Genomic DNA, 57,542 nt, shown 5'->3' with positions numbered 1-57,542 from the left:
TGGCGGCCGTCGGCCGGGCCGCTGATCCGGGTTGCGCGCGTCCGGTGCCGGCGCACGGCTGAGCCCGGCGGCAGCGCGGCCACGGCCTCCTCGTAGACCCAGCGCAGATAGCCGCTCTGCGCCTGCCGGGTGGGGAAGGACCGCGGGTCGGCCCCGGACCACTCGGCGAAGTCGGGGCCCGGACGTACCGGGCCCTCCAGGGGCTGCGCGGACGCGTCGGTGAACATGGTGACGTCGGCCGCCATGGAGTTCATCCACAGCAGCGGGGACTGGTCCTCGCGCCAGATGCGCCCGCCGCCCGGCGGGTACGGGTCGATCAGATGGATGTCGAGCGGCCGGTTCCCGTACAGCGAGGGGGCGTTGGCGGCGAGCCGCTCCAGGAATCCGGTGCCGCGCGGACCTGCTCCGACCACCGCAACGGACGCCCTCACCGGGCACCGCGCGCGTAGTACCGCTCGATGTGGTGCTGGCCCGCGCTGAGCACCGAGGTGACGAGCGCGTACCAGACGGTGGCGACCAGCAGCAGCGGGATGACCTGGTACGTGCGGTGGTAGACGAGCTGCACGGAGTAGAGCAGGTCCTGGACGGCGATGACGGAGACGATCGACGTGCCCTTGAGCGTGCCGATGAGCATGTTCCCCGCGGGCGGCACGATCGACCGCATGGCCTGCGGCAGTACGATCCGCCGCAGTCTGCGCCAACGGCCGAGCCCCAGCGACCCGGCCGCCTCGGTCTGGCCGCGTCCTACGGAGAGGATGCCGCCGCGTACGACCTCGGCCGCGTACGCCGCCTCGTGCAGCGTCAGTCCGACGATGGCGACGGTGACCGGGCCGAGGAGGTTGACGGTCCTGACACCCAGGATCTGCGGGTAGAGCGCTCCGATGTTGAACCAGAACAGGAGCTGCACCAGGACCGGTGTCGACCGGAAGAGCCAGATGTATCCCCAGCCGACCGCGCGCAGAACGGGGTTGGCGGACATCCGCGCCACGGCGATCAGGGTGCCGAGGGTGAAGCCGAGCACCATGACGGCGGCGGTGAGCCAGAGGGTCAGGCCGAGTCCGCGCAGTACGGCGGTGGTGGCGAAGTAGTCACCGACGACGCCCCACTGGAAGGCCTCGTTGCGGACGACGGAGGTGAGGGCGCCGGCGAGCAGCACCAGCACCACGGCGGCCGCCGCCCACTGACCGGTGCGGCGGACCGGCACGATGCGCGGCACCGGGCCCTCGTCTGCCGGTGGTGCCTGGGAGAGCTGTGATGCCTGGGAGAACGGGGGAAGGGTGTCTGACGACGCGGACATGAGAAGGCTCCGTGGATACAGAGATCGAACACGGTGATGCCTTCACGCGGTGCAGCGGCGGACCGAGCCCCTCAGCACGGTCCGCCGCCGAGGCTACGGTGCTGGTTCCGTACGCTGTCAAGGGTGTCCACACTGTGGGCGTTACGTCCGACGGCAGTTGACGGGGTAACGAATGCCTGTTCCACTTGGGCCATGCATCCGCAGCAGTGGCTGGTCACGCGCTCCCACATCGACTTCGGTCGAGTGTGGTCCTCTTCCTGTTGAGCTGACCCCCGCACTTTCTCGCTGCGCGTGTCTCTTCCGCGTATCGCCTCCGCATCTCACCTCCGCGCCCTTTCCGGGCCTCCTTCACGCGATCTCGTCCCGCGCCCGCGCCGCGGCATCGCGCTGATCCCTCACGCCTTCACCCGCGCAGCGTTTTCCTCACCACTCCCCTCGCGTTTCGTCCTGTCCACCTTTCCCTGTGGGCCCCTCCGCCGTTCCCTCCTGCCCTGTCGCGCCTGTGATTTCGTGGATCCGTCCTGCGCGGGTCCGCGGCGGACCAGGCCGGGTACGGCGGTCGTGCCGTGCGCATCTGGAGAATCCGACGTCATGAGCAAGACCCGAAGAGGCGTTGCCTCCGCCCTGATCACCGCGGCCGCCCTGACACTGACGGCCTGCGGATCGGGCGACCCGGCGACCACCGGCGGCGGTTCGAAGTCCGTGGCGAAGTCGGCCGCACTTCCGACCCGGGACGTGGTGTCGCACGTCCGCCCCGACCGGGCGGCCGTCGCGCTGCTCCCCGCCGACGTACGGAAAGGGGGCACGCTCACCCTGGCGACCGCCGTGGGCGGAGCCCCGCCGGGCACCAGTTACCTGCCCGACGGCAGGACCCTCGTGGGCCAGGACATCGACTTCGCGGAGGCCGCCGCGAGGACGCTCGGTCTGAAGCTGAAACACCAGGCCGCCGGTTTCGAGACGATTCTGCCCGCGCTCGACAGCGGCAAATTCGACCTGGGTGTGGGCAATTTCGGCGTGACCGACGAGCGCCGCAAAGTGATCGACTTCGTCACGTACATCAATGACGGCCAGGGCTTCGCCGTACGCAAGGACAGCGCGCTGGGCAAGGTCAGCGATCTGACGCAGCTGTGCGGCCTGAAGGTGGCGACCGGCGCCGGCACCACGTTCGAGGCGACACTCGACGTGGCGAAGAAGCGGTGCGCCGCGGCGGGGAAGAAGGATTACCAGGTCCAGACGTACGCGGACTCCGCCGCGCTCTGGGGCTCGCTCCAGCAGGGCCGCAGCGATGTGGTGATGTCGACGATCAACGGCCTGCGCTTCGCCGTCGAGCAGCAGCCGGGGCTGAGGTTCCTCAATGAGTTCCACCGCCTCGATGTCGGATTCGCTTTCAAGAAGGGGACGCCGCTGGCGCCTGCGTTCCGGGCGGCGGTGAATCAGCTGATCAAGGACGGTACGTACCGGCGCATCCTGCAGAAGTGGGGCACCGTACCGTCCGGGATCAAGGAGTCGCGGATCTCACCGCCCGAGATCAAGTAGCCGCGCCCCGCCGCTGACGGCCCTCGCTACCGGCCGCCCTCACCACTGCCGGCACCTCACTGCTGACGACCCCTCACTGCTGGCGCCCTCACTACTGGCCGGGGTCAGCAGCCGTCGCAGGGGCAGCAGCAGTCACAGCCATCACAGTCACAGCCGCTGCAGTCACACCCACCGCAGTCACATCCACTGCAGTCGCAGTCGCAGTCGCAGTCGTTGCAGCAGCCCTCGCGCTTGCGGCCCGACCAGGGGCCCTCGAACTCGGAGGAGCAGCAGACCCGGCAGGTGCAGCAGAGTCCGGCGGCGACGGCGCACCCCGCCAGGAAGCCCCGCTTGGGCCCGCCCTGGTGGGCGTGCCCGCCGTGACCGTATCCGTCGTGGCCGTCGGGTCCGCCCCGGTCGCCGTGTTCCGGCGCACCGGGGTCGAATCCCGGCGGTGGCGGGCCGAACGGTCCTGGCGTCTGATGAACGCAGCTCCCGCCGAACGCCCGGTCCACCGAGCGCCTGAGTTCATGAGCGAGCAGCACATGGGCCAGCCGGCCGTCCGCGAATTCGGCGTCCCGCAGCGCGAGCCGTATCCCGTGCAGGGCGTCCTCGCACAGCCTGCGGGCCTCTTCGATGGAGGTGCCGGTCGCGGTCAGCGGGTTCCAGGCACCCGACGTGGCGTCAGCTTCCCTGTCCTCCACGGCGTCCAGCAGATGGGCCAGCCTCCCGAAGAGCCGGCCGGCCTCGGCGAGCGGCGGCCCGTTCCGCGGGCGTCCGGCGAGCACGGCGGTGTGCGCGAAGGCCGCAGCGGTGGCCGTCTCGGTCGGCTCGGTGACGGTGAGCAGGGGTGTGCCGGGCCCGGCGAGCGCCTCGATACCGCTCTGCCGGTCGACGGCGTCGACCAGGAGCGCGGTGTCGAACCCGAGATCGGCGCCGGTGCGCGCACCGGCGCGGTCCCAGCGGGCGGCGACGCGGCGGGCCGCCGCGGCGACCGGCCTGCGCGCCAGGAGCCCGTCGCGGTCGGCGACATGGTCCCGCATCTTCGCCGATGCCAGCACCAGGGATACGGCTGCCGCGAGCCGGGCCCCCTCGCCCCGCGCGACAGGCGCGGTGCGCATCCCGCGCAGCGGACAGGGGCCCGCGGTGCGCCGCTGTCCGCTGGACCGCTCCGCCTGAGCCTCCGTCAGCACCGAGACGATCAGGCCGTCGTAGTTGGTGGCGATCCGCGCGAACTGGCCGTGATCGCCGCGCAGCGCCAGGCAGAGCCCGCAGAGATGTGCCATCCACTCCGCTTTCAGGCCCTCGGAGAGACGGTGCGTAGAGGGCCTGACGATTCCGAACACAGTGCTCCCCCGAGCCTCGTTCACCGGTGCCGGACGGTGTGTGACGGCGCCTCCGGCATCGTAGCGAGCGGCCCTTTCACCCGTACGACCCCACCGTCACCCGTACGGCTGGACACATCCTATTTTCATTCTGTCAGCAGTCGTACGTAGGAATAATCCTGACGAACCGCCACAACTTCTGCACCAGTAGCGTCACGAATGCCCTGCACGCCGACTATCCACTTGGCGAACGATCCGCATCATGGACGACGATAGGGGTGCGGAACGCAGAAGGACCGCGGCGAAAGGAGGCGTCCATGGGATCGGTACGCAAGGCGAGTGCCTGGCTGGGGCTCGTCGAGGACAACGAAGACCGCTACTACGACGACGATTACACGGAGGGCGCCGAGTCCCCGGCACCGGCCGAGGCATGGGTGACCGACCCCAGGGTCAGGGTCGCCGCCGAAGCGGGGCAGGCGAGGAGCCGGCGGATCGCGACGATCACGCCGGACAGCTTCCGGGACGCCCGCGGCATCGGCGAGATGTTCCGGGACGGTGTCCCGGTGATCGTCAACCTCACGTCCATGGAGCCCGCCGACGCCAAGCGGGTGGTGGACTTCGCCGCCGGGCTGATCTTCGGGCTGCGCGGCTCCATCGACCGCGTGGCCAACCGGGTCTTCCTGCTGACCCCGTCCGACACCCAGATCGTGAGCGGCGAGGCCGGCGGCCGGTCCACCGAGGGCGGCTTCTTCAACCAGAGCTGAGCCGGGACGGGACCCGGCGGTGCTCCGGGGGGCACCCCCGGAGCACGGAGCGACCCGGTCCGGGCGGGGCCGCCGGCGGGCCCGGACCTACCGGAACGCGTCGAGGCCGGTGAGCGCCTTGCCCAGCACCAGCTGGTGCATCTCGACGGTGCCCTCGTACGTCAGCACCGACTCCAGGTTGGTCGCGTGCCGCATCACCGGGTACTCCAGCGAGATCCCGTTGGCGCCCAGGATCGTCCGCGAGGTGCGGCAGATCTCGATCGCCTCGCGGACGTTGTTGAGCTTCCCGAAGCTGACCTGTTCGGGCCGGAGCTTCCCGGCGTCCATCCGCCGACCGATGTGGTGCGCGAGCAGGATGCCCTTGTGCAGTTCGACCGCCATGTCGGCCAGCTTGGCCTGGGTCAGCTGGAAGCCGCCGATCGGCCTGCCGAACTGCTCGCGCGTCCTGGAGTAGTCGAGCGCGGCCTCGAAGCTGGCCCGGGCGGCGCCCATCGCGCCCCAGACGATTCCGTACCTGGCGTGGCTCAGACAGCTCAGCGGGCCCTTGAGCCCGGTGGCACCGGGCAGCACCGCGTCGGCCGGGAGCCGGACCTCGTCGAGGACGAGCTCACTGGTGACCGAGGCACGCAGCGACCACTTGTGCTTGATCTCGGGGGCCGAGAACCCGGCGGTGTCCGTGGGGACGACGAAGCCGCGGACACCGTCGTCCGTCTGCGCCCAGACCACGGCGACAGCCGCCACCGAGCCATTGGTGATCCACATCTTGCGCCCGGTCAGCACCCAGTCGCTGCCGCTCCGCTTCGCGTACGTCAGCATTCCGGCCGGGTCCGAGCCGTGGTCGGGCTCTGTGAGGCCGAAACACCCGATGACCTCACCGGCCGCCATGCCGGGCAGCCACCGCTGCTTCTGCTCCTCTGAGCCGAAACGGTGGATCGCGTACATCGCGAGGGACCCCTGTACGGAGACCAGCGAGCGGATGCCGGAGTCGGCGGCCTCCAGCTCCAGGCAGGCGAGGCCGTACTGGACGGCGGTGGCGCCCGCGCAGCCGTACCCCTCCAGGGACATGCCCAGCGCGCCGAGAGAGCCCAGTTCGCGGGCCAGCTCACGGATGCCGGGCAGCTCCCCCTTCTCGTACCACTCCGCGATGTGCGGCAGGACCCGGTCGGCCGCCCAGGCGCGGACGGTGCCGCGGATCGCGAGATCCTCGTCGCCGAGCAGGTCGTCCAGGCCGATGGGGTCGGCGGGGTCGAAGGGCGGCAGCTTGGACGGTGCGGACATGGGGGGTGCCTCCGGCGGCTCGCACGGACAACGGATAAAACTAGCAGCGTTAGTTACGGAGTGCCGCTGACGTTACGGCTCAGCGTCCCGCTCGTCCAGACCCGGCCGCATCGGCGGACACCGGGCGCGCCAGGGCGGGGGCGGACACCCTCGGCAGGGCCTCCCGGGCCCGCCCGTCCGACGGCTGCCCGACGGCCGCCCGGCCCTCTCCCCCCTGTGCCGGTCGTCCCGCCTGCGGCGTGCGTGGCCCGTCGGTGCACTCCCGCTCGCCGGGCAGCTCCGCGCACTCCATCACCCGGGGCAGCCGCAGCGCGGCGACCGCGCCGAGCAGCAGCAGTCCGGCGCTGACCAGCAGGGTGACGTGCAGCCCGTGGACGAAGGCGTCACGGGCGGCGCTGCGCAGCGCCCACCCGGCGGGACCGCCCAGCCGGGCGGCCACCTGGTACGCCTCCCCCAGCGAGTTGGCGGCCTGGTGGCTCGCCCCCGCCGGGACCCCGGGCACCGAACGGAGCGAGGGCCCGTAGGCCGCGTTCATGACACTGCCGAGCAACGCTATGCCCATACCGGCGCCCAGCTGGTACGAGGTCTCACCGATCGCGGCCGCACCGCCCGCGCGGTCGGCAGGCGCCTCGCTGAGCATCGACTCGTACGCCCCGAAGAGCGTGGCCTGCAGTCCGAAGCCGAGCAGTACGAAGGCGACGGTCAGCAGCAGCGGATCGTCGTGGGCTCCCATTCCGACCAGGCAGAGCACGGCGACCGCGGTCAGCACGAACCCGGAGCCGACCATCCGGCGCGGTCCGACGCGGCGCAGCACGGAGGAGCCCATCGCCCCGGCGGTGATGGCGGCGAAGGTGAGCGGGAGCAGCCGCAGGCCGGTCGCCAGCGGGCTGAGGCCGAGCACCAGCTGGAGGTACTGGACGGCGATCAGCTCCAGGCCGACCAGGGCCAGCATGGCCAGGACGATGCAGCCGACCGCGGTGGTGAAGGTGGGCCGGGAGAACATCCGGATGTCGATGAGCGGATGCTTCCGGCTCCGCTGCCGCCGGACGAAGAGCACCAGCAGCACGGCGCCCGCCACCAGCGGCGCGAGCGTCTCAACGCCGATGGCCCCTTCGCCGCCGCCGATGCGCTTCACGCCGAAGACCACGCCGAGTACGCCGGCGGCCGCCATCAGCGCGCCGAGCACATCCCACGGACCGTCCGTGCCGCCCCGCGACTCGGGCAGCACCCAGCGGGCCAGCGGCAGCAGCACCGCCATCAGCGGGAGGTTGATCAGGAAGACCGAGCCCCACCAGAAGTGCTCCACGAGGAACCCGCCGAGGACCGGGCCGATGGCGGCGCCGACCGCGGCCACCGCGGTCCAGACCCCGATCGCGACGGCGCGTTCACGGCGGTCCGGGAAGACGGCCCGGAGGACCGACAGCGTCGCGGGCATGATCATCGCGCCGCCGATGCCGAGCAGGGCGCGGGCCCCGATCAGGACCCCGGGGGTGGCGGAGAATGCCGCGACGGCCGAGGCCGCGCCGAACAGCCCGTATCCGATCAGCAGGACGCGGCGGCGGCCCACCCGGTCGCCGAGCGTGCCGAAGAGGATGAGCAGCGCGGCGCAGACCAGCGGGTAGGCGTCGACGATCCAGAGCAGCTGGACTGCTCCGGGTCGCAGGTCCTCGGTGAGCGCGGGGACCGCGACATGCAGGACGGTCGCGTCAAGGGCCACGAGCAGCAGGCTGACGCACAGGACGACGAGAACGATCCAGCGGTTGGCACCGGCCGCGACGGCGACGCGGGGGCGCCTGCCGACTGTGGACGTCCCTGACATGCGCGTACCTCCCACAACAGTGTGTCCCTCGCGTTCGGCGGATCCGGGGGTGTACGCCTCCGGGGCCCGGCTTCGACGGGCGAGTGAGCCGTCAGAGTACGCGAGACCTCGCGCGTGTCACGTGGCCCATCTCACCTCCCGGCGCACTGGGTCCGCGCCCCGCCGCACCCGCTCAAATGATCTTCCGAGGACGCCGGCGCGGCAGCGGCGGCCGGAAGGAAATACCGAACGCATACCGCAAAACTCTTTACCAGAGGGCCGATAACACGAGCGTAAGGGCCTTCTTGCATATAACGAGACTCACGAACCGCTATTCGACATTCCGTCGGAATAAACAAGCGGGTGAGACATAGTCCACATCACATCGTCATCACAAAGAGACCGGATCGGCCAGCCTTGTCACTCACTCGCTGTAACGTCGATTGAGTGCGTATCGACCGAATCTTTACCCGCCTGGACCGGGAGCCGGAACCGCCGAAGCTAGAGATCCCGCGGATGAGCCGGACCCGGATCGCCCTGCTCGGTTCGACGCTGGCCTTCTACCTGGCCATCGTCGTCGCAGTGCTGTCCACGTCCTGGCTCGTGGGACTGGACTGGAAGGTCATGCTCTTCCGGCCGTACCAGCAGTGGCCCCAGCTGCATGCCTTCCTCGACTACTTCGTGGTGCTCGGCCAGCGCGGACCCACCGCGGTGATGGTCGCGGCCTGGCTCGGCTGGCGCTCCTGGCGGCAGCACACCCTCAGACCCCTGCTGACCCTCGGCGCGGCTCTGCTGCTGCTGAACATCACGGTGGGCGCGGTCAAGCTCGGCCTCGGCCGCCTCGGCCCGCACTACGCCACCCAGATCGGCTCGGCCGAGCTCTTCGCCGGCGGCGATATATTTCCTTCGGGTCACACCGCCAATGCCGTCGTGACCTGGGGAATCCTGGCCTATCTGGCCACCACCCCGCTGGCCAGGCGCTGGCTCTCGGTGGGTTCGGCCGCGCTCGCCCTCGGCGTCGGGGCCACCACGGTCTACCTCGGTACGCACTGGCTGAGCGATGTACTGCTCGGCTGGGCCGCCGGGCTGCTGGTCCTGCTGGGCCTCCCCTGGTTCGAGCCGCTGATCGGCCGCACCGAGGCCGCGGTCTTCGCGGTGCGCGAGAAGGTGCGCGCCGCCCGCCGCAGGCCCGCCGCCCCCGCGCCCGTACCGGTCGACGTCCAGCCCGCGCTGTTCCCGCACGGCCACCCGCGGACCGAGGGCTCCGAAGAGGAGAGCCAGCCGCTGGAGCCGGTGGGCATCGCGGGACGCTCCGCCGGTACGCCCAGGAGCACCACACACCCCACCTCGCTCCAGCGGGCGCACGCTCCCCGCTCGGACCGCACACCTGTCACGCCGGCCGGCAGCCGCCGTCCCCCGCACGCCGACCGCACCCCGCGCACCGGCCAGACACGGCCGGTCCCAGGCGGCTCCACCTGACAGCGGAGGCGGTACGCACGGACTCCCCCGCAGCACGAAGGCCCCGGCCCGGGATTCTCTCCCGGGCCGGGGCCTTCGTACGTGCGGACGCGGGTGGCGCCTCGCCCGGCGGGGGGGATCAGCCCGGCCAGCAGCGGACGACCTTCCCCCCGTCGACCTCGAAGTTGAGCCGGCCCGACAGGAACTCCATGGTGATGACCGTGCCCGTGGGCAGCGCTCTCACGGGGGACCAGCCGCGTTCCCTGGCCAGTTGCACGGCGTGCTCCTCATCGAGGCCCACATAGCTGTCCGGGGCGTCGTCGGGCTGCACGGGAGGGGTCGGAATGGGTGCCATGGGACCCACCGTAGGCCCCGGGCCGGGGCGGAGGAAGGCCGGCGGGGCCGGTGTCCGGACCACGCCGGCATCCGCCCGCTGTCACATTTCTGTCACAGCGCCAACACACCTGTTCGGCCGCGGCCCGTCACCCGAAGGGGTGTTCCGTACATGCCGAATCTTCATTGCACTCAAAGTGAACCGCGGACGGATTACCGTCCCGGAATTCAGCGGGAACCGGGCCGCACACGGGCGGAGAATTCCCAGTGAATAGAGCGGGGAGAAAAATAGCAGGAACGTGCTTGATTCACGAATTCCCTACAGAATCCGCACCACCTGGATGCTTGCCCCCTCAGCTCTTCGGCGCGTCGATCCGCACGCTGAGGTCGTTGTCCACCGTGTAGTACGGCGTGGCCGTGGCAGCCCGCACCGCGCCGTCGCCGCACGGCGAACCGGGGTAGACGAAGACGGACTTACGGTCGGCGATGTCGTCGAGGATCCGGCTGATCCGAACGCCCGGAACGCCCCCCTCCACACCCTCCGGCAGCAGCCACAGGTCCCAGAGCCGGGCCCCTTCACCGTCCCCGGCTGCCAGTGGCCCGTAACGCAGCGTGCAGCTGAACGCTCCGTCCGCGCCGGTCCGCGCGGGCTCCCGGTGCACCTGCCCCGGTGCACCACGCAGCCTCGCCTCGACCATCGCGTCCGCGCCGAGCGCCGCCCCGTACAGCTGCGCCCGTACGGTCAGCGCACCCGCCCGCCCGGTGAGCTCACCGGCTTCCGCGTGCGGTGAGCGGGACCAGCTGCGGATCGCGAGCGTCCCGTCGGCCGTGCGGTACGGGACGCGGGCGACCACCGTCGTGGCCGTCGGCGGCGGTGTGCGATCGATCAGCTTCCGCAGGTCCCTGAGGCCCGGTTCGACGCGCTGCTCGCCGGCCGGTCCGCCCTCCGTGAAGACGTCCCAGCGCCCCTCAGCGAGCTCAGCGGCGGCCTCCAGGACCGCGGAAGGGCGGCCGTCCGGAGCCTCCGTGAGCGCCAGCCGGACGCGGTCGCCGGACTTGCGCCGCTTCAGTACCAGTCCGGTCGGGCCGGCCGCCTCGACGGCGAAGCGGATGGTTCCGTCGGCTTCGGCCGTGCAGTCGACGGCGTACGGCAGCCGGTCCTCGCTGGTCCCCGTCATGCGGCCCTCCTCCTTCGCACCGCACCGGAGATCCGGTGCCGCAGTCCGTACGCCCTGCTACCGGCCGTGCCGCGGGCGCGCAGCAGTCCTTCGCCCAGCGCGCCGCGGGACGGCCCGCCGCCGTGCCCGGCGGCCAGTTCGGTGAAGAGCGCCTCGTGCCGTGCCGCGACCGGCGCCGGATCGAAGCGCGCGGAGCTGTCGCGCGCCGCCCTGCCCATCGCAGCGCGCAGGGCGTCGTCCTCGATCAGTTCGAGCAGGGCCGACGCGATGGCCTTCGTGTCGCCCACGGGCACCAGCCGCCCGTCGACGCCGTCGCTGATGATCTCGCGGGGACCGTGCGGGCAGTCGGTGGAGACCACCGGCAGCCCGGAGCGCATCGCCTCGACGAGCGACATGCCGAAGGACTCCAGACGCGAAGTGACGGCGGCCACGGAGCCCTTGACCCACTCGGACTCGATCGGGTTGGCCGGGCCCATCAGGAACACGTGGTTGTACAGACCGAGTTCATCGATCAGGGCGCGCAGGGCCTTCTTCTCGTTGCCGCTGGCGTCGCCGCTGCCATAGATCCGCAGCCGCCAGTCCGGACGGACCTCCACCACCTGGCCGAAGGCCCGGATCAGCAGGTCGAACCGCTTGGTCTCGGTCAGCCGGCCCGCCGCCACGACCCACTTCGCCGTGGTGTCGGAGACCGGGAGAAGCGGCGCGGGAACGCTGTTGGGGATGGCGTCGATCCGCAGGCCGGGGAGGGCCAGCCCGGTGCGGTACGCGTGTGCGTCTGCCTCGGAGACGGTGGTGACCGCGTCCAGCAGGCCGTAGCGGTACCGGATCTCGCGGCGCAGCAGGGCGTTGTGGCTGCCGAGCGTGAGGTGCTCCTGGCCGACCCGCACCGGTCCGCGCCGCGCCTGGCGGGCGATCTGCACATTGAGCCCCGGACGGGTGCCGACGATCACGTCGGCCTCAAGGGACTTCAGATATCCGGCGATCCGGGTGTCCGTGAGCCGGCTGTACTGGCGGTACCGGTTGTCGCCCCGGGGAAAGACGGTGGCCGGCCTGGCATGGTCCGGATCGTCCCCGGCGTAGTCCCCGCTGCCCTTGCGCATATCGAGGAGGTGGTTCATCCGTACGCCTTCGGGAGCACCCAGCGTCGGGCGGTCGAGGTGCCGGAAGACGGAGACGATCTCCACGTCGTGCTGCTGGGCCAGCGTCCCGGCCAGCGTGAAGGTGGTCCGGATCGTGCCGCCGATGCCGTAGGCGTTGTGGAGCATGAAGGTAATGTGCATGTCGCCGTCGTGTCCCCCGCGTTGCCGCCGTATGCCCGGGGCCGCGGCACCCCGGCGCCCCGGTGTCCCGGATATCCACCCGTGACTGCCGTGCGAAGGGACTCTACTCGGCGCCCGCGGGACCCTCAGCCGGAGGCCCGGGCCGTGGCCGGCAGGGCCAGCCTGGTGCCGACGGCGAGCCGGTCCGGGTGCGCGCCGACGGAGCGGGCGTTGGTCCGGTAGAGCGCGGACCAGCCGCCCTTGACCCCGTAGCGCCTGGCGATGGAGCTGAGGGTCTCGCCTGAGGTCACGACATGGACCCGGCCGTCGGGCCCGTCGAAGCCGTACCGCTTGGAGCAGACCGGCCAGGCCCCCCAGCCCTGGGCGGCGAGGATCCGCTCCGCGACGGTGATCTGCTGCTCACGGGTGGCCAGATCGGCCCGCGGGGCGTACGCGAGGCCGCCGTACTCGACCCAGGTCGACTGGAGGATCTGCAGCCCGCCGTAGAAGGAGTTGCCGGTGTTGGCGTCCCAGTGGCCGCCGCTCTCGCACTCGGCGATGCACCCCCAGGGCCGCTGGTCACCGGTGCAGGCCACCGGCTCCGGGCCCGGAGCCCCGGCGGGGGTCGCGGCGACGCGCGGCGCCGCGGCCTGCGCACCCGGCGGGGCCAGGGCGATGAACAAGGCCAGCAGGACGGCGGGCCACAGACGAGGGGTCGGCATCGGGCCACGCTAAGCGGACCGGATCAGATGATGATCGTGCCGCGCGTCGGGCGTCGGCCGTCCCACCCGGCCGGCGGACCGCGCGCCCTTCCCCTCCCGGGCGCCTCGCTCCCCGCCCCCCCGTCCCCCTGCCCCTGGCTATTTCTGTCCGCCTTTACGCGTGACCCCGGAAGCCGGTCTCCCGTTGTTCTCTTGTCGGCCGGGAACTGCCCGGCGCACGAACCGAGTTCGAGGAGCCACCCGTGCCGCGCATGCTCGACGTCAGCCAGGACGTACGTGCCGAGATCGGCGACGAAGAAGCCGATCTCCTGCTCGCCGGGGACAACGCCCCGGGCAGCTACGACTGCACCTCCTGCCGCACCCCCGGAGACTCCGAGCAGGAGCGCACCAGCACGGTCCTGTTCGTCGGCGACGAGACCGCCGTGCTCGCCTTCGCCCACGCCACCTGCATCCCCTCGCAGGTCGTCAAGGTCTCCGAGACACAGCTCCAGGGCGCCGTACGGAGCATCACGGGCGAGAGCGCCGACGCGCAGCAGGCCCCGCCGACCGCGGCAGGTCCGGAGCAGGCCGTGCTGGGCATCACCAGCGGTCTCGTGCTGATCCAGGGCGAGCTGTGCCCTGCGCTGGTCGTCGAGCCGACCGCGCCGGTCGTCCGGCCCGGCTCCACCGGCACCGGCGACGACTTCCTGGAGCTCCTCACCGAGCAGGGGTTCCGGCCCGTGGCCGGTCTGGAGCAGATGCCGGGCGCTCTGCCGGGCTGGTCCGTACTGCTCGCCATGGGACAGCTGCACGCCATCCTCCAGCCGGGTACGGGCGGCGGCAGTCCCGTCTCCTGGTGGCAGGCGCACCAGCCGCTCCATGTCACCGACGGCTGGCGCACGGCGGCCAACAAGTCGCACACGGTACTGGTCTACGCGGCTCCGGCGGGCTCGATCGGCCAGCAGGGCCGCGAGGACCTGCTGCGTGACGCTCTGGAGCGGGCGGCGATGCGGGGCGCGCTGGTGGCCGCCGCTCTGCCCCTGGCCGGCACCTGAGAGCCCGGATGACCGGATGCCGGTAAAACCCCCAGCCTTTCCGGTTTGGGGGTTACCGGCATGTTTGCAGGGGAAATTCCGTTACTTCCGACCCGCATCCGATGAGGCCCGGGGTCGTTGGCCCCTGTGTGCACCCATATGAGCCGAGCCGCCAGCCGTATCAGACTCCGATTCCCGCGATGCGCCCGTCGCAGGATCCGGCGAGGAACCGTTCCGCCACACCGATCTACGACGCGCTCTACTCCGAGTACCGCAGATCGTTCCGTACGCTCCCCGGCGACCGGAACAATGAGGAGCACACCGGCTTCACGGCTTTCGGCACCGGGATGCCCGGCTCGGGTGCGCATGGCTCGGGTGCACATGGCCCGGGTATGCACGGTGGCGGGATGCACACGGGCGGCGGCGCGCAGCGTCCGGCGGAGAACCCCGGGGCCTGGCAGCGCCAGTACAACGGCGGGCAGGCGCGGCCCGCGCTGCCGCCGGGCCCGCGCCGGGGCATGTGACAGCTGCCGGGCCGGTGGCGTCCACCGGCCCGGCGGCTGTTACTTCTTGCGGCCGCGCTTCTCGCGCACCCGGACCGAGATGTGGATCGGTGTGCCGTCGAAGCCGAACTCCTCGCGCAGCCGGCGTTCGATGAAGCGCCGGTAACCGGCCTCCAGGAAGCCTGATGCGAAGAGGACGAACCGCGGCGGCATCGTGCCGGCCTGGGTACCGAAGAGGATGCGCGGCTGCTTTCCACCGCGGACCGGGTGCGGGTGCGCGGCGACGATCTCACCGAGGAAGGCGTTGAGCCTGCCCGTCGGGATCCGGGTCTCCCAGCCCTTGATGGCCGTCTCGATCGCCGGGACCAGCTTCTCCATGTGGCGCCCGGTGCGGGCGGAGACATTCACCCGGGGCGCCCAGGCGACCTGACCGAGTTCGGTCTCGATCTCCCGCTCCAGGTAGTAGCGGCGCTCCTCGTCGAGGTTGTCCCACTTGTTGAACGCGATGACCATCGCCCGCCCCGCCTCGACGGCCATGGTGATGATGCGCTGGTCCTGGACGCTGATGGACTCGGTGGCGTCGATCAGGACGACCGCGACCTCGGCCTTCTCCACGGCGGCGGCGGTACGCAGCGAGGCGTAGTAGTCCGCGCCCTCCTGGAGGTGCACCCGGCGGCGGATGCCCGCCGTGTCGATGAACTTCCAGACGATGCCGCCGAGCTTGATCAGCTCGTCGACCGGGTCGCGGGTGGTGCCCGCCATCTCGTTGACGACGACACGGTCCTCGTTCGCGACCTTGTTGAGCAGCGAGGACTTGCCCACGTTCGGACGGCCGATGAGCGCGATCCGGCGCGGGCCGCCGACGGTGTTGCCGAAGGTCTGCGCCGGCGCCTCGGGGAGCGCTTCGAGTACGGCGTCCAGCATGTCGCCGGTGCCGCGGCCGTGCAGCGAGGAGACGGGGTGCGGCTCGCCGAGGCCGAGCGACCAGAGCGTGCTGGCGTCGGCCTCGCCGCTCTGCCCGTCGACCTTGTTGGCGCAGAGCACCACGGGCTTGTTCGCCCGGCGCAGCAGCTTGACGACGGCCTCGTCGGTGTCGGTCGCGCCGACCGTCGAGTCGACCACGAAGACCACGGCGTCGGCCGCCTCGATCGCGTACTCGGCCTGTGCGGCGACCGAGGCGTCCAGGCCCAGGACGTCCTGCTCCCAGCCGCCGGTGTCGACGACCTTGAAGCGGCGGCCGGCCCACTCGGCCTCGTACGTGACGCGGTCGCGGGTGACACCGGGCTTGTCCTGGACGACTGCCTCGCGGCGGCCGATGATGCGGTTCACCAGGGTCGACTTGCCGACATTCGGCCGGCCGACGACGGCGAGGACGGGCAGCGGGCCGTGCGAGGCCTCCTCAAGGGCGCCTTCGACGTCCTCGACGTCGAAGCCCTCCTCCGCGGCGAGCTCCATGAACTCCGCGTACTCGGCGTCGCCGAGTGCTCCGTGGTCGTGCTGGTCGTTCATGAAGTCCGTTCCTCTGTTGCGTCATCGATGGACCGCGGTTGCGCGGTCCACTACTCAAGTCTCGCTCAGCGCCCGGTGAGGCGCCTGGCACTTTCCAGGTGGCCGGTGAGCCGCTGCTGGATCCGTACGGTGGCCTCGTCCAGCGCCTTTCGCGTGCGCCGTCCGCTGCCGTCCCCCGCGTCGAAGGGCTCGCCGAACACCACGTCGACCCGGGTGCGCAGCGGTGGCAGCGCCCTGACGAGGCGTCCGCCGCGCCCGGTGCTGCCCAGGACGGCGACCGGGACGATCGGCGCCCCCGCCCGCAGCGCGAAGTACGCGAGCCCCGCGCGCAGCGAGGCGAAGTCGCCCTCGCCCCTGGTGCCCTCGGGGAAGATCCCGAGCACACCCCCGCCGGCGAGTACTCCGAGGGCATCCGTGACCGCTGTCCGGTCGGGCGTCGCGCGGTCCACTTTCAGCTGCCCGATGCCACGCAGGAACGGGTCGAGAGGACCGGTGAACGCCTCCTTCTTGATCAGGAAGTGCACCGGCCGGGGCGCCGTCCCCATCAGCATGGGCCCGTCGATGTTGTGCGAGTGGTTCACGGCCATGATGACCGGCCCGCTCGCCGGGACCTGCCACGCGCCGAGGACGCGGGGCCGCCACAGGCCGTACATCAGCCCGATGCCGATGCCCCGCCCGACCGCGGCACCGCGTGGCCCGGGTGGTGTCACCTGGCGGCCCGCTTCTCCTCGACGAGGGTGACGACGCACTCGATGACCTGCTGAAGGGTCAGCTCCGTGGTGTCCACCTCGACCGCGTCGTCCGCCTTGGCGAGGGGCGATGTCTTACGGCTGGTGTCGGCCGCGTCCCGCTTGACGAGGGCGTCCCTGGTGGCGGCGAGACCGGCGGCGGCCTGGCTGCCCTTGAGCTCGCCGCTGCGGCGGGCGGCCCGTGCCTCGGGGGAAGCGGTCAGGAAGACCTTGAGGTCCGCGTCCGGGAGGACGGTCGTCCCTATGTCGCGGCCCTCGACGACGATGCCGCCCTCGGCCGCGGCGGCGATCTCCCGCTGGAGCTCCGTGATCCGGGTCCGCACCTCGGCGACCGCGCTCACCGCGCTGACCTTTGCGGTGACCTCCTGGGTGCGGATGGGCCCCGAGGCGTCGGCGCCGTCGACGGTGATCGTCGGGGCGGCCGGGTCGGTGCCCGAGACGATGTCGGGCTTGGCCGAGGCGTTCGCGACGGCGGCGGCGTCCTGCACGTCCACCCCGTTGCTGATCATCCACCAGGTGATCGCGCGGTACTGGGCGCCCGTGTCCAGGTAGCTCAGCCCGAGCTTGGCGGCGACGGCCTTCGACGTGCTGGACTTGCCCGTGCCGGAGGGGCCGTCGATGGCGACGATCACTGCTGCCGGAGTCTTCCGGGCGGCGGTTTCCACGGTGACGGACACCTTCCTGCTTCACGGGCGGTATGTGCGGGACGCCGGTGCGCCCCGCACAAGGTTACTGGCTGGGGCGGCCGTCCCGTTACGCCGTCCGGCGGCGGCGCCGCGCCCGGCCCCCGGGCGCTGCTGCGCGGGGGCTACTGGCGCAGCGCCCAGCCGTGCTCCTGGAGCGCGGCGGCCAGGGCGGGGGCCACGCTCGGCTCCACCATCAGCTGCACCAGGCCGGCCTGCTGTCCGGTCGCGTGCTCGATCCGCACGTCCTCGATGTTGACCCCGGCCCGGCCGGCGTCCGCGAAGATCCTGGCCAGCTCGCCCGGCTGGTCGCTGATGAGGACCGCCACGACCTCGTACGCGGCCGGTGCGGCCCCGTGCTTGCCCGGCACCCGGACCCGGCCCGCGTTGCCCCGCTTCAGCACGTCCTCGATGCCCGCCACCCCGGTGAACCGCTTCTCCTCGTCGGCGGACTGCAGGGCGCGCAGTGCCCGTACTGTCTCGTCCAGGTCCTCGGCGACGCCGGTCAGGACGTCCGCCACAGGACCGGGGTTGGCCGAGAGGATCTCCACCCACATCCGGGGGTCCGATGCGGCGATCCGGGTCACGTCCCTGATGCCCTGGCCGCAGAGCCGTACGACCGTCTCGTCGGCCTGCTCCAGGCGGGCGGCGACCATCGAGGAGATCAGCTGCGGGGTGTGCGAGACCAGGGCCACGGCCCGGTCGTGCGCCTCGGCGTCCATCACCACGGGCACCGCCCGGCAGAGCGCGACCAGCTCCAGGGCCAGGTTCAGCACCTCGGTCTCGGTGTCCCGGGTCGGGGTGAGCACCCAGGGCCGCCCCTCGAAGAGGTCGGCGGTCGCGGCCAGCGGGCCCGAGCGCTCCTTGCCCGCCATCGGATGCGTACCGATGTACGGGGCCAGGTCGCAGCCCATCTCCTCCAGCTCGCGGCGCGGCCCGCCCTTCACGCTGGCCACGTCGAGGTAGGCCCGGGCGGCCCCGCGCCGCATCGCGTCGGCCAGCGTGGTGGCCACGTGGGCGGGCGGTACGGCGATGATCGCGAGGTCGGCCCGTCCTTCGAGCGGTTCGTCGGTTCCGGCGCCGAGCGCGGCCGCGGTACGGGCCTGGGCCTCGTCGCGGTCGACGAGGTGGACCGTGATCCCCCGGCCGGCGAGTGCGAGGGCCGCGGAGGTGCCGACCAGCCCGGTCCCGATCACGAGGGCGGTTCTCACTGGGCGATGTCCTTGCGCAGGGCCCCGGCGGCGCCGAGGTAGACGTGCGTGATCCCGGACCTGGGCAGGTCGCTCTCGATGTGCGCGAGGATCCGCACGACGCGCGGCATGGCCCCGGCGATGTCCAGTTCCTGGGCGCAGATCAGCGGGACGTCCACAATGCCGAGGCCGCGCGCGGCAGCCGCCGGGAAGGCGCTGTGCAGATCGGGGGTGGCGGTGAACCAGATACTGATCAGGTCGTCGACGGCGAGGCCGTTGCGCTCCAGGATGGCCGTGAGGAGGGCGGCGACCTGGTCCTCCAGGTGTCCGGCCTCGTCCCGCTCCAGCTGGACCGCTCCCCTGACCGCTCGTACCGCCACGTCCTGCTCCTTGCTCCCGTGAAACGCCCGCCGCGCGTCTGCCGCGCCGGCTCCGTCCAGAGTAGTCAGCCGTACGGAGATCCGGCCCCCGCGCCCGTCCTGCGAGACGGGGCCGGGCGCCGTTGGGCCGCCGGGCCCGGCGTAACCTCTCGGCATGCGGCTCACCCCCGGCGCCCTGGTCCGTGACCACACCGTCTACTCCTGCGTCATGGGCTCACGTGCCTTCGGTCTGGCCACCGGGGCCAGTGACACGGACCGCCGCGGGGTCTTCCTCGTCCCGACCCCGCTGTTCTGGGGCTTCGGGAAGCCGCCGACGCATGTGGAGGGCCCGGCGGACGAGCAGTTCTCCTGGGAGCTGGAGCGCTTCTGCGAGCTGGCCCTGCGCGCCAACCCCAACATCCTGGAGTGCCTGCACTCCCCGTTCGTCGAGCACGCCGACGCCACGGGCCGTGAGCTCCTTTCCCTGCGCGAAGCGTTTCTGTCCCGGGCGGTCCACCGCACCTTCAGCCGGTACGCGCTGAGCCAGCGGCGGAAATTGGCTGCGGACGTGCGGCAGTACGGCGCTCCGCGCTGGAAGCACGCGATGCATCTGCTGCGGCTGATGGCCGCCTGCCGCGATCTGCTGCGTACCGGCGAGCTGGTGATCAACGTCGGCGACGCACGGGAGCCGCTGCTCGCCGTGAGACGCGGCGAGGTGGCCTGGCCGGATATCGAGCGGTGGATGTCCCGCCTGGCCGACGAGGCCGACGAGGCCTCCGCCCGCACCCCGCTGCCGCCGGAGCCGGACAGCGCCCGGGTCGAGGACTTCCTCTTCCGGGCCCGCCGGCACTCAGCGCTCCAGTCGGGTCCGTACGACGAGGTCGTGGAGCGCGTCGTGGGCCGAGGCGGTGGCGGGCAGGCGTGAGCCGGCCTGCGCCGTGTCCAGGACGGCCCGCAGCGCGTCGACGTCCGTACGGAGCCGTTCCCGGCCGGGGCCTTCGGCGGGGGCGTGCTCGGCGGCCGCCTTGGCCTCGATGAGCCCGGCCACGTACGCGGGGGCGCCGACCAGCTCCAGCAGGGTGGGCAGATCGGCCAGCACCTCGCCGCTGCGCATCAGATGGATCCCGGTGAGCAGCACCCGGAACGTGTAGAGCAGCGGCTTCAGCTCGCCGGTCTTCTCGAACAGCCGCCACTGTGTCTGTGCGAACCCCCGGTAGTGGTGGGCGTGGTGGCTCGTCAGCACCCGGGGCGCGAGCACCGTCAGCTCCGCGTGCGCGTCCGACGTGTGCACCACGAGCGGCGAGAGCAGCTGCTCCAGGACATAGCCGTTGCGGCGGAGCATCAGCGTGACGAACTTGCGCAGGTCGTGGGTGACCAGGTCCATCTCCACGCCGTCCTGGTCCCACATCCGCGACCGGGTCTCCTCCGGCTCGCGCAGGCCCACCAGGGCTTCCACCGGCAGCAGATGGACGCCGCGCAGATCCACGTCCGAGTCCCGGGAGGGGAAGCCGTAGAGATGCGCACCGGAGACCGTGGCGAAGAGGAGCGGGTCGGGCTGTTCCGCGACCACGGAGGAGAGATCGAGGCCTTCGGCAATCTGGAGCGCTGTCATGGCTCAAGCGTCCCAGAGCGCCCCGAGCGCCAGCAGTTCGCCGTGGTACTCGATCCGCTCCGCCCACTCCCGCGGCCAGGCGCCGGGGCCGAGGCGTGCACCGGCGAAGGCGCCCGCCAGACAGGCGATCGAGTCCGAGTCACCCTTGGTGCAGGCCGCCCTGCGCAGCGCCAGGAGCGGTTCGTCCGGGAAGAGCAGGAAGCAGAGCAGCGCGGTGGCCAGGGCCTCCTCCGCGATCCAGCCGTCACCTGTGGCCAGGCAGGGGTCCGTCTCGGGCGAGGGTGCGCGCAGCGCGTCGACGAGCCGGTCCAGGGCGGCGAGGCAGTCGTCCCAGCCGCGCGCCATGAAGTGGGCCGGGGTGGCGCCCCCGGCGTCTCCCGCGTACGTCCAGAGGTCGCCGAGCCACCGCTCGTGGTAGCGCGTGCGGTTCTCGACGGCGTACGAGCGCAGCCGGCCCACGAGACCCGTCGGCTCGGCCCCGTGCGCCAGCAGGAACACCGCGTGCGCCGTCAGGTCACTCGCGGCCAGGGCCGTGGGGTGGCCGTGGGTGAGCGCGGACTGCAACTGGGCGGCCCCCGCGCGCTGTTCGGCGCTCAGTCCGGGTACGAGGCCGAGCGGCGCGACCCGCATATTGGCCCCGCACCCCTTGGACTGCAGCTGGCTCGCCCGCTGCCAGGGCCGGTCGCTGTCGAGGAGCCCGCAGGCGGTCAGGCAGGTACGTCCGGGTGCGCGGTTGTTCTCCGGCGAGTGGTACCAGCCGATGAACTCCTGCCGGGCCGCCGTGGCCATCGCCGACGGTTCGAGGAGCCCGCGGTCCATCACGGTCCGCAGGGCCCGCCCCAGAGCCAGCGTCATCTGGGTGTCGTCGCTGACGAGCGCCCGGCGGGGCAGCTCCAACTGCCGCCAGGGGCCGTACTTGGCGAGGATCACCGGAATGTCGTCGAACTCGGTGGGGTAGCCGAGTGCGTCCCCGAGGGCGAGCCCGATGAGGGCGCCCGTGGCGGCCTGGCCGGTGACGGTGCCCGTACGGCTGACGGGGCTTCGGCTGGTACGGCTGACAGGGCTCATTCGGATCGTCCTTCCGGGCGCAGCAGAGGTGGGTGCAAGGCGGTGGCGGGGCCCGCCCGGTAGAGGGCGGCCGGTTTGCCCCGGCCACCCGTCAGACGCGCGGCCCCTGGCACCGGTTCGACGAAACCCGGGCTGGCGAGGACCTTGCGGCGGAAGTTGGGACGGTCGAGCACGGCGCCCCAGACCGTCTCGTACACCTGCTGGAGCTCGCCGAGGGTGAACTCGGGCGGGCAGAACGAGGTCGCGAGGCAGCTGTACTCGATCCTGGCGCCGATCCGGCGGTGCGCGTCGGCCAGGATCCGGGTGTGGTCGAAGGCGAGAGCACGCTCCGTGCCGGCGGCCATCCACTGGGCGTGGGCCGCGTCGCCGCCGCCCCGGGGCTCCGGCAGATCCGGTACGAGCGCGGCGTACGCGACGGAGACGACCCGCATCCTGGGGTCGCGGCCCGGCTCGCTGTACGTCCGCACCTGCTCCAGGTGGAGGGCGGCGGCGGTCTCCCCGGACAGCCCGGTCTCCTCGGCCAGTTCGCGCCTGGCGGCCTCCTCGGCCGACTCGTCCGGCAGGACGAACCCGCCGGGGAGCGCCCAGGCGCCCAGGTACGGCTGCTCACCACGCCGTATCAGCAGGACGTGCAGCGCACCCTCCCGGACCGTGAAGACGGCCAGGTCGACGGCGACCGCGAACGGCGTGAAGGCATAGGGGTCGTACGGGGCGCTGGACTGGTGTGCCGCCATGTGCGCCCCCTCCGGCACTGCCGGGGCGCGGCCTCCCGGGTTCCGGTCCACCCCCGTGGGCCCGGTCCACCGGGCGGCCGCGCGCCCGCCCTCTTTATGGTCACCATGACTATAAAGCAGCGGGCTGGGGCGTGACAAGACGGAACCCGGCCCCCGCACGGAGCGGGGACCGGGTTCCGGGTGCGTCTGCGGCCGCTGTTACAGGCCTACTTCCTTCATCAGCATGCCGACCTCGGTGTTGGTGAGGCGGCGCAGCCAGCCCGACTTCTGGTCGCCCAGCGCGATCGGGCCGAAGCTGACCCGCACCAGCTTCTCGACCGGGAAGCCGGCCTCGGACAGCATCCGGCGGACGATGTGCTTGCGGCCCTCGTGGAGGGTCACCTCGACCAGGTAGTTCTTGCCGGTGTTCTCGACGACGCGGAAGTGGTCGGCGCGTGCGTAGCCGTCCTCCAGCTCGATGCCGTCCTTCAGCCGCTTGCCGAGGTCGCGCGGCAACGGGCCCTGGATCGCGGCGAGATAGGTCTTCTTCACGCCGTACCGGGGGTGGGTCAGCCGGTGGGCCAGCTCGCCGTGGTTGGTGAGCAGGATGATGCCCTCGGTCTCCGTGTCGAGACGGCCCACGTGGAAGAGCCGTGTCTCGCGGTTGTTGACGTAATCGCCCAGGTTCTGGCGGCCGTCCGGGTCCTCCATCGAGGAGACGACACCGGCCGGCTTGTTCAGCGCGAAGAAGAGGTACGACTGGGTGGCGACGGTCAGGCCGTCGACCTTGATCTCGTCCTTCGGCAGGACCCGGCGGCCCTGCTCCATGACGATCTCGCCGTTGATCTCGACCCTGGCCTGGTCGATCAGCTCCTCGCAGGCGCGGCGCGAGCCCATACCGGCCCTGGCCAGCACCTTCTGCAGGCGCTCGCCCTCCTCCTCGGCACCGGGGAAGGTCTTGGGGGTCTTCACCTGCGGCTTGTTGTGCCGCTCCCGGTTGCGCTCCTCGATCTTGGCGTCGAGCTCGCGCGGCCTGGAGGGCTCCCGCTGGCCGTGCGGGCCGCGGCGCGGGGGCTGGCTCTGCGGGCTCTTCTTCGGGCCGCCCTTGGCGCCGCCGCGCGCGGCGGCACCCCGGCTGCCCGCGGTCTTGCCTCCAGGCTTGCCGCCGGGCTTGCCGCCGGTGGCGGGGCGGCCCCGGCCGCCGCCCGCGGGCTTGCGGCCCTGGTCGTCGGAGGAACCCGTGCCGACGTCGTAACGCCGCTCCTCGGGGCGGGGCCGGCGCGGACGCTCCTCCTGCTTGTCGCCGCGCCCCCCGCCGGCCCCGCCGGCACCGCCGGACGTCCGACGGGGCGGCTTCCCGCCCGCACCCCGGTTGTCCCGGCTGCCGGTTCCGCTGTTCCTGCCGTTGCTTCGCATCAAAGTTCCGTCTTGTCGTCTGCGTCGGTGTCCGGACCGTACGGTGCATCCGGATCGAACGACGGCACACCTTCTTGTGTCTCGGCCTCGATCGCATCCGCCTCCGGAAGGAAGGGCGCGAGCTCCGGGAGCTCGTCCAGGCCTCGCAGGCCCATCCGCTCCAGAAAGTAGTTCGTCGTCCTGTACAGGATCGCACCTGTTTCGGGTTCCGCGCCCGCCTCCTCCACCAGACCCCTCTGCAGGAGGGTCCGCATGACCCCGTCACAGTTGACTCCGCGGACCGCGGAGACCCGGGACCTGCTGACCGGCTGGCGGTAGGCGACCACCGCGAGGGTCTCCAGCGCGGCCTGGGTGAGCCGGGCCTGCTGCCCGTCCAGGACGAAGCTCTCGACGGCCGCCGCGTACTCGGGACGGGTGTAGAACCGCCAGCCGCCCGCGACCAGCCGCAGGTCGAAGCCCCGGCCCTGGACGGTGTACTCGTCGGACAGGGCCCGCAGCGCGTCGGCGATCTCGCGTCTGGACCGGTCCAGGACCTTGGCCAGGTGTTCTTCGGTGGCCGGCTCGTCGACGACCATCAGGACCGCCTCGAGTTCGGGCTTGAGATCACTCATGCCGTCTCCTCCACCACTTGATCGAATTCGTCGGTCACCAGGGGCTCCACGCCGTCACCGCCGGTCCAGCGCACCAGCAGTTCGCCGAGCGCCTCCGGCTGGTCGAGGGCGACCGCCTTCTCGCGGTAGAGCTCCAGCAGGGCCAGGAAGCGGGCGACGACGGTGAGGGTGTCCGCCGCGTCCTCGGTGAGGGTGTGGAAACTCACCTCGCCGCACGAGCGCAGCCGGGCCACCACGATCTCGGCCTGCTCCTGTACGGAGACAAGCGGGGCGTGGATGTGGTCGATGAAGATCTGCGGTGCGGCCTTCGGCTGCATCGCCTTCACCGCGAGCTTCGCGAAGCCGTCGGGGCCGATGCTGATGACAACCTCGGGCAGCAGCGCCGCGTGGTGCGGCTCCAGGCCCACGGTCCGCGGATACCGCTTGCCCTCGGCCTCGAACCGGTCGCTGAAGATATCGGCGATCTGCTTGTACGCGCGGTACTGGAGCAGCCGGGCGAAGAGCAGGTCCCGCGCTTCGAGCAGCGCGAGGTCGGCCTCGTCCTCGATCTCGGCCGCGGGCAGCAGCCGCGCCGCCTTCAGGTCGAGCAGAGTCGCGGCGACCACCAGGAACTCCGTTGTCTGGTCCAGATCCCACTCCGCGCCCATGGCCCGGATGTGCGCCATGAACTCGTCGGTGACCTTCGAGAGAGCGATCTCGGTGATGTCGAGCTTGTGTTTGGAGATCAGCTGGAGGAGGAGGTCGAAGGGCCCCTCGAAGTTGGTGAGCCGCACTGTGAACCGGCCGTCACGCGGCTCGTCGGGCTCACCGGCCGCCGGCTGAACGGAAGCCGGAGCGGGCGGGAGTACGGGACCGGGATCAGGAGCGGGATCCGGCCCGGGCACTGGAACCGGCGCCGGCTCAGGCGCGGGCTCCGGTTCGGGCCCTGGAACCGGCACTGGATCAAGTACGGGCGACTGCGTAAGCACGGAATGGCGATCGGGATCCGGCGCGCATACGGGCGCCTCCTGGACGTCCCCCGCCGCTGCCGCCACGGCCCCGCCGGGCTCGGACGGCCCCTGCCCCACGGAAGGGGCCCCCGGGCCGCGCCCCAGGGCGCGGCGGCGGGTCGGGGCTGAATCGTCGGCGGCAGGCATTGCGGTCCAGGGTACGGAAGTACGGGCGCGGGAAGGCCACCGGCGCGCAGCCGCTCAGCGCCCGCGCGGGGCGGTCATATCGGCTCAGCGCCCGCGCAGCCGCCGTACGAGAATGCTGGCGTCGCCGCGCGACTCCAGATCGGCGAGCACCACGGCGACAGCCTCACGGACGATGCGCCCGCGGTCCACGGCGAGGCCGTGTTCGCCGCGCAGCACCAGACGCGCGTGTTCGAGGTCCATCAGCTCCTCGGCCGAGACATAGACCGTGATCTTCTCGTCGTGCCGCTCACGCCCGGTGGGACGCCGGTTGGCCCCCCTGCCGCCGCCCCGGCGGCGCTGCTGGCCGGCCGGGGCCACCGGCGTGGTCATGGGCCGCGCCTCCTGCGGTCTGCGGGCCGCGGCCGCCTCCGCCTCGGCGGTCCTGGTGCGGGACTCGGTGGTCTCCGCCGCGGCGGCGGAGTGCTCCCCCGCCGCGGACTCGGCCCGCTCGGCGGACGGCGCGGCCGGGTCGCTCTCGCCCGCGGGTCCGGGGATCCGCGCCTCGCCGTTGACCGGCCGCCGCGGGGACGACGACTGGAGCGCCATCCCCCCGGTCGTACGGAACAGTTCGTCGGCCCCCGGCAGACTCACTCGGCGTGACACCGGGCGAGCACCTCCCTGGCGAGCTGACGATAGGCGGCCGCGCCGACCGAGTTGGAGGCGTACGTCGTGATGGGCTCACCGGCGACCGTGGTCTCCGGGAAGCGCACGGTCCGGCCGATGACTGTGTGGTACACGTGGTTGTCGAAGGCTTCGACGACACGGGCGAGCACTTCGCGGCTGTGCACCGTACGGGAGTCGTACATCGTGGCCAGGATCCCGTCGAGCTCCAGGTCGGGGTTGAGCCGCTCCTGGACCTTCTCGATGGTCTCGGTCAGCAGGGCCACCCCGCGCAGCGCGAAGAACTCGCACTCCAGCGGCACGATGACCTTGTGCGCGGCCGTCAGCGCGTTCACGGTCAGCAGACCGAGCGACGGCTGGCAGTCGATCACGATGTAGTCGTAGTCCTGCATCAGCGGCTTGAGCGCGCGCTGGAGCGTGGACTCCCGGGCCACCTCGCTGACGAGCTGCACTTCGGCGGCCGACAGGTCGATGTTGCTGGGCAGCAGGTCCATATTGGGCACTGCGGTCTTGAGCAGGACGTCGTCCGCCGCCATGCCCCGCTCCATGAGCAGGTTGTAGACGGTGAGGTCGAGCTCCATCGGGTTCACACCGAGACCGACGGAGAGCGCGCCCTGCGGGTCGAAGTCGACCAGCAGCACCCGCCGTCCGTACTCCGCGAGGGCGGCGCCCAGGTTGATGGTCGACGTGGTCTTGCCCACGCCGCCCTTCTGGTTGCACATCGCGATGATCTTGGCGGGACCGTGATCGGTCAGCGGTCCTGGGATCGGGAAGTACGGCAGCGGCCGTCCGGTCGGGCCGATCCGCTCGCGGCGCTGGCGGGCAGCGTCCGGGGCGAGCGTGGCCGCGTACTCCGGGTCGGGCTCGTACTCGGCGTCGGGGTCGTAGAAGTGACCCTCGGGTACCTCGTTGTAGACGGCGAGATGGGTGGTCGTATCGCCACTCCGGTCGCCGGCCCTGGCGTTCACGTGTAGGCCGTCCATACTCTGGTGGGCTGTCGTCATGTGCGGGTGGGTCTGGTGGCTCACGGAGGCACGGACAGCGACGGAGCCGACAGCCTCGTGCCCCGCAGGGCCGTGGCCCCGAGCAGGCGTTCCTGATCGACCACCCCCGGGAGTAAATGTCGACTCATTCACAAGTCGTCTTACCTCCTTGGACGTGACCAGGAAACTTTATCGATAGGTCAGCGTGGCACCATGCCGACGATGGGCGACTCTATGGCGTGTCACCGGTCCTCAGCAACACAATCCGCCGGACCCGGCCCGATGTGTCGGCAACGGAACACCCCGGTGTCAAGGGCGTACAGGGATCACTCGGCGGGTTTCACGGGTGTACGAAACGGCTAAAGGGTTACGTTCACGGCGAGTTGAACGAGGGGCGCAAAGAGGGCAGACGCGCAACCGGCCGGACCTCGGCGAGCAAGGTCCGGCCGGTTGCGTGAGATTGACGACGCGTGTTGACGGGTCAGCCGAGCAAGGTGCTCAGTTCGATGTGCGGAAGACCGAGGTCCTCGGCGACCGAGCGGTAAACGACCTGCCCGTCATGCGTGTTGAGGCCCAGCGCGAGCGCGGGGTCACGGCGCAGGGCGTCCTCCCAGCCCCGGTTGGCGAGCTCCACGATGTACGGGAGCGTGGCGTTGGTGAGGGCATAAGTCGACGTACTCGGCACCGCGCCCGGCATATTCGCCACACAGTAGAACACCGAGTTGTGGACCTGGAAGGTCGGCTCGGCGTGCGTGGTCGGACGGGAGTCCTCGAAGCAGCCGCCCTGATCAATCGCAATGTCGACAAGTACACTTCCGGGCTTCATCTTGGCGACGAGCGCGTTGGTGACGAGCTTCGGCGCCTTGGCCCCGGGGATGAGCACGGCGCCGATGACGAGGTCGGCGGCGACGACAGCCTTCTCCAGCTCGAAGGCGTTCGAGACGATCGTCTGCACCTTGGTGCCGAAGATCCGGTCCGCCTCGCGGAGCTTGTTGATGTCCTTGTCCAGCAGGGTGACGTGGAAGCCCATGCCGATGGCGATCTGCGTGGCGTTCCAGCCGGAGACGCCGCCGCCGATGACGACAGCCTCGCCCGCCGCCGTACCGGGCACACCGCCGGGCAGCACACCACGGCCGCCCGCCGAGCGCATCAGGTGGTACGCGCCGACCTGCGGGGCGAGCCGGCCGGCCACCTCCGACATCGGGGCGAGCAGCGGCAGCTGGCGGTTCGCCGTCTCGACCGTCTCGTACGCGATGGCGGTGGTGCCGGACTCCAGCAGGGCGTCCGTGCACGCGCGGGAAGCGGCGAGGTGCAGGTAGGTGAAGAGCGTCTGGTCCTTGCGGAGGCGGTGGTACTCCTCGGCGATCGGCTCCTTGACCTTCAGCAGCAGATCAGCGGCGGCCCACACCTCGTCGGCGGTGGGGAGGATGCGCGCGCCTGCGGCCACGTACTCCTCGTCGGTGATCGCAGAGCCGAGGCCCGCGCTCTGCTCGATGACGACCTGATGTCCATGGCGCACCAGCTCGTGCACGCCTGCCGGGGTGATGGCCACCCGGAACTCGTTGTTCTTGACCTCGCGGGGGATGCCGACCAGCACGTCGATCACGGTCCTTGAATCTGGGGGGTGACGTTCGGGAGATGACGCACATATCCGGCGGTGCACAGCAGAGCTGGAGGCATCCCGGATGGACGCGACAAAACCAGTGTTAATGAAGGACTTCGCGCTGTCTAGCCTTTCAAAGCAATAATCTGCAGTCGAGCGACCACGGATTTCGTAGGCAAATCCCTAATCGGCCAGCAATCTCTCAGCCGAACCGCGGTGCAGCTGTGCCGCCGCCGAGTCGCCCAGCCGCTCCAGGGTGTCGGCGAGCCGCAGATGCAGTGCCGCCTGAAGCCGCACGTCATCGGCGCGGCAGGCCCACTCCATCGCCTCCGTGCAGGTACGGAGCGACTCGTCCGGGCGCCCCGCGTACTCCTGCACCCGGGCCACCTCGCTGAGCGCCCGCGCCTGGGCCGGCAGGTCTCCCGCCCTGCGGTATCCGGCCACGGCGGCCCGCCAGCTGCGCAGCGCGTCGGTGTAGTGGCCCGCGTACGTGTGCACGGCGCCGAGCCGTCCGTGGAGCCGGGACTCGTCCGCCGGCTCTCCTCGCGCCTGCCGCTGGGAGAGCGCTCGCCCGTACCAGTCACAGGCCCGCTGCCAGTCCCCCAGCTCCTGGTAGGCGCCGCCGACGGATTCCGTCGCCCGGCCGATCGCGTACGGGTCATTTGCCGCCCGTCCGGCGTCCAGCGCGGCCCGGTAGCGGGTCAGGGCGTCGTGGGTGCGGCCGGTCCGCGCGTCGAGATCGGCGAGGTTCAGCAGCGCCGCCGCCTGCTCCCGGTGCAGTCCGCGCCGCTCGGCGACGCCCAGGACCAGCTGGTGGAGCCCGTACAGCTCGGCTGCGGCCGCCTCGGCGCCCCGGTGCGCGGTCAGGGCCCGTACGAACGCGGCGACCAGCCGTCTGGCCAGCGTGTCCAGCTCGCCGTCCGCGACGGCCAGCCGTGCGCTCGCGAGCAGCGCGGGCTCCCGCAGCCGGAGCCACTCGGCGGCGGCCGGGGCGTTCGCGAAGCGCAGTGTGCGGGGCAGCCCGGCCAGCTTCTTACGGGACGGCGAGCCGTCCGGGTCGGTGACCGCACGGCAGGACTGGAGCAGCCGCACGGTCCGCTCCAGCAGCCGCGCCCTGGCCAGCTGCACCTCGGCGGGCCGGTCCTGGGCCTCCATCAGCCCGCGGAGCAGCGGGGCGAGGCAGCCCGGCACCTCGAACTGCCCCTCCGGACAGGCGCGCAGCAGGCCGAGCCCGGCGAAGTCCTCCAGAGTGGACCGGGCGGCGGACACCGAGCAGCCGGCCAGCGCGGACGCCGTGTGCGCGTCGGCCAGTCCGGCGGGGGCGAGGGTGAGCAGCCGCAGTATCCGGGCGGCCGGCTGCGGGAGCGAGCCGTACACGAACCGGAAGGCACGGGCCAGCGGTCGGGCGGCGGCCGGCTCGTCGGCTTCGTCGGGCAGGTTCCGGAACTGCTGGGCGACGTCCGCGACCGACAGCTTGGGCCTGGCGGCGAGCCAGCCGCCGAGCAGCACCAGTGCCGCGGGCTGCCCGCCGCACTCCTCGGACAGCGCCTCGGCGGTCCGCGGGTCCACGGTGATGCGGACCGCGCCCGTGAAATCTCCCAGCAGCCCGACGGCGGACCCGGTGTCCAGACCGCCGAGCGTGCAGGGCCTGACGTCGGGGATACCGGTCAGCGGGCCGGTGGAGACGGCCACCACCAGCGAGTCCGAGACGTCGGGGAGGAAGGGATCGACCTGTCCGGCGTCGGCCGCGTCGTCCAGGACGAGCAGGACACGACGGACGGCCAGTGCCTCGCGTACCAGCTCGGTGAGGTCGTCGTCGGCGGCGCCCGCGGGAGCCGGGACGCCGAGCGCGCCGAGCAGCCGGCGTGCGGTGTCCCCGTCGGGCACCCGCTCGCCGCCGGGTGTGGTGAGCCGGACGCTCAGCACCCCGTCCGGGTAGTCGGCGGTGAGCTGTCCGGCCAGTTCGGCGGCGAGTGCGCTCCGCCCCGACCCCGGTTTTCCCGCGATGAGCAGCACCCGGGGGCGGGCGCCCTTGCGGCCGGCCATGGTGTCCAGACCTGCCCGCTCGATGTCGGCGCGCAGCGCCTTCAACTCCCGCTGCCTGCCGAAGAAGTGACCGGTCGTCCGGTCGGCGTCCGATGTCGTGACCCGGTCGACCGCGTCCACCGCCTGATCCGTCACGGGCTCGCTCCGTCCGCCTGCGCACCGGCCCGCCGGGGGCCCGGACGGGACGGTGCCGAGCGTAGTTCACGTATCCAGACGAACCAGGCGGGGCGGGGCGAGCACAGTAGGCATGTCCCTCAATCGGATCAACAGATCATCAGATCAGCAGCCGAAGAACTCCTGCTCAGTACCGGGTTCCACGGTGCTACGCCTCGAAGGGCCGGGCGGGCCAGGGAGCGTCGGCGGGGCGAAGGGCGTCCAGGCCGTCGCCGTTGAGGGCGGCGGTGAGCGCCAGGGCCCCCACGACCAGACAGGTGTTGTGCAGCTCTCCGGCAAGTGCGCCCCGTACGAGCTCCGCGGGCTCGACCCGGGCGTGCTCCATGTCCGCCTCCTCCTCGGAGACCTCGAAGCGCGCGCCCTCGGCCTCGGAGACCTCACGGGCGAGGAAGATCCGTACGGCTTCGTCGCAGCCGCCCGGCGTCGGGTACACATCGGCGAGCACCCGCCAGTCCTCGGCCTTGACGTGCGCCTCTTCGTAGAGCTCGCGCTGCGCGGCGTGCAGCGGGTTCTCGCCGGGGACGTCGAGCAGCCCCGCCGGGATCTCCCAGAGCTTCTGCCGTACGGGATGGCGGTACTGGCGCAGGACGATGACCTTGCCGTCGTCGTCCAGGGCGAGGACGGCAACCGAGCCGGGGTGGACCTGGTAGTCGCGGTGTACGACGGTCCCGTCGGGCATCACCACGTCGTCGGTGCGGACGCTGGTCTTGTTCCCGGTGAAGGGGGTGGTGGTCGCGGTGACCTGCCATTCCTCTGCGGTGTCCCTGATGGCCATGGAAGCGTCCTCTCAAAAGCGGAAACCGGGGCGGGGGCTCATGAGAACCCCGCCCCGGTCAACCGTAACGCCCGTGCCCGCGTGCTACTTGCCGGTCTTGCGCGCCACAGCGGCCTTCACCAGGCCCGCGAAGAGCGGGTGCGGCCGGGTGGGCCGGGAGCGCAGCTCCGGGTGGGCCTGGGTGGCGACGAGGTAGGGGTGCACCTCGCGGGGGTACTCGACGTACTCGACGAGCTTGTTGTCGGGGGACGTGCCCGAGAAGACCAGGCCGGCCTTCGTCTCCAGCTCGGCGCGGTAGGTGTTGTTGACCTCGTAGCGGTGGCGGTGGCGCTCCTCGACGTACGGCTGGTCGTCGTACGCCTCGCGGACGAGCGAGCCATCGGCGAGCTTCGCCGGGTAGAGGCCGAGCCGCATGGTGCCGCCCAGGTCGCCGGCGCCCTCGACGTAGGCCAGCTGCTCCTCCATCGTGGAGATCACCGGGTGGCCGGTGGCCGCGTCGAACTCGGTGGAGTTGGCGTCGGGGATGCCCGCGACGTTCCGTGCCGCTTCGATGACGATGCACTGCAGGCCCAGGCAGAGGCCGAGCAGCGGGATCCGGTTCTCGCGGGCGTACTGGATCGCGCCGACCTTGCCGTCGACCCCGCGCTCGCCGAAGCCGCCCGGGATGCAGATCGCGTCGACGTCACCGAGCTGCTTCTTCGCGGCGGCCGGCGTCCGGCAGTCGTCGGACGTGACCCACTTGACCTTGACCCGGGCCCGGTTGGCGAAGCCGCCCGCCCGGATGGCCTCGGTGACCGAGAGATAGGCGTCCGGCAGGTCGATGTACTTGCCGACCAGCGCGACGGTGACCTCGTGGTCGGGGTTGTGGACGCGGTCCAGCAGGTCGTCCCAGGTGGACCAGTCGACGTCGCGGAACGGCAGGTCGAGCTTGCGGACGACGTACGCGTCCAGTCCCTCGGTGTGCAGCACCTTCGGGATGTCGTAGATCGACTTGGCGTCGACGCAGGCCACCACGGCGTCCTCGTCGACATCGCACATCAGCGAGATCTTGCGCTTGATGGCGGTCGGTACGTCGCGGTCGGCGCGCAGCACGATCGCGTCGGGCTGGATACCGATGTTGCGCAGGGCGGCGACGGAGTGCTGGGTGGGCTTGGTCTTCAGCTCGCCCGAGGGGCCGATGTAGGGCAGCAGCGAGATGTGCACCACGAAGACGTTGTCCCGGCCGACCTCGTGGCGGACCTGGCGGACGGTCTCCAGGAACGGCAGCGACTCGATGTCGCCGACCGTGCCGCCGACCTCGGTGATGACGACGTCGACGTCGTCCGTGGCCATCCGGCGGATGCGGTGCTTGATCTCGTTGGTGATGTGCGGGATGACCTGCACCGTGTCACCGAGGTACTCGCCGCGCCGCTCCTTGGCGATGACCGTCGAGTAGACCTGGCCCGTCGTGACGTTGGCGGAGCCGTCGAGGTCCACGTCGAGGAAACGCTCGTAGTGGCCGATGTCCAGGTCGGTCTCGGCGCCGTCGTTGGTGACGAACACCTCACCGTGCTGGAACGGGTTCATCGTGCCCGGGTCGACGTTCAGGTACGGGTCGAGCTTCTGCATCGTGACCCGCAGGCCGCGGGCCTTGAGGAGCGCACCGAGACTGGAGGCGGTCAGACCCTTGCCGAGGGAGGAGGCGACACCCCCGGTGACGAAGATGTGCTTGGTCGTCGCGGATGTTGAGTTGCGGGCCTGCATGGCCAAGAGGGGGCTCCCGTGGTCGCGATCTGGAGTGCGTGCCGACACGGAGCCCGGAGATTTCCGGGGGTGCCGTCGCTGCGGTTCGGGGCGTAATGACCACCGGTCCACGGGCCACCAGGGTATCAGCGACGGCGGGAGACTGCTTCCGGCCACGCACAGCACCGTCTCCGCCACACACAGCTCAACCTTCACAGGATGACCGCAACCCGGTCATCCAACACTCACCCGTTCGGTCCCGCCACGGTGCCCGGCAGGTCATGCAGATCACCTGAGTGCGTCGTATCCTGCTCGGACACTCGCTGCCGAGACGGCCGGAAGCCGGCACACCCCCGCCCGTTCTCCGGAACTTGCGCCCGCCGGCGCTCGTCAGCGCTGTTCAAAGAGCCCCTGACTGCAACACAAGCGCCCCGAGGGGCGACGTGGCCGTTCGACTGGAGATTGCACGTGGCCGGGCGCATCGAGGATTACGCACTCATCGGAGACATGCAGACCGCCGCCCTGGTCTGCCGGGACGGCACGGCCGACTGGCTGTGCCTGCCCCGCTTCGACTCGCACGCCGTCTTTGCCGGACTGCTGGGAACCGAGGAAAACGGTTTCTGGCGGCTGGGACCCGCACATGCCCCTTCGGCATGTCCGCCGGTCGCGGACCGGCGCCGCTACCGCGGGGATTCACTGATCCTCGAATCGGAGTGGGACACGCCACGCGGCACCGTCCGCGTGACGGATTTCATGCCGCCGCGTGACGGCGCCCCCCAGCTGATCCGGATCGTGGAAGGGGTGAGCGGGCGCGTCCCGATGCGCTCCGCACTCCGGATGCGGTTCAGCTACGGGCGGGTGACGCCCTGGGTCCACAAGGTGGACGGGCGCACGGTCGCGGTCGCGGGGCCCGACTCGGTGTGGCTGGACACCTCGGCCGACACCTACGGCGAGGACCTCACGACGTACTCCGACTTCACCGTCGGACCGGGTGACAGGATCGCCTTCACCATCAGCTGGGAGCCCTCGCACAAGGCCCCGCCCGCGCTGCCCGAGCCCGAGAACTCGCTGGTGGCGACCGAGGACTTCTGGCGCGACTGGGTCGAGCAGTGCACGTACCACGGCCCCTACCGCGAGGCCGTGGTCCGCTCACTGATCACCCTCAAGGCACTCACCTACGCGCCGACCGGCGGCATCGTCGCCGCGCCGACGACCTCACTGCCCGAGGACATCGGCGGCTCCCGCAACTGGGACTACCGCTACACCTGGCTCCGCGACGCGGCGATCACGCTCTCCTCGCTGCTGCGCACCGGCTACCGCGAGGAGGCCCGCGCCTGGCGCGAGTGGCTGCTGCGAGCCGTCGCGGGCGACCCGGAGAACCTGCAGATCATGTACGGGATCGCCGGGGAGCGCGAGCTCGGCGAGGCGGAGCTGGACTGGCTGCCGGGGTACGAGAACTCCACCCCCGTCCGGGTGGGCAACGGCGCGGCCGGACAGCTCCAGCTGGATGTGTACGGCGAAGTCACCGAGGCCCTCCATCTCGCCCATATGACGGGGCTCGCCCGCAGCGACTACGCGTCGCTGCTCCAGATCAAGCTGATCCGGTATCTGGAGGGCCACTGGGACCAGCCTGACGAGGGCATCTGGGAGGTGCGCGGACCGCGCCGCCACTTCGTGCACTCCAAGGTGATGGCCTGGGTCGCCGTCGACCGGACCATCAAGCTGATCGAGTCCGGGGACGCCGACGGGCCCCTCGATCGCTGGCGCGAGCTGCGCGACGACATCCACCGCGATGTCTGCGAGCGTGGCTACGACAAGGAACGCAACACCTTCACGCAGTCCTACGGCTCGAAGGAGCTGGACGCGTCCCTGCTGCTCATCCCGCAGATGGGGTTCCTGCCGCCGGACGACAAGCGCGTGATCGGCACCGTCGAGGCCATCCAGCGCGAACTGTCCACCCCGGACGGTTTCGTCCTGCGCTATCCGACCACGGGCGGCGCCGCGGGCGTCGACGGCCTGGAGGGCGACGAGGGGGCCTTCCTGGCCTGCTCGTTCTGGCTCGCCGACGACCTGGCGATGATCGGGCGGGTGGACGAGGCGCGCAAGCTCTTCGAGAAGCTGCTCGGGCTCCGCAACGACCTCGGGCTGCTCGCCGAGGAGTGGGATCCCAGGCTCCAGCGCCAGGTGGGCAACTTCCCGCAGGCCTTCAGCCACGTGCCGCTGATCGACACCGCGCTGCGGCTCACGGCCTCGGGGGCCTACGGAGGGTGACCTGCGGCCGGACGGCAGGGTCCCGTCTTCCGTGTCGTATCCCGCGCCACGCCGTGGTGTCGTCGGCGTGGCGTTCATGACGCGATAGCGGGATTCTTGCCCCCTGCCAACGGCTCACCCTTTGCGTATCGGATCTCCCCGGTCGTCATCAACGCTTACGGCCGGGGCAGTCCATCAGCGGGCGTTCCGGCACGTCACGCTCAGCCCCGGCCGGATCGGCGACATCGTCCGCGCCTGCCTCTTCAAGAAAACGATGTCGGGCTGCCTGGACGGGATGCCTAGAATGGAGCGCCCATTCGCCCCGGGGGGAGCGCATCTTGAGAACAGTCAATCCGGATGACATGGATAATCTCGCCAAGCTGCTCGACGGCCGGGGCGGGGTCCATGACAAAGTCGACGAAGCTTTCACGCGAGCTTCGCAGCTGGGCGTGACGAGCCATCTGACGTCCCTCAGGCCTCTGCGCTCCTGGGTTTCCGACACGGCACCCGACCTCCGCAAGCGGGCCACAATCGGTCGGCTGGAGAACGGGGACCCCGAAGCTGGGCTGCGGTGGGCCGGATTCAGCCCCCGGGACCTCAAGAAATATCAGGGCGAAGGACTCAATCCGGACACTCTCCTGCTGGCCAACTCGATGGCGGCCAGCACCGATCCGAAGGCTTTCGAGTTCAAGAGGCAGAGGGACGAATCCCTCAACGACTGGATTCAGCGCCTTGAGTCTCATGCCCTATCGAGAATTCCGGGACTTCAGCCGCACGAAGCGACCGTCGACACGCTTCTCGGCCTGTTCGGCGACTGGACTTCCATTACCGCGGCCACGGCAGTCGTCACGATCCAGGGTTCGTCCCTGACCAAGGTGCTCGTCGGGAACAACCTGCAGAAGGGTGCCGTCAGGGCGTGGAAGATCCGCGCAGGCACCATGCTCCGCGCTTCGAACAACGCTCTGCTGCGCAAGGGAGGAAACGCCCTCATCAAGTGGGCGCCGAAGATTCGTTCCCTCAGCGCGCCCGGCAGCTGGCTGCCCGGACAGCTCGGGAACCTCCTCTCGCGGAGCTCGATCTATCAGAGCGCCTCCCGGATTCCCCTGACGACGGGGGTCCGAGGGGACCTCTTCGGCGAGGCCTGGAACACGTTCCGATCGACTCGTATGGTCCGCGGTATGGGCGCCAACGGGGTCATCGACTTCCTGGTCGGATCGGATGAGCTGGCCAAGACCTACGGCGGGTTCTCCCACTCCGGCCAAGCCGTCACACGCGCGGGGGGCGCGAGCCTGGTAAAGGTGTTCTCGAAGGCGAGCAACGTACAGCGGTTCACGAACAGCCTCCCCAATGCGGTGGAGGGTGCTTCTGCCTTCCGTACGGGCCTGGGCACCGCGGCCAGGACAGCGGGTTTCCTCCGCGGGGCCGGCATCGTCGGTGGTGTCGCCTCGACGGGTCTCAGCGCCGCGAACGTCATCTCCCAGGGCAACCCGGTCGAGGCGTTCAAGAGGAACGGCGCCGGGTATGTCGCGGACGTCGCCGAGGTGGGTTTCAACGCCTCGATGACCGCAGCCATGATCGCGCCCAACCCCATCACGATCGGTCTCGCTGTCGGCACCGGGCTCATCTACGGTGGCGCGAAGGTCGTCGAGCACTGGGACGACATCAAGAAGGGTGCGGGGAAAGCGGCGGACTGGGTCGGCAGCAAGGCATCCAAGGTCGGGTCCGGGATCGCCCACGGTGCGAAGAGCCTTGCGAAAAAGGCGAATCCGGCCAACTGGTTCTGACCTGGAGCTGTCCCGGTCGGCAGCGGGAACGGTCCCGCTGCCGACCGCCCGTACCTCATGCCTCGCGCAGTACCGCAAGCGAGAAGGCCAGCCGCCGGTCCAGCCAGCTCGCCTGTGCCAAGTACCACCTGACGTCTCCGACGGGCGCGGAGGTCAGCGCCACCTGGTCTGCCGCCTTCCAGGTCACGGGCTTGGAGGGACCGTTACTGCTGTCGTCCGCCCCGAGACTCAGTACTGAACCGACAACGCTGCCGATGGCCTTGCCCGCGCCGCGCCCCACAATCTCCCCAGGGCTCCCCGTGGCCCAGTGATAACGGGCGACGATCTCCGGATGGCCAGGCTGTTCGAGCCACCAGAGGTGCTGCACCACACGCTTGGCCGACGGAGCACGGAGGACGCATCCAATGTCCGACGCCTGCCCGTCGCGCACACGGTATCGCCGGGAATTGTCCTTCTGCGTCGAGGGGTCCGGTGTGACGGAGCAGAGGAGCCGCTGGGCGCTCTCGTCCTCGTACAGCCGGAATCCTGACTTGGCCGCCGAGACACTCCCTGTACTCCCTTCAACAGGAACGACATAGACAGCTGGGACCAGATAGATGTCGTTTCCCCGGCTTTTCTGGACCCGGATCGCGTGCGGCCCCGGCGCGGCTTTCCCCCGGAGGGACGGCGGCCGCAGAGCAGTGCCGACCGTGAACTGTCCGACGCTGTCCCAGTGCACTGGTTCAAAGGACGGCGGCTCCGCCCCTCGTTTCCTGCCGAATGCCATGGATTCCCTTCCCGACCGTCCTTCTAAGGTGCGACGCCGCAGCCTGCGGTACAGGATGAACGCCTCCATCGCAGCGAACAAACCGGCGCAGGTCCATGCCATGCCGTACGGCAGACCGTTGACCGAGCCGCTGAGCCTGGGGGGGGGCAGCAGTCCGGGTTCGTGACCAGGATGACGCGCCGGGCCGGAACAGATCACGCTCGATTTCCCTGTCCACCCGCGACCGGACACGTACCTGTCCCGGGGAGAACGACACGATGAACGGACGGCCCCGATGGCACAGTCCCGGGATTACCTCACGAATCCGCGGTGCGACGCGCTTCACGACCCGGCTCACGGAAACCTGCGCCGACGGCTTCGGGTAGCGTCCGGCCTCATGGAGAACCAGGGCGGAATCACAGTGCAGCGGGCGCTTGAGCTGCCGGGGCTGCGCGGGGGGCTGCCCGAGGTCGTCGCGGGCGGCGACCGGCTCAGCCGCACCGTCCGGTGGGTGCACGCCGGTGAGGTGCCGAACATCGCCTCCCTGCTCAAGGGCGGCGAGTTGCTGCTCACCACCGGGCTTGGTCTGGGCACCCGCCCCGCCGAGCAGCGGGCGTTCGTCCGCCGGCTCGCCGACCGCGGGATCGCCGCCCTCGTGGTGGAGCTGGGCCCGCGCTTCTCACGGCTGCCGTCGACGCTCGTGGAGACCGCGCGGGCGGCCGGACTGCCGCTGGTCCAGCTGCACCGCGAGGTGCCCTTCGTCTCGGTGACGGAGGAGGTCCACACTGAGATCGTCAACGGTCACTACGCCCTGGTGCAGCGCGCCGACGAGGTGCACCGGCGGTGCACCCAGGCGCTGCTCGGCGGTGGCGGGGTGCCTCAAGTGCTCTCGATCCTGGCGGAGTTCACCGCGAACCCGGTCTTCCTGGAGACCCCCGACGGACAGCTGCTGTACGCCGCGGGCGAGGGCGAGCCGCTCCAGGTGTGGGAGGGGCTGCGCGGACACCGCCCGGCGGGCGCGGTCCTGGTGGACGTGGCGGGCGGCGGCTCGGGCACCGGTTCGGTACGGGCCAGACTGGCGCTCCTCCCGGTGTCGGCGCCGCTGGCCCAGGTACACCGGATGGCCGCCGAGCGGACCGCCGGGATCCTCGCCGTCGTGCTGATGCAGGCCCGGCAGGAGGAGGAGCTGGCAGCTCGCGGGCGCGGTGACTTCCTGACCGATCTGGCCGAGGGGCGGGTCTCCGCCCACGACGCGCCTGCCCAGGCCCGGGTCCTCGGCTTCCGGCCGGGCGAGGGTCCGCTGCTGCCCGTGGTGATGCGACTGGCGGCCGAGCTGTCGCCGTCGGGCAACTGGGCGGTGCTGGCCCGCGCCGTCCTGGAGGAGCTGAGCTCCGTCGGGGTGCCGGTGCTGCTGGGCGTACGCCCGGTGGAGGGCCGGGTCCCGCTGCTGCTCGCTCTGCGTACGGAGTCGGAACGGACCACCGTGGCCGACCGGGTGGCCGTCGCGCTGCGGGCCGGGGTGGCCCGCGCCGGCCTGGAGCGGGCCGGCGCGCATCCGCCGATCGTCGTGGTGGGGGTGGCGGGCGGCTGGGCCGCGGCATCGGCCGGGCTGCGACACGCCGCCGAGACGGCGACCGCCGCGCAGGGGCTGCCGGACCGGCCCTGGTACGACGCGCGGCGTCTTGACATCGACCTGCTGCTCTGGCGGCTGCGCGACCAGCCGGACCTGGCGGCCTTCGTGGACCGGGCGATCGGCCCGCTGCGCGAGCACGACCGCGCCTCGCGGCCCGCGCTGCTCCCCACGCTCCAGACCTACCTTGCCCACGCGGGCCGCAAGGCCGAGACGGCACGCGAGCTGCACCTCAACCGCCAGACGCTCTACAACCGGCTGGCACGGATCGCCGAGCTCCTCGGTACTGACCTGGACGACCCGCAGACGGTGCTCGCCCTGAGCCTGGCGCTGCGGGCCCGCAGGCACACCCCGTGACAGGGCCGCCGGCGGCGTGCTGTCAGCGGCCCCCAGCGGACTCGGTCAACTCGTCGTAGACGCTGAGCACTTGTGCCACCGTCTCGTCCTCGGTCGGCCAGTTCGCGGCCTGGGCCCGGCCCGCCGCGGCGAGTCCGTCCCGGCGGGCGGGGTCGGCCAGCAGCGCGGTCACTGTTGCGGCCAGCGCCTCCGGATCGCCGTACGGAACGAGTTCGGCCGCTTCGCCCACCAGCTCGGGCACCCCGCCGACCGCCATGGCGACCAGGGGCACCCCCAGCCACAGCGCCTCCTGCGCCAGCAGGGACCGCGCCTCCCAACGGCTGGACAGCACGGCGACATCGGCGGCCGCCAGCAGTTCGGTGACATCCTCGCGGCTGCCGATGAGCCGGACCGCGAGCGCGTCGGCCGCGATCCGGCTCTGCAGTGCGGCACGCTCCGGGCCCTCGCCCGCGATCACCAGCAGCGGAACCGGGTCGAGATGCTGCCAGAGACGGGCCGCGTCCAGCAGCTTCCCGTAACCGTGGTGCGCGACGAGGCTGCCCACAGTCATCACCAACGGCCTGTCCACCGCGCCCAGTTCCGCGCGTGCCTTGCTCTCGGTGCCGGTCGCGGCCACTCGCGGCGCGGGGAAAGCGACCGGCGCGAGCCGAGCGTCGCGCGCCCCCCGGCTCCGTGCCCTGTCGACCAGTTCTGACGACGTACCGAGCACAACTTCCGCCGCACGAACGGCCCTTCGCTCCATCAGCCGCAGCAGCCGACTCCGCGCGCCTTCGGCGTGCGGGCGGGTGTGCCAGGTGACCACGAGCGGCCGCCGCAGTCCGCCGAGCGCCAGCGAGGTCCGCACGGCGGCGTTCAGCCCGTGCGCGTGGACGATGTCGGCCCTCAGACAGGCAGCGCGCAGCGCGGCGACGGACGACGGATCGCTGCGCCGGGGTACGGGCACGAAGTGCGCGCCCGCCTCGCTGAAGCCGTACGTCCGCTCCAGTTCGGCGGGGGCGCACACGGTAACGTGCACGCCCCGCTCGACCAGGCCCCCGGTGAGCGACCGGACATGTGCGCTGCTGCCGGCGCTGCCGCCGCCCAGCACCTGGACGGCGCAGAGAGGTGAACGGCCGTACCGCGGGACCTGGGTGCTGCTCACTGACCGGAGCTCCTGAGTCGGCGTCGGACGGATGTGTGCGGCCCCAGGATGCCAGCCCGCGCACGGGTTCCGGCACTCTCCGGGGGACCGAGCCCCGGTGCGCTCGCGTCAACGCGCCTGAGCTGTCACCCGCATGGGTGAGCTGCGGTTCAACCGGCTGCCGCGCGGCTCACCTTGTCACCGTACGCGGCGGCGGCGACCACCGCTGCCGCGTGCGCGGCGAGTCCGGCCCGCCCGTTGCCCGCGACGATCGCCACGCCGAGGGCGGCACCGAGCGCGTGCGCTCCCGCGTCGCCGAGCATGGTCTGTTCGGCCAGGTCGTCGATGAGGACCGCGGCCGCGGCTCCGATCGGTGCGGCGGCGAGCGCCCCGCCCGGGCCACGCCGCAGCAGGCCGGGCGCCGCGAGACCGAGCACCGCGACGGCGGCCCGCCCCGGGCGCATGTCCACCAGGTTGACGAAGTGGGCGGCGCCCGCGACGACGACCCCGGCGAGAACCCGGTCGGCCGGGCGCTCCTTGAGCATCGCGCCCACGGCGAGACCTGCCGCGCCGATGCCCAGGAGCTTCACCGTGCCGCTGGTGATCTCACCGCGGCTCAGCGCGCCGAGGTGGGCACGGAATCCGCGGCGCGGATCGCCCGCGCCGGCCGTGTCGTCGTAGGCCCCGCAGGCCCCGGCGGTGAGCACGGCCAGGGCTGCCGCCCCGCGCTGCCGGGGCGGAAGGGTGCCGACGACCGCGCCGAGCGCCGCGCCGACGGTGGTGGCAGGACCGGCGCAGAGATCGACCGTGCGCTCGGCGTAGTTGGTGCGTTCCCAGCGCGCCGCGCCGCCCGGAAGCCGGCGGCGCAGCCCCGTCGCGGCGGCGCGGGTCGCGCCGAACGAGGCGAGGAGTGCGGTGGTCCGGGCGCCGTGTCTGGTCATGCGGTCCAGCCTAGTGCCGCGGCAGGCAACGTTCGTCGGGGGCGGGAGGCCGGCCCCGCAGCGGCCGATCACGGTCACCGCCCGGCCGTCTGCTTCCCTGCTCCCCCGCTGCCCCGCTGTCCGTTCAGCCGTCCGCCCGTGCCGTGGCAAGCAGTTCCTCCGCGTGCGCCCGGGCCGTCTCCGAGTCCTCCTGGCCCGCGAGCATCCGTGACAGCTCCCGTACCCGGTCCTCGCCCTCCAGGACCGTGACGCCGCTGCTGGTCACCGAACCGTCGTTGGTCTTCTCGACGAGCAGCTGCCGGTCGGCGAATGCGGCCACCTGCGGCAGATGGGTCACGACCACGACCTGCGCGGACCTGGCGAGCCTGGCGAGCCGCCGGCCCACCTCGACGGCGGCCTTGCCGCCGACCCCGGCGTCGACCTCGTCGAAGAGATACGTCGGTACGGGATCGGATCCCGCGAAGACGACCTCGACCGCGAGCATCACCCGGGAGAGCTCACCGCCCGACGCCCCCTTGGAGATGGGCCGGGCGGCCGCCCCGGGGTGCGGGGCGAGCAGCAGTTCCACCTCGTCGGCGCCGAGCGGGCCGTAGGCGACGGTCCGCCCGCCGACCTCCACTCCTGCGGGGTCGTCGGTCTGCCGGATGTCGATCGTCACCCGGGCGTGCGGCATGGCGAGCGAGGCGAGTTCGGCGGTGACGGCGCCGGCGAAGCGTTCGGCCGCCTCCGTACGCGCGTCGGTGAGCGTCTGCGCGAGGCCGGACAGCTCCGAGCGCAGCGCCTCGTGCTCCGCCGTCAGTTCGCCGATCCGGTCGTCGTCGCCCTCCAGCTCGGTGAGGCGGGCCGCGCCCTCCTCGGCCCAGGCCAGTACGGCCGCGATGTCCTCGCCGTACTTGCGTGTCAGCTGGGTCAGCGCGGCCCTGCGCTCCTCCACGGCGGCGAGCCGCAACGGATCGGCGTCGAGGTTGTCCGCGTAACCGGCCAGCTCCCCCGACACGTCGGCGAGCAGGATGCCGATCTCGCCGATCCGTTCGGCGAGCGCGGCCAGCGCCGGGTCGTGGCTGCGTACCGCGTCGAGCGCCCGCCCCGACCCGCCGACCAGGGTCGTCGCGTCGATCCCTTCGGGGTCCTCCGGGTTGCCGACGAGCGCGGTGTGCGCCGCGGACGCGGCGGACGCGAGCGCTTCGGCGTGGCCCAGCCGCTCGGCCTCGGCTGCGAGTTCGGCGTCCTCGCCGGGCAGCGGCTCGACCGCGGCGATCTCGTCGAGCCCGAAACGGAGCAGGTCGGCCTCCTGGGCCCGTTCCCGCGCCCGGGTGGTCAGTTCGTCCAGCTCGGCGGCGACGGCACGCAGCCGCTTGTAGGCAGCCGCGTACTTGGTGTGCGGGCCCCCCACCGCCTCACCGGCGTACCGGTCGAGGGCCTGGCGCTGCCTGGCCGGGCGCAGCAGCCCCTGCTGGTCGGTCTGCCCGTGCACGGCGACCAGTTCGTCGGCGATCTCGGCGAGCAGCCCGACCGGTACGGAACGTCCGCCGATGTGGGCCCGTGAGCGCCCTTCGGCCGAGACCGTCCGGCTGATGAGCAGCGCGCCCTCGTCGAGTTCGGCGCCCGCTTCCTCGGCCCGTACCGCGGCCGGCGAGCCCGCGGGCAGCGTGATCCGCCCTTCGACCATCGCCGACTTGGCACCGAGCCGCACCAGCGCGGCGTCGGCGCGCCCGCCGAGCAGCAGCCCGAGGCTGGTCACGACCATGGTCTTGCCCGCGCCCGTCTCACCCGTCACCGCGGTGAAACCGGGTGAAAGCTCCACCACGGCGTCGTCGATGACTCCGAGCGACCGTATCCGCATCTCCTCCAACACGCACACGACCATACGAGGTTTCCCGGGCCCCGTGCGACGTGCCCCGGCCGGAGAGGTCACCGGCCGGGGGTCGGGAGCTCAGTGCGGAGCGCCGCGCCAGCCCGCCACGGGCAGTGCGAACTTGGCCACCAGGCGGTCGGTGAACGACGCGTGGTGCAGCCGCGCCAGCCGTACGGGCACGGCCCCCCGGCGGACCTCGACCCGGGCCCCCGCGGGCAGCCCCACCCAGCGGCGCCCGTCACACCACAGGACGCCTTGCGGGGTGTGCGGCTGTACCTCGACCGCGAGGACGGAGGCGGGCGAGGTCACCAGCGGCTTGGCGAACAGCGCGTGTGCGCCGATGGGGACCATCAGCAGCGCCTCCACCTCCGGCCAGATCACCGGCCCGCCGGCCGAGAAGGCGTACGCGGTCGAACCGGTCGGGGTCGCACAGACGACGCCGTCGCAGCCGAAGCCGGTGACCGGACGGCCGTCGATCTCCAGGACGACCTCCAGCATCCGTTCGGGCTCGGTCTTCTGCACCGCGGCCTCGTTGAGCGCCCAGTCCCGGTGCACGATGTCGCCGTTGTTGTGCACGAGGACGTCGACGGTCATCCGCTCCTCGACCTCGTACGAACGGGTGACCACCCGGTCGACGACCTTGTCGAGGTCGTCGCGCTCGGCCTCGGCGAGGAAGCCGACCCTGCCGAGGTTGACGCCGAGCATCGGCACCCCGGACGCGCGGGCGAACTCGGCACCGCGCAGCAGCGTTCCGTCGCCGCCGAGAACGATCAGCAGCTCACAGCCGTCCAGGCAGGCGGGTGTCGCCTCGGCGACGAGTTCGACCGAGGGCGGCACCGGCAGGTCGGCCGCCTCCGCCGCCAGGACCCGGACGCGCAGGCCGTTCTTCAGCAGGCCCTCCACAACGCGCTCGGCGCTGCGGATGGCGGCGGGCCGCCCGGTGTGCGCGAGCAGGAAGACCGTACGGTCCGCAGGGGGCGGCGCCGCGGGTTCCGCCGCCCCTTCCACTGCCGGTCCCGCCGCCACGGCCGGTGCCACCGGCCGTGCCGCTGAGCCGACTGCCGTTGGTGATGCTGTTTCCGTCACTGCGGCCCCTCCGCCACTGCACGCTCCACATCCGCCGGATCGAGCGCGGGCGCGTCGGCCCGCAGCCACAGAAAGTACTCGACGTTTCCCGATGGCCCCGGCAGCGGACTGGCGGTGACACCCCGTACGCCGAGTCCGAGCCCGGCCGCCTGCCCGGCCACGGTCCGCACGGTCTCCGCCCGCAGCTGGGGGCTGCGGACCACGCCTCCGCTGCCCAGCCGGTCCTTGCCGATCTCGAACTGCGGTTTGACCATGAGCACCAGGTCGGCGCCGGGCCCCGCGCACCGCGCGAGAGCGGGCAGCACCAGACCCAGCGCGATGAACGAGAGGTCTCCGACCACCAGGTCCACGGGTGTTCCGCCGATGTCCTCCAGCGTCAACTCGCGTACGTTCGTACGGTCCTTGACGGTGACGCGGTCATCGCTCTGCAGCGACCAGGCGAGCTGCCCGTACCCGACGTCCACCGCGACGACCTGTGCGGCGCCCGCCCGCAGCAGGACGTCGGTGAAGCCGCCGGTCGACGCGCCCGCGTCCAGCGCCCGCCGCCCCTCGACGCGCAGGCCGAGCGGTGTGAAGGCCGCGAATGCGCCCGCGAGCTTGTGCCCGCCGCGCGAGACGTAGTCGGGGTCCGTGTCGTCCTTGCGTACGACGACGGCGGCGCTCGTCTCGACCTGGGTGGCCGCCTTGGTCGCGGTGGCGCCCTTGACGGTCACCCGCCCTGCCGCGATCAGCTGGCTCGCGTGCTCCCGCGAGCGGGCGAGACTCCGGCGGACCAGCTCGGCGTCGAGACGCCGGCGTGCCACTCCTGCCACGTTCGGTTCAGCTCCTGCTGTTGTGAGGGACGTTATGAAGGACGTCGTGAGGGGCGGGGCCACGGGCCGGGACCGGAGGTCCGGGCGGTGCGTCCAGCGCGTCCAGCGCCTCACGCAGCCCACGGTGTACATCTTCGTACACCTCGACATGTCCGTCGGCAGCGAGGTGGTCGGCGTCGGCCAGCCGGCCGAGCACCCGGTCCACCCCGTCGTTCCCGGTGGGCGTGCGGACGACTCCCAGCGGCGCCGGGGCATGTTCCGTACCGTCCTGGCTCCCGGTCTGCGCCCCGGAGGGCTCCGGCATCGCGTCACTCATGCCCAGACGCTACCCCGAAGCGCTGCGGTACGGTCGATCACGATGGCGACGACAGAAGAGTGCCGCAGCGCCCTCGACAGGCTCTCGGACAACATGACAGAGGCGAACAGCCGGGTACGCAGCGCGGCGGCACTGGACCGCTCGCTGAGCTGCCACATCACCGACCTGGACATCACCTTCACCGGGCGTCTGGTGGATGGCCGGATCCAGGTGCTCGACACCGTCGAAGGGCCGCCGCCCGCGAAGGCGGAGATCCGGCTCGCGATGAAGGGCGACGACCTGGTGGCCCTGGTCGCGGGCGAGCTGAACTTCGCGAAGGCCTGGGGCTCGGGCCGGGTTCGGCTCGAAGCGGGCTTCCGCGACCTGCTGCGCCTCAGGACACTGCTGTAGCCGCCCCCGCGGCACGCGCCCGGCGCCCGGCGGGCACCACCAGCGGTGTCCCCGACTCGGGGTCGTCGATGATCTGGCAGCGCAGCCCGAACACCTTCTCCACAAGAGCGGCCGTGACCACGTCGGCGGGCGGTCCCTCGGCGACGATCTCGCCGTCCCGCATGGCGATGAGGTGGGTCGCGTAGCGCGCGGCGTGGTTGAGGTCGTGCAGTACGGCCACCAGCGTGCGCCCCTGCGTCTCGTGCAGTTCGGCGCAGAGGTCGAGTACGTCGATCTGGTGCTGGATGTCGAGGAAGGTGGTCGGCTCGTCGAGGAGCAGCAGCGGGGTCTGCTGGGCGAGCGCCATCGCGATCCACACGCGCTGGCGCTGGCCGCCGGAGAGCTCGTCCACATAGCGGTCGCCGAGCTCGCCGATCCGCGTGGCGGCCATCGCCTCATCGACGATGCGCTCGTCCTCGGGCGACCACTGGCGCAGCAGGCCCTGGTGCGGGTAGCGGCCGCGGGCCACCAGGTCGGCGACCGTGATGCCGTCGGGGGCGATGGAGGACTGCGGAAGGAGCCCCAGCGTCCTGGCCACCTTCTTGGCCGGCATCGAACCGATCGCCTGCCCGTCGAGGAGTACCCGCCCCTGCGAGGGCTTCAGCATGCGCGACAGGGCGCGCAGCAGCGTCGACTTGCCGCAGGCGTTGGGTCCGACGATGACGGAAAAGGAGTTGTCGGGGATCTCGACCGAGAGGTTCTCGGCGATGACCCGCTGCTCGTAGCCGAGGGTGACCGATTCGGCGGTGAGTCGCTGCATGGGGGTGCTCCTGGTTGTCATCAGATCCGTCCTGCCTTGCGTTCGGAGACCAGCAGCCACAGCAGATAGCAGCCGCCGAGCACCCCCGTCACGACTCCCACCGGCAGTTGCCGGTCCCCGAAGGCCCGCTGGGCGATCCAGTCGGCGACCACCAGCAGGGCCGCGCCCATGAGGGCCGACGGGACGAGGTTGGCGCCGGGTGAGCGGGTCAGCCGCCGGGCCAGCTGGGGCGCGCTGAGCGCCACGAAGGCGATCGGCCCCGCTGCCGCGGTGGCCACCGCGGTGAGCAGGACCGCGGCCAGCATCAGGACCAGCCTGGTCCGCTCGACCCGTACGCCCAGGGCGTACGCGGCGTCGTCGCCCATCTCCAGCATCCTGAGGTTGCGCCCGTACCCCAGGACGACCGGCATCAGGACCACACAGGCGACCAGCAGCGGCCAGACCTGCGACCAGTCGCGGCCGTCGAGCGAGCCGGTCATCCAGACGACGGCGCGGGTCGCGTCGGCCAGATTGGCCTTGGTGATCAGATAGCTGTTGCAGGCGGTGAGCATGGCGGCTGCGCCGATGCCGACGAGGACCAGCCGGTAGCCGTGCACACCGCGCTTCCACGCCAGCGTGTACACGGCGATGCCGGTGGCCAGACCGCCGGCGATCGCCCCGCCGGCCACCGCGGTCGCCCCGCCGTGGAACAGCACGATCACCGCGAGCGCGCCGACACTGGCCCCCTGCCCGAAGCCGATCACGTCCGGACTGCCCAGCGGATTACGGGAGATGGACTGGAAGACCGCTCCCCCGACGCCCAGCGCCGCCCCCACGAGGAGGCCGACGAGCGCTCTCGGCAGCCGCAGGTCGTTGACGATGAACTCCTGGGCGGTGGTGCCGCTGCCCAGCAGGGTCCGGACCACGTCCGCGGGTGCGATCGGGTAGTCGCCGCTCCCGATGAGCACGACGGCCGCCGCGAGGGCGACCACGGCCAGCAGTACGACGACGACCGCGGTCCTGACCTCGACCCGCAGGGAGAGCCCGCCCGGGGTCCGTATCGCGTGGATCGCTTTCACAGCTGCGTCATCCTCCGGCGGCGTACGAGAAAGATGAAGATGGGGCCCCCGATGAGCGCGGTCACGATGCCGACCTGGAGTTCGGCGGGCCGGGCGACGATCCGGCCGACGACGTCGGCGCCCAGCAGCAGGACGGGCGAGAGGACCGCCGCGTACGGCAGCGTCCAGCGCATGTCGGGCCCGGTGACGGCCCGGACGATGTGCGGAACCATCAGCCCGATGAAGACGATCGGCCCGCAGGCGGCGGTCGCCGAACCGCAGAGCAGGGTGACGGCGGTCATCGCGAGCACCCGGGTGCGCGTCAGACGCGTGCCGAGCGACCTGGCCGTGTCATCGCCGAGGGCCATGGCGTTGAGGGGGCGGCCGAGCAGCAGCGCGACCAGCAGACCGGCCGCCACGAACGGCCACACCTGCGAGACCGTCCCGGACGTCGCCGACGCGAGCGAACCGACCGTCCAGAAGCGCATCTTGTCCAGCGCGGCCGAGTTCAGCAGCTCCACGGCGTTGACGTATCCGAACATCGCGTACGTGGCGGCCGTGCCGGCGAGCGCGAGCCGTACCGGGGTGGCGCCACGGCTCCCGCTCAGTACGTAGACGAGCACCGAGACCACCGCGGCGCCCGCGAACGCGAACCACACATAGCCGGTGAAGGAGCTGACGCCGAGAAAGCTCATCGCGGAGACCACGGCGGCTGAGGCACCCGCGTTGACACCGAGGATGCCGGGCTCGGCGAGCGGATTGCGGGTGAGCGCCTGCATCACCGCTCCCGCGACCCCGAGCGCGGCTCCGACGAGGACCCCCAGCAGGGTGCGCGGTATGCGCACGTCCCGGATCAGAACGTCGTCGGCGGTGCCCGAACTGTGCGCCAGGCCGTGCCACACATCGCCGAGCGGCATCGCCTTGGCTCCGAGCGCGATGCTCGCTACGACGACCAGGAGCAGCAATCCGAGCGACAGCAGCAGCCCGGCGGCGCGCGCCGAGTTGCGCTTGGGGGGCGCGGGAGCTTGTTCCGCGCTCTGTCTGGAGGGACTCTCGACCAACACGAGGTTAGGTTAGCCTACCCTGGCAATCCCTCGACCGGGAGGCGCCGGGGAGCGGGCGCCGTCGGGCGTTCAGAGCCCGATGCGGGAGATCACCTTGCCCGCGTCCAGACCGTACGTACCGTCGCCCGCCTCTGTCCAGGCCGCTGCGCACAGCGCCCGCAGCCCGTCCAGCGCACCCCCTTCACCGTCCACGGCCAGCTCCCCGTCCCGCACCGACGCGGTCCAGCCGCCGCAGCTGAACGCACCGCCCTCGCCTGTCACTTCGGGCTGGCCGGTGAGCAACCCGCGCAGATCCGCGTCCACATAGTTCGGCCGGTGCTCGGGCGGCGCGGCCAGCAGCTGCGCCGCGTCCGTCACCCCGGTCAGTACGAGCAGCGAGTCCACGCCGCCGTTGAACGCGCCCTCGATGTCGGTGTCCAGCCGGTCCCCGACGACCAGCGGCCGCTGGGCTCCGGTCCGCAGTACGGTCTCCCGGTGCATGGGGGGCAGCGGCTTCCCGGCCACCTGCGGCTCGGCCCCGGTGGCGATCCGGACGACCTCGACCGCGGCGCCGTTTCCGGGGGCGATCCCCCGGGCGCTGGGAATGGTCAGATCCGTATTGGAAACGAACCATGGCAGACCGCTGTTGATCGCGTACCCGGCCTCGGCCAGCCGCGCCCAGGCCATATCGGGACCGCCGTACCCCTGGGCCACCGCCACCGGGGAGTCCTCGGCGGAGTCCACCGGTTCCAGACCGCGTTCGCGCAGCGCGACCCGCAGCCCCTCACCGCCGACGACCAGCACCCTGGCTCCTCGCGGGACCTGATCGGCGATCAGCCGGGACACCGCCTGGGCCGAGGTGATGACATCGGCGGCCTCGGCGGGGACCCCCAGCTCGGTGAGGTGCAGTGCCACCGCATCCGGCGTCCGCAGCGCGTTGTTGGTGACATACGCGAGGTGCATCCCGCCGTCCCGCGCGGTCCCGAGTGAGGCGACAGCGTGGACGATCGCCGCACCCCCCGCGTACACCACCCCGTCCAGATCGAGCAGGGCTGTGTCGTAGGTCTCACTCAGCGCTGTCCTCATACCGTCGGGGCTGGTCCTGGTCTGCCGGGTCATCGCACTCCTCGATAGCTGTTCTCTCCCGATCATCCCGTATGACGGATCCCCACATACCATGCACCAATGACTTCAAGTAGTCGGCATGCGGACAACGGGCTGCGTCTTTTCCCTTTCCGAGGAGTGCGCTACGTTCCCGAACGCATCGGCAGCCTCGCAGCGGTCACGTCTCCGCCGTACGACGTCGTCGTCAGGCCGGACGGGCTGCTGCACCTGGAGTCCGCCGATCCGCACAACATCGTGCGGCTGATCCTGCCGCAGGCCGACACTCCGGCCGCCCGCAACGAGAAGGCCGCGGCGACCCTCTCGGACTGGCTCAGCGACGGCATCCTGGCCGCCGACCCCGAGGCCGCCCTGTATGTGTACGAGCAGCGCAAGGGCGCTGTGCTCCAGCGCGGTCTCATCGGCGCGCTGGCCCTCTCCACACCCGAGGAGGGCGTGGTCCTTCCGCACGAGGATGTGATGGCCGACATCGTCGCGGACCGGGCGGCGCTGATGCGGACCACAGCCGTCAACTTCGAGCCGCTCCTGCTCACCTACCGCAGCGGCGGCGGCGCGACGGGGACAGCGGACACAGCGGGCGCGGGGGCTGTCATCGAACGGACCATAACCGGCCCTCCTCTGCTCGCGACGACCACCGAGGACGGCTTCAGCCACCGGCTGTGGGCCGTCACCGACCCGGCGGAGATCACGGAGGCGCAGGCGGACCTGGCCGACCGCCAGGCACTGATCGCCGACGGGCACCACCGGTGGGCGACATATCTCCGGCTGCGCGGCGAACATCCGGGGCCTGGCCCATGGGGGTACGGCCTGGTACTCCTCATCGACACGGTCCACTATCCGCTCCAGGTCCGGGCGATCCACCGGGTACTGCGCCGGCTGCCGGTCCACGAGGCGCTGACGGCACTCGACGGCGCCTTCCAGGTCCGCACTATCGACGCGCTCCCGGAGGCTCTGGCCGCCCTCACCGACGCGGCGGCCGAGGGCAACACCTTCCTGCTCGCCGGAGACGGCCGGTTCCATCTCATCGACCGTCCGTCGGAGGAACTGCTGGCCCGTACGGTCCCCACGGACCATCCCGCGGCCTGGCAGACCCTCGACGCGACCGTCCTGCACCACACGCTGCTGGACAAGGTCTGGTCGGTCCCCGACGCGCCTGAGCACATCGCGTACATCCACGCCACGGACGCGGCCGTCGAACAGGCGGAGCGGCATGGCGGCACAGCAGTCCTGATGCATCCGGTACGCGAGGAGGTCGTCCGGGAGCTGGCCCGCCAAGGAGTGACGATGCCGCGCAAGTCGACGTCGTTCGGCCCGAAACCGGCGACCGGGCTGGTGCTGCGCAGCCTCACCATCGACTGAGACCGCACGGAGCCCGCCCCACGCGAAGAAGGACCGTACCCCGGCTTTCCCGGGGTACGGCCCTTCTCGTTGACCGGCCAGAACCGGCTTGCGGGGTCAGTCCCGGTCGTCGTCCGTGCTGCGATCGCCCGCGCCCCGGTCCGGCACTTCGCCCCGGTGCTCTCCGGACTCGTGTGAGTCGTCGTCCGACTCGTCCTCGACGTCGACGAACTCGACGCCCTCCAGCTCGGCGAGCCGGTCCGAGGCGTCCGTCGAGCCGTCCTTGTCGGACTCGATGGTCTTGGCGAACCACTCACGCGCCTCGTCCTCGCGCCCCGCGGCGAGGAGCGCGTCGGCGTACGCGTAGCGCAGCCGCGCGGTCCACGGCTGTACGGAGTTGGACGCCAGCTCCGGGCTCTGCAGCGTGACGATCGCCGCGTCGATCTGCCCCATGTCGCGGCGCGCACCGGCGGCGACCAGTCGCATCTCGACCTGTCCGGCCTTGTCGAGCCTCTGCACCTCGGGCTCTCCGGCCATCGCCATCGCCCGCTCGGGCCGGCCCAGACCGCGCTCGCAGTCAGCCATGACGGGCCAGAGGTCGACCGTGCCGGTCATCCGCTTCGTGGCGCGGAACTCGGCGAGTGCCTCCGTGTACTTCTGCGTCGCGTACGCGGCGAACCCGGCCGCCTCACGCACAGCGGCGACCCGGGAGGCCAGCCGAAGAGCGATACGCGAGTACTCGTACGCCTCGTCGGGGTCCTCGTCGATCAGCCGGGCGACCATCACCAGGTTCTTGGCGACATCCTCGGCGAGGGTCTTGGGCAGGCTCATGAGCTCCTGCCGTACGTCCTTGTCGATCTCCTGGCCGGTGACATCCTCAGGAATGGGAAGCCGCTTGACGGGCTCGCGGTCCCGGTCACGGTCGTCACGCTGGAATCCGCCCCCGCGCTCGTCACGCTGACCACCGCGGTATCCACCGCGGTCCCGGTCGTCACGGCCGCCGCGGAACCCGCCACGGTCACCGCCGGAGGGGCGGCCACCGCGGTCACCGCCCCGGTCGTCGCGCCGACCGTACCCGACACCGCTGGGACGGTCGTCACGGCGGAAACCGCCACCCCGCTCATCATCACGGCGCGGGGCGCCGGAGGAACGGTCGTCACGGCCGCCGCGGAACCCACCGCGGTCACCGCCGGAGGGACGGCCACCACGGTCACCGCCCCGGTCGTCGCGGCGCTCAAAACCGCCACCACTGCTGGGACGCCCACGGCTGTCGTCACGACGATCGTCACGGCGGTCACCACGACTGTCGTCACGACGGAAGGACGGCCGGTCATCACGACGGAACCCGCCACCGCTGCCGCCCGGACGCCCACCACGGTCGTCGTCACGGCGCGGACCACCGGACGGCCGGTCATCACGGCCGCCGCGGAACCCACCACGGTCGCTGCCCCGGTCGTCGCGCCGGCCGTACCCGCCACCGCTGGAGCGGTCGTCACGGCGGAAGCCACCGCCCCGCTCATCGTCCCGACGCGGGCCACCGGAAGAGCGGTCATCACGGCGCGGGGCGCCGAAGGAACGGTCGTCGCGACCGCCGCGGAACCCACCGCGGTCACCGCCGGAGGGGCGCCCACCACGGTCACCGCCCCGGTCGTCGCGGCGCTCAAAACCGCCACCACTGCTGGGACGCCCACCACGACTGTCGTCACGACGATCGTCACGGCGGGCACCACGACTGTCGTCACGACGGAAGGACGGCCGGTCATCACGGCGGGCGAACCCACCGCCGCTGCCGCCCGGACGCCCACCACGGTCACCACTGGAAGGGCGGCCGCCACGGTCGTCACGCTGGCCACCGCGGTATCCACCGGCGCTGCCGGGTCGTCCACCCCGGTCGTCATCACGACGGGGACCCGACGGCCGGTCATCACGACCACCACGGAAACCGCCACCCGCCGGGCGCCCGCCACGGTCGTCCCGGCGCGGGCCACTGGAGGAGCGGTCGTCACGACCACCACGGAATCCACCAGCACCGGCGCCACTGCCTCGACTGCCACTGCTGCCACCGCGGTTGTCGTCACGACGGAAGCCACCACGGTCGTTGTTGTCCCGGCTCGGACCACTGGACCGATTGTCACGACCACTGCGGAATCCGCCCTGGTCACCGCTGTCCCGGCGACGCGGCTCGCGCTCCGGTCGGTCGTCGGGAGAGTTGGTGGACATGGGTGGGGCTCCTGTCTTCGGGTACCGCAGTCATTCTCACGCAGTCGGCGATCCGATGCGCTTCGGGAAATAAAAAAAGGACCTTTGGTCCCAGCGTTGAACGCTGGGACCAAAGGTCCTTCAAAGATTGTTCGGCGGCGTCCTACTCTCCCACAGGGTCCCCCCTGCAGTACCATCGGCGCTGAAAGGCTTAGCTTCCGGGTTCGGAATGTAACCGGGCGTTTCCCTAACGCTATGACCACCGAAACCCTATTTGGGCTCTAGCGAACAAGCACACTCTTCAGTTAAGTAAGTGAAACAAGTTCCGCCGGCACGATAGTTCGTGGCCTGGGAACAACACAGTGGACGCGAGCAACTGAGGACAAGCCCTCGGCCTATTAGTACCAGTCAGCTCCACCCGTTACCGGGCTTCCACATCTGGCCTATCAACCCAGTCGTCTACTGGGAGCCTTAACCCCTCAAAGGGGGTGGGAATACTCATCTCGAAGCAGGCTTCCCGCTTAGATGCTTTCAGCGGTTATCCTTTCCGAACGTAGCCAACCAGCCATGCCCTTGGCAGGACAACTGGCACACCAGAGGTTCGTCCGTCCCGGTCCTCTCGTACTAGGGACAGCCCTTCTCAATATTCCTACGCGCGCAGAGGATAGGGACCGAACTGTCTCACGACGTTCTAAACCCAGCTCGCGTACCGCTTTAATGGGCGAACAGCCCAACCCTTGGGACCGACTCCAGCCCCAGGATGCGACGAGCCGACATCGAGGTGCCAAACCATCCCGTCGATATGGACTCTTGGGGAAGATCAGCCTGTTATCCCCGGGGTACCTTTTATCCGTTGAGCGACAGCGCTTCCACAAGCCACTGCCGGATCACTAGTCCCGACTTTCGTCCCTGCTCGACCCGTCGGTCTCACAGTCAAGCTCCCTTGTGCACTTACACTCAACACCTGATTGCCAACCAGGCTGAGGGAACCTTTGGGCGCCTCCGTTACTCTTTAGGAGGCAACCGCCCCAGTTAAACTACCCATCAGACACTGTCCCTGATCCGGATCACGGACCGAGGTTAGACATCCAGCACGACCAGAGTGGTATTTCAACGACGACTCCACAACCACTGGCGTGGCCGCTTCACAGTCTCCCACCTATCCTACACAAGCCGAACCGAACACCAATATCAAACTGTAGTAAAGGTCCCGGGGTCTTTCCGTCCTTCTGCGCGAAACGAGCATCTTTACTCGTAGTGCAATTTCACCGGGCCTATGGTTGAGACAGTCGAGAAGTCGTTACGCCATTCGTGCAGGTCGGAACTTACCCGACAAGGAATTTCGCTACCTTAGGATGGTTATAGTTACCACCGCCGTTTACTGGCGCTTAAGTTCTCAGCTTCGCAACCCCGAAAGATCACTAACCGGTCCCCTTAACGTTCCAGCACCGGGCAGGCGTCAGTCCGTATACATCGCCTTACGGCTTCGCACGGACCTGTGTTTTTAGTAAACAGTCGCTTCTCGCTGGTCTCTGCGGCCACCCCCAGCTCACCAAGTAAATCGGATCACCAGGAATGGCCCCCCTTCTCCCGAAGTTACGGGGGCATTTTGCCGAGTTCCTTAACCATAGTTCACCCGAACGCCTCGGTATTCTCTACCTGACCACCTGAGTCGGTTTAGGGTACGGGCCGCCATGAAACTCGCTAGAGGCTTTTCTCGACAGCATAGGATCATCCACTTCACCACAATCGGCTCGGCATCAGGTCTCACCCTCCATGCCATCCGGATTTACCTGGATGACGGGCTACACCCTTACCCCGGGACAACCACCGCCCGGGCTGGACTACCTTCCTGCGTCACCCCATCGCTTACCTACTACCACCTTGGTTCAGCGGCTCCACCACTCCCCTTTGCCCGAAGGCTCCAGGACGGCTTCACGGCCTTAGCATCAATGGGCTCAGTACTGGGCGTTTCAAAGCGGGTACCGGAATATCAACCGGTTGTCCATCGACTACGCCTGTCGGCCTCGCCTTAGGTCCCGACTTACCCTGGGCAGATCAGCTTGACCCAGGAACCCTTAGTCAATCGGCGCACACGTTTCTCACGTGTGTATCGCTACTCATGCCTGCATTCTCACTCGTGAACCGTCCACAACTCGCTTCCGCGGCTGCTTCACCCGGCACACGACGCTCCCCTACCCATCCCAGCCCCCGTTAGGGGTACATGCTGGAATGACACGACTTCGGCGGTACGCTTGAGCCCCGCTACATTGTCGGCGCGGAATCACTTGACCAGTGAGCTATTACGCACTCTTTCAAGGATGGCTGCTTCTAAGCCAACCTCCTGGTTGTCTCTGCGACTCCACATCCTTTTCCACTTAGCGTACGCTTAGGGGCCTTAGTCGATGCTCTGGGCTGTTTCCCTCTCGACCATGGAGCTTATCCCCCACAGTCTCACTGCCGCGCTCTCACTTACCGGCATTCGGAGTTTGGCTAAGGTCAGTAACCCGGTAGGGCCCATCGCCTATCCAGTGCTCTACCTCCGGCAAGAAACACACGACGCTGCACCTAAATGCATTTCGGGGAGAACCAGCTATCACGGAGTTTGATTGGCCTTTCACCCCTAACCACAGGTCATCCCCCAGGTTTTCAACCCTGGTGGGTTCGGTCCTCCACGACCTCTTACAGCCGCTTCAACCTGCCCATGGCTAGATCACTCCGCTTCGGGTCTAGAGCGTGCAACTCAAACGCCCTATTAGGACTCGCTTTCGCTACGGCTTCCCCACACGGGTTAACCTCGCTACACACCGCTAACTCGCAGGCTCATTCTTCAAAAGGCACGCAGTCACGACTGACAGTACAAGTACCGCCAGCGACGCTCCCACGGCTTGTAGGCACACGGTTTCAGGTACTATTTCACTCCGCTCCCGCGGTACTTTTCACCATTCCCTCACGGTACTATCCGCTATCGGTCACCAGGGAATATTTAGGCTTAGCGGGTGGTCCCGCCAGATTCACACGGGATTTCTCGGGCCCCGTGCTACTTGGGAGTCACACAAGCAAGCCGTTGATGTTTCAGCTACGGGGGTCTTACCCTCTACGCCGGACCTTTCGCATGTCCTTCGCCTACACCAACGGTTTCTGACTTGCCCAACAGCCGGCAGACTATTGAAGTGCAATCCCACAACCCCGCATGCGCAACCCCTGCCGGGTATCACACACATACGGTTTGGCCTCATCCGGTTTCGCTCGCCACTACTCCCGGA

The 57,542-nt window shown here is 70.7% G+C and carries 49 protein-coding genes, 2 rRNA genes and 1 pseudogene (2 of these 52 only partly in view); 11 read left to right on the top strand and 41 right to left on the bottom strand.

The features are described 5' to 3' along the window. Together OG452_RS28645 and OG452_RS28640 are read right to left on the bottom strand one after the other, a co-directional pair. On the bottom strand, positions 1 to 431 hold the 5' end (the start) of the coding sequence (locus OG452_RS28645; RefSeq protein WP_327298451.1) for an FAD/NAD(P)-binding protein. 1,336 nt of this gene lie to the left of the window's left edge; only the first 431 of its 1,767 coding nucleotides appear in the window; its start codon is at positions 429 to 431; the stop codon falls past the left edge of the window. Beyond that, entirely contained in the window at positions 428 to 1,297 is an 870-nt protein-coding gene (locus tag OG452_RS28640) for an amino acid ABC transporter permease (RefSeq protein ID WP_327298450.1), read from the bottom strand. The genes OG452_RS28645 and OG452_RS28640 overlap by 4 nt, the downstream gene beginning before the upstream one ends. Positions 1,298 to 1,888: 591 nt before the next feature. Here OG452_RS28640 and OG452_RS28635 point away from each other — a divergent pair. Next, positions 1,889 to 2,833 carry an ABC transporter substrate-binding protein gene (locus OG452_RS28635; protein ID WP_327298449.1) on the top strand — a complete coding sequence of 315 codons (945 nt, stop codon included), beginning with the start codon at positions 1,889 to 1,891 and terminating at the stop codon, positions 2,831 to 2,833. Positions 2,834 to 2,937: 104 nt separating this feature from the next. Here the strand turns inward: OG452_RS28635 and OG452_RS28630 are convergent, their stop codons facing one another. Then, positions 2,938 to 4,158: a DUF5685 family protein gene (locus OG452_RS28630; RefSeq protein WP_327298448.1), complete on the bottom strand. Its 1,221-nt coding sequence runs from the start codon at positions 4,156 to 4,158 to the stop codon at positions 2,938 to 2,940. A 296-nt stretch (positions 4,159 to 4,454) separates the two neighbouring features. On the opposite strand from OG452_RS28630, the gene OG452_RS28625 reads away from it, so the two are divergent. Next, the gene (locus tag OG452_RS28625; RefSeq protein WP_327298447.1) at positions 4,455 to 4,901 is read left to right on the top strand and encodes a cell division protein SepF; all 447 of its coding nucleotides are present in this window, start codon (positions 4,455 to 4,457) and stop codon (positions 4,899 to 4,901) included. Between the two features lie 87 nt (positions 4,902 to 4,988). Here OG452_RS28625 and OG452_RS28620 read toward each other — a convergent pair whose 3' ends face one another. Together OG452_RS28620 and OG452_RS28615 are read right to left on the bottom strand one after the other, a co-directional pair. Beyond that, positions 4,989 to 6,179 (bottom strand): acyl-CoA dehydrogenase family protein, encoded by a 1,191-nt coding sequence (locus OG452_RS28620; RefSeq protein WP_327298446.1) that lies wholly within the window; start codon positions 6,177 to 6,179, stop codon positions 4,989 to 4,991. A 79-nt stretch (positions 6,180 to 6,258) separates the two neighbouring features. Beyond that, positions 6,259 to 7,998: an MFS transporter gene (locus OG452_RS28615; RefSeq protein WP_327298445.1), complete on the bottom strand. Its 1,740-nt coding sequence runs from the start codon at positions 7,996 to 7,998 to the stop codon at positions 6,259 to 6,261. 426 nt (positions 7,999 to 8,424) lie between these two features. Between OG452_RS28615 and OG452_RS28610 the strand changes: the two genes are divergently transcribed. Further along, positions 8,425 to 9,456, top strand: a complete 1,032-nt coding sequence (locus tag OG452_RS28610) for a phosphatase PAP2 family protein (protein ID WP_327298444.1) — start codon at positions 8,425 to 8,427, stop codon at positions 9,454 to 9,456. A 118-nt stretch (positions 9,457 to 9,574) separates the two neighbouring features. Here the strand turns inward: OG452_RS28610 and OG452_RS28605 are convergent, their stop codons facing one another. From OG452_RS28605 to OG452_RS28590, 4 genes are all read right to left on the bottom strand, one after another. Then, the gene (locus tag OG452_RS28605) at positions 9,575 to 9,790 is read right to left on the bottom strand and encodes an I78 family peptidase inhibitor (RefSeq protein WP_327298443.1); all 216 of its coding nucleotides are present in this window, start codon (positions 9,788 to 9,790) and stop codon (positions 9,575 to 9,577) included. Positions 9,791 to 10,121: 331 nt separating this feature from the next. Next, positions 10,122 to 10,946, bottom strand: coding sequence for a transferase (locus OG452_RS28600; RefSeq protein WP_327298442.1), 825 nt, complete (start codon positions 10,944 to 10,946; stop codon positions 10,122 to 10,124). Further along, positions 10,943 to 12,226 (bottom strand): glycosyltransferase family 4 protein, encoded by a 1,284-nt coding sequence (locus tag OG452_RS28595; RefSeq protein ID WP_327298441.1) that lies wholly within the window; start codon positions 12,224 to 12,226, stop codon positions 10,943 to 10,945. The genes OG452_RS28600 and OG452_RS28595 overlap by 4 nt, the downstream gene beginning before the upstream one ends. Positions 12,227 to 12,351: 125 nt before the next feature. Next, positions 12,352 to 12,927 (bottom strand): transglycosylase family protein, encoded by a 576-nt coding sequence (locus tag OG452_RS28590; RefSeq protein WP_327298440.1) that lies wholly within the window; start codon positions 12,925 to 12,927, stop codon positions 12,352 to 12,354. 242 nt (positions 12,928 to 13,169) lie between these two features. Here OG452_RS28590 and OG452_RS28585 point away from each other — a divergent pair, with 242 nt between their 5' ends. Both OG452_RS28585 and OG452_RS28580 read left to right on the top strand, forming a co-directional pair. Then, positions 13,170 to 13,961 carry a hypothetical protein gene (locus OG452_RS28585; protein ID WP_327298439.1) on the top strand — a complete coding sequence of 264 codons (792 nt, stop codon included), beginning with the start codon at positions 13,170 to 13,172 and terminating at the stop codon, positions 13,959 to 13,961. Positions 13,962 to 14,140: 179 nt separating this feature from the next. Then, positions 14,141 to 14,464, top strand: a complete 324-nt coding sequence (locus OG452_RS28580) for a hypothetical protein (protein WP_327298438.1) — start codon at positions 14,141 to 14,143, stop codon at positions 14,462 to 14,464. A 39-nt stretch (positions 14,465 to 14,503) separates the two neighbouring features. On the opposite strand, the gene der is transcribed toward OG452_RS28580, so the two are convergent. The 5 genes from der to aroH form a co-directional block, all read right to left on the bottom strand. Next, positions 14,504 to 15,952 carry a ribosome biogenesis GTPase Der gene (der, locus tag OG452_RS28575; protein WP_327298437.1) on the bottom strand — a complete coding sequence of 483 codons (1,449 nt, stop codon included), beginning with the start codon at positions 15,950 to 15,952 and terminating at the stop codon, positions 14,504 to 14,506. Positions 15,953 to 16,017: 65 nt separating this feature from the next. Beyond that, positions 16,018 to 16,701 (bottom strand): lysophospholipid acyltransferase family protein, encoded by a 684-nt coding sequence (locus tag OG452_RS28570; protein ID WP_405560324.1) that lies wholly within the window; start codon positions 16,699 to 16,701, stop codon positions 16,018 to 16,020. Next, positions 16,659 to 17,378, bottom strand: a complete 720-nt coding sequence (gene cmk / locus OG452_RS28565; protein ID WP_327298436.1) for a (d)CMP kinase — start codon at positions 17,376 to 17,378, stop codon at positions 16,659 to 16,661. The genes OG452_RS28570 and cmk overlap by 43 nt, the downstream gene beginning before the upstream one ends. A gap of 131 nt (positions 17,379 to 17,509) precedes the next feature. Next, on the bottom strand, positions 17,510 to 18,595 hold the full coding sequence (locus OG452_RS28560) for a prephenate dehydrogenase (RefSeq protein ID WP_327298435.1): 1,086 nt from the start codon (positions 18,593 to 18,595) through the stop codon (positions 17,510 to 17,512). Continuing rightward, entirely contained in the window at positions 18,592 to 18,954 is a 363-nt protein-coding gene (gene aroH, locus OG452_RS28555; protein WP_327298434.1) for a chorismate mutase, read from the bottom strand. Before aroH ends, OG452_RS28560 begins: the two co-directional genes overlap by 4 nt. Before the next feature lie 154 nt (positions 18,955 to 19,108). Between aroH and OG452_RS28550 the strand changes: the two genes are divergently transcribed. Further along, positions 19,109 to 19,858 (top strand): nucleotidyltransferase domain-containing protein, encoded by a 750-nt coding sequence (locus tag OG452_RS28550; RefSeq protein WP_327298433.1) that lies wholly within the window; start codon positions 19,109 to 19,111, stop codon positions 19,856 to 19,858. Here OG452_RS28550 and OG452_RS28545 read toward each other — a convergent pair. From OG452_RS28545 to OG452_RS28490, 12 genes are all read right to left on the bottom strand, one after another. Further along, positions 19,784 to 20,545, bottom strand: a complete 762-nt coding sequence (locus tag OG452_RS28545) for a nucleotidyltransferase domain-containing protein (protein WP_327298432.1) — start codon at positions 20,543 to 20,545, stop codon at positions 19,784 to 19,786. The two genes, OG452_RS28550 and OG452_RS28545, sit on opposite strands and share 75 nt — an antisense overlap. A 3-nt stretch (positions 20,546 to 20,548) precedes the next feature. After that, positions 20,549 to 21,613, bottom strand: coding sequence for an ADP-ribosylglycohydrolase family protein (locus OG452_RS28540; RefSeq protein ID WP_327298431.1), 1,065 nt, complete (start codon positions 21,611 to 21,613; stop codon positions 20,549 to 20,551). Further along, on the bottom strand, positions 21,610 to 22,347 hold the full coding sequence (locus OG452_RS28535; protein WP_327298430.1) for an NUDIX hydrolase: 738 nt from the start codon (positions 22,345 to 22,347) through the stop codon (positions 21,610 to 21,612). Before OG452_RS28535 ends, OG452_RS28540 begins: the two co-directional genes overlap by 4 nt. A gap of 198 nt (positions 22,348 to 22,545) precedes the next feature. After that, entirely contained in the window at positions 22,546 to 23,742 is a 1,197-nt protein-coding gene (locus OG452_RS28530; protein ID WP_327298429.1) for a pseudouridine synthase, read from the bottom strand. After that, positions 23,742 to 24,353: an SMC-Scp complex subunit ScpB gene (gene scpB / locus OG452_RS28525; protein ID WP_327298428.1), complete on the bottom strand. Its 612-nt coding sequence runs from the start codon at positions 24,351 to 24,353 to the stop codon at positions 23,742 to 23,744. Before scpB ends, OG452_RS28530 begins: the two co-directional genes overlap by 1 nt. Further along, on the bottom strand, positions 24,350 to 25,489 hold the full coding sequence (locus tag OG452_RS28520; protein ID WP_327298427.1) for a segregation and condensation protein A: 1,140 nt from the start codon (positions 25,487 to 25,489) through the stop codon (positions 24,350 to 24,352). Before OG452_RS28520 ends, scpB begins: the two co-directional genes overlap by 4 nt. 84 nt (positions 25,490 to 25,573) lie before the next feature. Continuing rightward, positions 25,574 to 26,131, bottom strand: a complete 558-nt coding sequence (locus OG452_RS28515; RefSeq protein WP_327298426.1) for a hypothetical protein — start codon at positions 26,129 to 26,131, stop codon at positions 25,574 to 25,576. Then, entirely contained in the window at positions 26,116 to 27,285 is a 1,170-nt protein-coding gene (locus tag OG452_RS28510; protein WP_327298425.1) for a ParA family protein, read from the bottom strand. The genes OG452_RS28515 and OG452_RS28510 overlap by 16 nt, the downstream gene beginning before the upstream one ends. A gap of 328 nt (positions 27,286 to 27,613) precedes the next feature. Continuing rightward, entirely contained in the window at positions 27,614 to 28,729 is a 1,116-nt protein-coding gene (gene ald, locus OG452_RS28505; protein ID WP_327299814.1) for an alanine dehydrogenase, read from the bottom strand. A 189-nt stretch (positions 28,730 to 28,918) separates the two neighbouring features. After that, on the bottom strand, positions 28,919 to 30,916 hold the full coding sequence (locus tag OG452_RS28500) for an AAA family ATPase (RefSeq protein WP_405560332.1): 1,998 nt from the start codon (positions 30,914 to 30,916) through the stop codon (positions 28,919 to 28,921). Positions 30,917 to 31,103: 187 nt separating this feature from the next. Next, complete coding sequence (locus OG452_RS28495) at positions 31,104 to 31,730, bottom strand: NUDIX hydrolase (protein ID WP_327298424.1); 627 nt, start codon at positions 31,728 to 31,730, stop codon at positions 31,104 to 31,106. A gap of 84 nt (positions 31,731 to 31,814) precedes the next feature. Beyond that, complete coding sequence (locus OG452_RS28490; RefSeq protein ID WP_327299812.1) at positions 31,815 to 33,473, bottom strand: CTP synthase; 1,659 nt, start codon at positions 33,471 to 33,473, stop codon at positions 31,815 to 31,817. Positions 33,474 to 33,920: 447 nt separating this feature from the next. On the opposite strand from OG452_RS28490, the gene OG452_RS28485 reads away from it, so the two are divergent. Next, positions 33,921 to 35,723, top strand: coding sequence for a glycoside hydrolase family 15 protein (locus OG452_RS28485; protein ID WP_327298423.1), 1,803 nt, complete (start codon positions 33,921 to 33,923; stop codon positions 35,721 to 35,723). Positions 35,724 to 36,064: 341 nt separating this feature from the next. Beyond that, entirely contained in the window at positions 36,065 to 37,486 is a 1,422-nt protein-coding gene (locus OG452_RS28480) for a PE-PGRS family protein (RefSeq protein ID WP_442810108.1), read from the top strand. 55 nt (positions 37,487 to 37,541) lie between these two features. Here OG452_RS28480 and OG452_RS28475 read toward each other — a convergent pair whose 3' ends face one another. Continuing rightward, positions 37,542 to 38,321 carry a hypothetical protein gene (locus OG452_RS28475; protein WP_327298421.1) on the bottom strand — a complete coding sequence of 260 codons (780 nt, stop codon included), beginning with the start codon at positions 38,319 to 38,321 and terminating at the stop codon, positions 37,542 to 37,544. A gap of 307 nt (positions 38,322 to 38,628) precedes the next feature. Between OG452_RS28475 and OG452_RS28470 the strand changes: the two genes are divergently transcribed. After that, complete coding sequence (locus tag OG452_RS28470) at positions 38,629 to 40,218, top strand: PucR family transcriptional regulator (protein WP_327298420.1); 1,590 nt, start codon at positions 38,629 to 38,631, stop codon at positions 40,216 to 40,218. Between the two features lie 22 nt (positions 40,219 to 40,240). On the opposite strand, the gene OG452_RS28465 is transcribed toward OG452_RS28470, so the two are convergent. From OG452_RS28465 to OG452_RS28440, 6 genes are all read right to left on the bottom strand, one after another. Beyond that, the gene (locus OG452_RS28465; protein ID WP_327298419.1) at positions 40,241 to 41,359 is read right to left on the bottom strand and encodes a glycosyltransferase family 4 protein; all 1,119 of its coding nucleotides are present in this window, start codon (positions 41,357 to 41,359) and stop codon (positions 40,241 to 40,243) included. A 149-nt stretch (positions 41,360 to 41,508) separates the two neighbouring features. Further along, a complete protein-coding gene (locus OG452_RS28460) occupies positions 41,509 to 42,279 on the bottom strand; it encodes a hypothetical protein (RefSeq protein WP_327298418.1) in 771 nt (256 codons plus the stop codon). Between the two features lie 124 nt (positions 42,280 to 42,403). Further along, positions 42,404 to 44,146: a DNA repair protein RecN gene (gene recN, locus OG452_RS28455; RefSeq protein ID WP_327298417.1), complete on the bottom strand. Its 1,743-nt coding sequence runs from the start codon at positions 44,144 to 44,146 to the stop codon at positions 42,404 to 42,406. A gap of 66 nt (positions 44,147 to 44,212) precedes the next feature. Beyond that, positions 44,213 to 45,160, bottom strand: a complete 948-nt coding sequence (locus tag OG452_RS28450; protein WP_405565288.1) for an NAD kinase — start codon at positions 45,158 to 45,160, stop codon at positions 44,213 to 44,215. A gap of 56 nt (positions 45,161 to 45,216) precedes the next feature. Beyond that, positions 45,217 to 46,032, bottom strand: a complete 816-nt coding sequence (locus OG452_RS28445) for a TlyA family RNA methyltransferase (RefSeq protein WP_327298416.1) — start codon at positions 46,030 to 46,032, stop codon at positions 45,217 to 45,219. Positions 46,033 to 46,039: 7 nt separating this feature from the next. Continuing rightward, positions 46,040 to 46,348: a hypothetical protein gene (locus tag OG452_RS28440; RefSeq protein ID WP_405560338.1), complete on the bottom strand. Its 309-nt coding sequence runs from the start codon at positions 46,346 to 46,348 to the stop codon at positions 46,040 to 46,042. 42 nt (positions 46,349 to 46,390) lie between these two features. Between OG452_RS28440 and OG452_RS28435 the strand changes: the two genes are divergently transcribed. Then, entirely contained in the window at positions 46,391 to 46,738 is a 348-nt protein-coding gene (locus OG452_RS28435) for an SCP2 sterol-binding domain-containing protein (RefSeq protein ID WP_327298415.1), read from the top strand. On the opposite strand, the gene OG452_RS28430 is transcribed toward OG452_RS28435, so the two are convergent. From OG452_RS28430 to OG452_RS28415, 4 genes are all read right to left on the bottom strand, one after another. Then, complete coding sequence (locus OG452_RS28430; protein ID WP_327298414.1) at positions 46,722 to 47,537, bottom strand: ABC transporter ATP-binding protein; 816 nt, start codon at positions 47,535 to 47,537, stop codon at positions 46,722 to 46,724. The genes OG452_RS28435 and OG452_RS28430 overlap by 17 nt on opposite strands. A 20-nt stretch (positions 47,538 to 47,557) precedes the next feature. Further along, entirely contained in the window at positions 47,558 to 48,595 is a 1,038-nt protein-coding gene (locus OG452_RS28425) for a FecCD family ABC transporter permease (protein WP_327298413.1), read from the bottom strand. After that, the gene (locus OG452_RS28420) at positions 48,592 to 49,638 is read right to left on the bottom strand and encodes a FecCD family ABC transporter permease (protein WP_327298412.1); all 1,047 of its coding nucleotides are present in this window, start codon (positions 49,636 to 49,638) and stop codon (positions 48,592 to 48,594) included. Before OG452_RS28420 ends, OG452_RS28425 begins: the two co-directional genes overlap by 4 nt. Positions 49,639 to 49,707: 69 nt before the next feature. Then, a complete protein-coding gene (locus OG452_RS28415) occupies positions 49,708 to 50,736 on the bottom strand; it encodes an HAD hydrolase-like protein (protein ID WP_327298411.1) in 1,029 nt (342 codons plus the stop codon). A gap of 66 nt (positions 50,737 to 50,802) precedes the next feature. On the opposite strand from OG452_RS28415, the gene OG452_RS28410 reads away from it, so the two are divergent. After that, entirely contained in the window at positions 50,803 to 52,098 is a 1,296-nt protein-coding gene (locus OG452_RS28410) for a DUF1015 domain-containing protein (RefSeq protein ID WP_327298410.1), read from the top strand. A 96-nt stretch (positions 52,099 to 52,194) separates the two neighbouring features. Here OG452_RS28410 and OG452_RS28405 read toward each other — a convergent pair whose 3' ends face one another. The 4 genes and pseudogenes from OG452_RS28405 to OG452_RS28390 form a co-directional block, all read right to left on the bottom strand. Beyond that, positions 52,195 to 52,908: a tetratricopeptide repeat protein gene (locus OG452_RS28405; RefSeq protein WP_327298409.1), complete on the bottom strand. Its 714-nt coding sequence runs from the start codon at positions 52,906 to 52,908 to the stop codon at positions 52,195 to 52,197. Positions 52,909 to 53,064: 156 nt separating this feature from the next. Continuing rightward, a pseudogene (locus OG452_RS35495) lies at positions 53,065 to 53,835 on the bottom strand (hypothetical protein); the annotation flags it as partial. A 591-nt stretch (positions 53,836 to 54,426) separates the two neighbouring features. Beyond that, positions 54,427 to 54,543 (bottom strand): 5S ribosomal RNA (gene rrf, locus OG452_RS28395). A 111-nt stretch (positions 54,544 to 54,654) separates the two neighbouring features. Continuing rightward, positions 54,655 to 57,542, bottom strand: a 23S ribosomal RNA gene (locus OG452_RS28390) (it continues 237 nt past the right edge of the window).

This window comes from Streptomyces sp. NBC_01197, assembly GCF_036010505.1.
Lineage (GTDB): Bacteria > Actinomycetota > Actinomycetes > Streptomycetales > Streptomycetaceae > Streptomyces.
This window is presented reverse-complemented; position numbering and strand designations above follow the sequence as displayed.

Bases quoted from the DNA above. Each gene is read 5' to 3' on its own strand.
- OG452_RS28635 (WP_327298449.1), top strand. From the start codon at position 1,889: ATGAGCAAGACCCGAAGAGGCGTTGCCTCCGCCCTGATCACCGCGGCC.
- OG452_RS28625 (WP_327298447.1), top strand. From the start codon at position 4,455: ATGGGATCGGTACGCAAGGCGAGTGCCTGGCTGGGGCTCGTCGAGGAC.
- OG452_RS28550 (WP_327298433.1), top strand. From the start codon at position 19,109: ATGCGGCTCACCCCCGGCGCCCTGGTCCGTGACCACACCGTCTACTCC.
- OG452_RS28535 (WP_327298430.1), bottom strand. From the start codon at position 22,347: ATGGCGGCACACCAGTCCAGCGCCCCGTACGACCCCTATGCCTTCACG.
- OG452_RS28530 (WP_327298429.1), bottom strand. From the start codon at position 23,742: ATGCGAAGCAACGGCAGGAACAGCGGAACCGGCAGCCGGGACAACCGG.
- OG452_RS28620 (WP_327298446.1), bottom strand. From the start codon at position 6,179: ATGTCCGCACCGTCCAAGCTGCCGCCCTTCGACCCCGCCGACCCCATC.
- OG452_RS28430 (WP_327298414.1), bottom strand. From the start codon at position 47,537: ATGCAGCGACTCACCGCCGAATCGGTCACCCTCGGCTACGAGCAGCGG.
- OG452_RS28460 (WP_327298418.1), bottom strand. From the start codon at position 42,279: ATGACCAGACACGGCGCCCGGACCACCGCACTCCTCGCCTCGTTCGGC.
- scpB (WP_327298428.1), bottom strand. From the start codon at position 24,353: ATGAGTGATCTCAAGCCCGAACTCGAGGCGGTCCTGATGGTCGTCGAC.
- OG452_RS28470 (WP_327298420.1), top strand. From the start codon at position 38,629: ATGGAGAACCAGGGCGGAATCACAGTGCAGCGGGCGCTTGAGCTGCCG.
- OG452_RS28580 (WP_327298438.1), top strand. From the start codon at position 14,141: ATGCGCCCGTCGCAGGATCCGGCGAGGAACCGTTCCGCCACACCGATC.
- OG452_RS28490 (WP_327299812.1), bottom strand. From the start codon at position 33,473: ATGCAGGCCCGCAACTCAACATCCGCGACGACCAAGCACATCTTCGTC.
- recN (WP_327298417.1), bottom strand. From the start codon at position 44,146: ATGGTCGTGTGCGTGTTGGAGGAGATGCGGATACGGTCGCTCGGAGTC.
- OG452_RS28640 (WP_327298450.1), bottom strand. From the start codon at position 1,297: ATGTCCGCGTCGTCAGACACCCTTCCCCCGTTCTCCCAGGCATCACAG.
- OG452_RS28480 (WP_442810108.1), top strand. From the start codon at position 36,065: ATGGATAATCTCGCCAAGCTGCTCGACGGCCGGGGCGGGGTCCATGAC.
- OG452_RS28520 (WP_327298427.1), bottom strand. From the start codon at position 25,489: ATGCCTGCCGCCGACGATTCAGCCCCGACCCGCCGCCGCGCCCTGGGG.
- OG452_RS28435 (WP_327298415.1), top strand. From the start codon at position 46,391: ATGGCGACGACAGAAGAGTGCCGCAGCGCCCTCGACAGGCTCTCGGAC.
- OG452_RS28605 (WP_327298443.1), bottom strand. From the start codon at position 9,790: ATGGCACCCATTCCGACCCCTCCCGTGCAGCCCGACGACGCCCCGGAC.
- OG452_RS28590 (WP_327298440.1), bottom strand. From the start codon at position 12,927: ATGCCGACCCCTCGTCTGTGGCCCGCCGTCCTGCTGGCCTTGTTCATC.
- OG452_RS28615 (WP_327298445.1), bottom strand. From the start codon at position 7,998: ATGTCAGGGACGTCCACAGTCGGCAGGCGCCCCCGCGTCGCCGTCGCG.
- OG452_RS28600 (WP_327298442.1), bottom strand. From the start codon at position 10,946: ATGACGGGGACCAGCGAGGACCGGCTGCCGTACGCCGTCGACTGCACG.
- der (WP_327298437.1), bottom strand. From the start codon at position 15,952: ATGAACGACCAGCACGACCACGGAGCACTCGGCGACGCCGAGTACGCG.
- OG452_RS28410 (WP_327298410.1), top strand. From the start codon at position 50,803: ATGACTTCAAGTAGTCGGCATGCGGACAACGGGCTGCGTCTTTTCCCT.
- OG452_RS28440 (WP_405560338.1), bottom strand. From the start codon at position 46,348: ATGAGTGACGCGATGCCGGAGCCCTCCGGGGCGCAGACCGGGAGCCAG.
- OG452_RS28405 (WP_327298409.1), bottom strand. From the start codon at position 52,908: ATGAGCCTGCCCAAGACCCTCGCCGAGGATGTCGCCAAGAACCTGGTG.
- OG452_RS28415 (WP_327298411.1), bottom strand. From the start codon at position 50,736: ATGACCCGGCAGACCAGGACCAGCCCCGACGGTATGAGGACAGCGCTG.
- OG452_RS28595 (WP_327298441.1), bottom strand. From the start codon at position 12,226: ATGCACATTACCTTCATGCTCCACAACGCCTACGGCATCGGCGGCACG.
- OG452_RS28545 (WP_327298432.1), bottom strand. From the start codon at position 20,545: ATGACAGCGCTCCAGATTGCCGAAGGCCTCGATCTCTCCTCCGTGGTC.
- OG452_RS28495 (WP_327298424.1), bottom strand. From the start codon at position 31,730: ATGGCCATCAGGGACACCGCAGAGGAATGGCAGGTCACCGCGACCACC.
- OG452_RS28475 (WP_327298421.1), bottom strand. From the start codon at position 38,321: ATGGAGGCGTTCATCCTGTACCGCAGGCTGCGGCGTCGCACCTTAGAA.
- OG452_RS28540 (WP_327298431.1), bottom strand. From the start codon at position 21,613: ATGAGCCCTGTCAGCCGTACCAGCCGAAGCCCCGTCAGCCGTACGGGC.